The sequence below is a fragment of the Phycisphaeraceae bacterium genome (assembly GCA_019636795.1).
GTDB lineage: Bacteria > Planctomycetota > Phycisphaerae > Phycisphaerales > UBA1924 > JAHBWW01.
The window spans coordinates 173,015-230,685 of the sequence record JAHBWW010000004.1 but is presented as its reverse complement, the minus strand read 5'-3'; the positions used below and the strand labels follow the sequence as shown (position 1 = coordinate 230,685).

Sequence of the window (57,671 nt, the reverse complement as noted above, 5' to 3'; positions counted from 1 at the left end):
AAATCAACGCCCCAAATGTCACTGTGCGCGGCTTTACAATTCGCAACACCGGAATCGACCTCGACAACGAGAACGCCGCAATCCGCGTCCTCGCTTCGGACGTCACACTTCAAGACAATACCCTCGAAAATATCCTCTTTGGAATCGACCTTCGTCAGGCACCCGACGGACGCATTATTGGAAATCGTATCGGAGGTAAAATACTCGATATTGCTCGCCGCGGCGACGGCCTCCGACTGTGGCGCGCCGACCGAACCATCATCGAAAACAACATCATCCACGACGGACGCGACGCCATACTCTGGTATTCAAATGACGTCGTTGTTCGCAGCAACACCGGGTACGACTGCCGCTACGGCTTGCACCTCATGTTCAGCGACAACATCATCATCGAAGACAACGAGTTCACCCGAAACTCCGTAGGCATCTACCTGATGTACAGCACCGGAGTCAAACTCACCCGTAATCGCCTCATCAAAAACCGCGGCCCAAGCGGTTATGGCATCGGACTCAAGGAAACCGACCAGTTCTCCGTCCGCGACAACATCATCGTCGGCAACCGATCCGGCGTGTACATTGACGGCTCTCCATTCACAAGCACGCAGCCAGGCGAGTTCACTGGCAACACCATCGCCTACAACGACGTCGGCATCACATTCCTCCCCTCTGCACGAAACAACGAACTCGTCGACAACAACTTCATCGAAAACATCAATCAGATCGCCGTTGCCGGTCGCGGTTCGCTCGACGCCAATCAATTCTGGAGAGGCGAGCGAGGGAACTTCTGGAGCGACTACACCGGATACGACCAGAACAACGACGGCATCGGCGATTTCGTTCACGAGTCCTACACCCTCTTCGAAAACCTCATGGACAAACAACCCTCACTGCGCCTCTTCCTCTTCAGCCCCGCCCAACAGGCAATCGAATTCGTCGGACGCGCAATCCCCGCAGTTCGTCCAGAGCCAAAGTTCGTCGACGAAGTCCCGCTCATGCGCCCTGTTCCCGTCAGACCAAACCCCGCAATGAACGCCAACCCTGCACCCGCCTTGTTCGCAAGCGGAGCAGCACTCATTCTGCTCAGCACAACCATCATGTTGCTCGCTTTCCAGCGCACATCGCACGCACAAGCCCCTCCAGAGGCGGATGCATCGATCGGAGCCCTCGCATGATCAACTTCAATCACGTCACAAAACGCTTTGGCCGCGACACCGCTGTCAATGACGTCACGCTCACCATCGAACCCGGAGACAGCCTCGCCCTCTGGGGCTCCAACGGAGCAGGAAAAACTACGCTCATTCGCTGTGCCCTTGGCCTCCTTCGATTTCGTGGTTCCATATCCGTCGGAGCACACAATGTCCGCAAGCATGGCAAGGCCGCCAGGCTCCTCATCGGATATGTCCCACAGGAGCTCGGCTTCTACGACGACCTCGGTGTCGCCGACGCCATCTCCTTCTTCGCCAGACTCAAGGGACTACGCCGCGTCTCGCAAGCCGCCTCTCTCGCCAGCGTCGGACTCTCAGGTCACGGTTCAAAACGAATCCGTCATCTCTCCGGAGGCATGAAGCAGCGCCTCGCCCTCGCAATCGCGCTCCTCGGCGATCCGCCTGTACTCATCCTCGACGAAGTCACCGCAAGCCTCGACGCCGTCGGAAGAGAGGAATTCGTCACTCTACTCAAAAGCCTCACCGGCACCGGCCGCACCATGCTCTTCGCCTCACACCGCATCGACGAAGTCGCAACACTCGCCCATCGCGTTGCCACCCTCGAACGAGGCAAAGTCACGAAAGTCCTCGCATGCAGCGACTTTGTCTCTCAGATGAGGCACGGCGCGGTCCTGCATCTGCACGTCAAGCCGGCCGCACGCCAGCAGGCACTGCAATCGCTCTCAAACAGCGGATTTGCCCCGCAACTCAATGGCATCGGGCTGCTCGTTCCCGTCACACCCGAACAGAAAGCCGCCCCGTTCCGCGTCCTCGCCGAAGCACGCATCACCATTGACGACTTCGAACTCGTTTCCGTGGCCCACGCCGCCGCACACGCCAATCAACGCCAGGAGAAGCTCCCATGACAACTCTCTCCACTTCATTGCACGGGCACTCTCCTGCACACAAATCACCGCCATCCGCACTCCGCAACATCCTCACCGTTGCACACCGCGAACTGCGCGACGCAATCCGCAGCCGGTGGTTCCTCCTCTACTCCATCGCCTTCGTCATCCTCGGCCTGGCAGTCTCCTTCGTCTCGGCCGCAGGCACCGGAGGAATCGGCCTCTCCGGTTTCGGCCGCACCACCGCAGGACTCGTCAATCTCGTCCTCCTCGTAGTACCGCTCATGGCTCTCACCGCTGGTGCCGCTGCAATCGCCTCCGACCGGGAACGCGGAATGCTCGCCTATCTCCTCGCTCAGCCAATCTCACGCTCCGAAGTTCTTCTCGGAAAGTACCTCGGTCTCGGTGGGGCGCTTCTCGCGTCAATCGCCCTTGGACTGGGCACCTGCGCGATCATCCTCGCGTGGAAGGGCCTGCGCACTTCTCAAACAAGCATCCTCTGGCTCGCCGGACTCTCATTCCTTCTCGCGCTCGGCATGCTCAGTCTCGGATTTCTCATCTCCGTACTCGCCCGCCGTTCCTCCGTCGCAGTCGGAACCGCCATCTTCGTCTGGCTCACACTCGTCTTCGTCACCGACCTCGCGCTCATGGCCGGAGCAGTCGCCTTGCGACTCCGCATCGAGCAACTCTTTGCCCTTTCACTCGCAAACCCGCTTCAAGTCTTTAAGATGTGGTCTCTCCACGCCGTTGACGCCAGCATCGATGTCCTCGGACCGGCAGGCCTCTACGCAACCGAGGAATATGGCAGCCTCCTTCACGCCATCTTCGCAGGATGCCTCATCGTCTGGATCTTCATCCCATTGCTCCTCGCATCATTCCTGCTCTCTCGGAGGTCCCCACTATGAATACATACATTCGCATACGCACCATCACACTCATCGCCATCGCCGCAACCCTCGCCGCCTGCGGCCGCACATCCCTCCAAGGCCCCCCAGAACTCCGCCTCGGACGCAGCGAATGCGCCGAATGTGGCATGCTCGTCAGCGAAGATCGTTGTTCAAGCAGCCTCCTCGTCGAGTCTCGCGGCCTGCGCGAACACCTGCTCTACGATGACATCGGATGCATGCTTGATCACGAGCACAAGGGTCTCCCCGGCTTCAACATCATCGAGCGATACGTCCACGACCACAACACACGTCACTGGGTCCAGGCCGAAAACGCCTCCTTCCTCTTCACCGATCCTCAAACGCTCTACACCCCAATGGGCTCCGGCATCGTCGCCTACTCAACCAAATCAGACGCCATCGCCGCAGCCGAGACTCACGGCGGAATGGTTCTCGATCTCGCACAACTCGCTGATGCCCGAATCGCATGGAAGCAACGCCGCTACACCTCCCCGTAACCTTGCTGAACATCCAATGTTGGTGGGCAAGAATGCTCGGAGTTACCCAATGGTCTCGCAGTCAGTCGAATACGCTCTACGCGCCATGAGCCACCTCGCCTTGCTGGGCTCGATCGCAACCACCAGCCAGGTCATCGCCGACGCGACTCATGTACCCCGAGGCTACCTCTCAAAGATCATGCGAAACCTCGTCCGTGCAAATCTTGTTAAGTCATATCGCGGACGCAACGGCGGATTCGTCCTCGCTCGCAACCCGTCCACCATCTCCGTCCTCGACATCCTAAACGCCGTCGACCCGATCCGCCGCAACGACTCTCACCCGTCCGACAAACCACAGCACATCGCCAACACCCCACTCGATCAATGCCTCGACGACGCACTCACCTACATTCTCAATCACTTCGCCACCACATCACTCGAAAGCCTCCTCCGTGTGTCCGATCGCAATACGGCTCCAACTGACAATCCCGGATATCCGCCTACTCTTATCACATAATCAAGCCGCCAGCCTCAATCTCAACGCTACGGAACAACCTGACCATGCTCTCACAAACTGTCGAATACGCCCTCCGCGCAATGATCCACCTCGCCTCCCTCACCCCCGATTCATCAGTCAACAGCAAAGCCATCGCAGACCACACGCAAGTCCCCAAAGGCTACCTCTCCAAGATTCTCCGCGACCTTGTTGTCGCCGAACTCATCACCTCTCAACGCGGACCAAACGGAGGATTCACGCTCGCCCGCACCCCCGCGCAGATCTCGATGCTCGATGTCGTCAACGCTGTTGACCAGATCGACCGAATTACAAAATGCCCCCTCGGCAATCCCGAACATGTCAATCTCTGCCCGCTCCATCGACGCCTCGACGATGCCCTCGCGATGATCGAGCAAGAGTTATGCCGCACCTCGCTCGCTGAGATCCTTGCCACAAACACCAAAAACTCAACCTGCACATCGCTCATGAACCCACCCGTCAGCCGCAAAAAGTAATGCCCGCAGGCAAAAGTACGGCCCGTAGCCGCTCCCCATGACTCAAACTTGCCCTTCTCTGGTATCATGACACCCAAGTTATGAACCCGTCATCAGCGTCATCCTCAATCTAAAACGCAGGAGCCTCATCATGCCCGCACCAATCGTCCATTTCGAAATCGGCTGCAAAGACCTCTCCAAAACCAGCGACTTCTACTCCACACTCTTCGGCTGGAAGTACGAGTCCGGCATGCCCAGCATGTCCATGATCGGCAACCTCGGCCCATACGCCGAGAAAAAAACCGACGGCATCGGAGGCCACATCACCTCTCTCGGCCACCCGCCTCATCAATACGTCACCATCTACGCCCTCGTCGAAGATATCGAATCAACCCTCGCCAAAGCCGAAAAACTCGGCGGCAAAACCGTCATCCCCAAGCAGGAAGTCCCGGGCATGGGCTGGTTCGCATGGTTCAGCGACCCCGAAGGCAACATCATCGGCCTCTGGAAGTCAATGAACAAGGCCTGACTTCCCTCCCTCGCCATCTCCCGCTCGCACTGCACGCTCGCCCAGCCAGCGCACAATAATCACGCGCACAAAATCCCTCCCCCAAGGAGTCCTCACCGTGTTCATGCGCATGATCTACGACGACAAACTCGCCCAGGCCGCCTATCTCATCGGATGCCAGAAGACCGGCGAAGCAGTCATCATCGACCCGGAGCGTGATGTCGATCGCTACATCAACCTCGCAACCGCCAATGGCCTGCGCATCGTCGCCACCGCCGAAACCCACATCCACGCCGACTTCATCTCAGGATCACGCGAACTCGCCGAACAAATCGCCGCCAGGGTCTACGTCTCCGACGAAGGCGATGCCGACTGGAAGTACTCCTGGCTCGACAAAAGACAAAGCGGAGGCTCCTACCCACACACACTGCTCAAGAATGGCGACTCTTTCCACATCGGCAACATCGAACTCAAAGCCATCCACACCCCAGGACATACTCCCGAACACATCGTCTTCCTCATCACCGATCACGGCTCCGGCGCGACCGAACCCATCGCTCTCGTCACCGGCGACTTTCTCTTCGTCGGCGATCTCGGCCGCCCCGACCTCCTCGAAACCGCCGCAGGCCAACTCGGAAACATGGAACCTTCCGCACGCCGCCTCTACAAAACAATCCGCACCCTCGATTCCCTCCCCGACTTCGTTCAGGTCTGGCCCGCGCACGGCGCAGGCAGCGCCTGTGGCAAGGCGCTCGGAGCAATCCCCACCAGCACCATCGGCTACGAAAAACGCTTCAACCCCGCCATCAACGCCGCATCCACCGAACAGCACTTCGTCGACTTCATCCTCGCAGGCCAGCCCGAGCCACCCCTCTACTTCGCCAACATGAAACGCGACAACAAACTCGGCCCGCGCATCCTCGGCCAAGTCCCATCGCCCCCACACCTCCCCCTCGAAACCTTCCGCGCCCTCGATCCACGCGCCGTCGCCATCATCGACACCCGCCCATGGGACGACTTCCGCACCGGTCACATCCCCGGCTCACTCTCGTTTCCTCTCGTCAAATCCTTCAACACCGATGCCGGCTCAATGGTCCGCGATACCGAAGATATCTACCTCGTCGTCGCGCCCGAACGCCTCGACGAAGCCGTCCGCGATCTCATCCGCATCGGCCTCGACCGCATCAAAGGCTGGCTCCCGCCCCTCGAACTCGCAACCGCCCCCAACCTCGCTGCCATCAGCGAACTCTCCGTGGCAGATGCTCTCCCCCTCGTTCAACGCCGCGATGTCGGGCTCCTCGATGTCCGCCGCGCCACCGAGTTCTCCGAAGGCCACATCCCCGGTGCCACCAACCTCGCCCACACTCGCCTCGCCGCCCATCTCGACAAACTCCCTGCTGCTTCGCCCATCCTCATCAACTGCCGAAGCGGGTTCCGCTCCGCTCGCGCCGCCGCATTCCTCAAACGCCAAGGCCGCGAAGTCATCAACCTCCAAGGCGGCTTCCTCGCATGGCAAAAAGCCTCCGCGCCAATCGACCATTAACCCCCTAATTCCCAACCATGCTCTAGACGCCGGATCTTTGGGCGCACCCTAACCACCCAATCTCACCCAGCGCTCCCCCGCCCAAAGATCCGGGTCTCGTTCACACAGGTTGAGCCACCAACCACGATCCGTGATACACCTCCCCGTGCCACCGACCACGGCTCTGAGTGGTCGGTGTCCGATTGTCCTTGATCAACATCATCAACATCATCAGTATCATCAACATCAAATTTCCAACCATGCTCTAGACGCCGGATCTTTGGGCGCACCCTAACCACCCAAACTCTCCCAACGCTCCCCGCCCAAAGATCCGGGTCACGCTCACCATGTCCCCGATCGGAAAGCTCTGAGTGGTCGGTGTGACTTGCTGCCTAGCGACCCGGTTCACCGGATAAAGCCACCAGACGCCCGAGACAATCCATATTGTCTGGTCTCGGACTTCGGTGCCAAACATCTCCGGCAGGAGTGTGTCCCCCGTAACCGATGGTTCATGCCACCTGTACTACCACGCAACGGAGGTTTAATTCGATGCCTCGCAAGCAAAATAAAGTCACTTATCCTCCGGCGATTGAATCTCGTCGCCTTGGCACGCTCAAACTCGAATCTGATTTGCACCTCTACGAAGCGTCTGAGCGACTCACGATCCCAACTCGGCGGGTTCGCCTCTGTCCATTAGGGCTCCGACTGGTCATCTGGTTACCTGAAGTAAATGTCCTCGACATGACACACTTCGTAACAGCACTCGAGCGGCAGTTTGACCAATGGGTCAATGACCTTGATCGGATTCTCCACGAGGCCATACCGACCATCGAGTCAGCGGTCGCTCGCTTCTGGCAGATTCCTGACGAGCGTGCCCCGACCGCGCAGGAGCTGCTCGATAGTGGAGAGATCACGCATTTGAACCTGAGTATGGGAGAGGAATCGCATGAGATGCACATCCACGACGCAGGCGACCTGATCGGTAGCCATGATCTTATTCTGGTGCTCTCCGATGATTTCCATCCAGAGTCGGCTTACTTTGACGGTTGAAGAGCGAAGGGCCCCGGCTCTTGGGTAGGGCGGCACCAAAAACCCTCCCCGTGCCACCGACCGCTGCTTCGCGGTCGGTGTCCGATTGTCCCCTAACAACGTCATCAACATCAACAACATCAACTTCCCAACCATTCTCTAGACGCCGGATCTTTGGGCGCACCCCAACCACCCAATCTCACCGAGCGATCCCCCGCCCAAAGATCCGGGTCTCGTTCACACAGGTTGAGCCACCAACCACGATCCGTGATACACCTCCCCGTGCCACCGACCGCTGCTTCGCGGTCGGTGTGCCTTGCTCGCCTCTCCCCATGACCACAACCGTCACCGCTGTGCGCACACCCTGGCCCGCCTTCCGCACCTCCCACGCCCAACTCAATTATTTTTTTGGCCTCTTCACCCCAACCGACTTACCGCCCTCCGCCCCGCACTCACTGCCACTCATCGTGCGCACACACGCGTCCTCGCGCCCCTTGATGTCCCCTGCAACCCGTTTCGCACCGAACCCGACCCACCCCACTACAATCCCGTCCAACACAAAGCATTTACCCAACATAAAGGACAACCGATCAATGCGCGTTTTCACCTCATCCATCTGCACCGCCGCGCTGGCTTTCTCCTCTGCTCTCGCGTTCGCCGCCCAGCCCGACTCAGTCCCGCTCATCCCGCGCGAGATCCTCTTTGGCAACCCCGAACGCATCGGCGTCCAGATCAGCCCCGACGGCGAGCGCGTTTCATTCATCGCCCCCGTCAATGACGTCCTCAACGTCTGGGTCGCACCACTCGACGATCTCGACAGTGCCTTCCCAATCACCGGCGACGACGATCGCGGCATCCGGCAGTACTTCTGGATGCCCAATGGCACCCACATCGTCTATCTCCAGGATCGCGGAGGCGACGAAAACTGGCGCGCCTACTCAGTCAATCTCGAGTCCGGCGAAGAAGTCGATCTCACCCCCTTCGAAGGCACCCGCGCCACCATCGTCAATGTCAGCGAAGACTCTCCCGATGTTCTGGCCATCGGTCTCAACGACCGCGACCGCCGATACCACGACGTCTATCTCATCAACGCCGAATCCGGCGAACGCAAACTCCTCTTCGAGAATCCCCGCTTTGCAGGCGTCACCGTCGATGACTCCATGCGCGTCCGCATGGTCTCCGAGATGAACACCGACGGCTCCACCAGCTACCACCTCGTCCGCAACGACGAGATCCTCCCCTTCCAGACCATCCCCTACGAAGACGCGATGACCACCAATTTCGCCGGCCTCGACCGCAAGGGAGAAAATGTCTTTGCCGTCGATAGCCGAGGCCGCAATCTCTCGGCACTCACAGTGACCAATCTTGAAACCGGCGCTTCCAAGGTCATCTTCGAAGGCACCAAGTCCGATGTCGCCGGCGCGATGGTCAATCCCATCACCTCCGAAGTCGAAGCCGTCGCCACCAGCTACCTCCGCACCGAGTGGACCGTCCTCTCGCCCAAGGTCGCTAAGGACCTGGCTTACCTCCGCACCCTCGACGATGGCGAACTCAACGTCAGCAGCCGCAGCCTCGACGACTCGAAGTGGATCGTCTCCTTCCGCCGCGACAACGGCCCCACCGCCTTCTTCTTCTACGATCGCGCCGCCGGCAACGCCCGCAAACTTTTCACCAGCAGCAGCAAACTCGAAGGCCTCCCGCTCGCCACCATGCACCCGATTGAGGTTCCCTCGCGCGACGGCCTCACCCTCACCGGCTACCTCACCCTCCCCGTCTGGTCCGACACCGACGGCGACGCAACGCCCTCCGGGCCCTTGCCGATGGTCCTGCTCGTCCACGGCGGACCGTGGGCACGCGACTCGTGGGGTTTCAATCCATACCACCAGTGGCTCGCCAATCGCGGCTACGCCGTGCTGAGCGTCAACTTCCGCGGCTCAACCGGCCTCGGCAAAGCCTTCGTCAACGCCGGCGACGGCGAGTGGGCCGACTCGATGCACAACGACCTGCTCGACGCCGTCGACTGGGCCATCGCGCGCGGCGTGGCCGACAAGGACCGCGTCGCCATCATGGGCGGAAGTTATGGCGGATACGCCGCTCTGGCCGGCATGACCTTCACACCCGAAGTCTTCGCGGCCGGCATCTCGATCGTCGGCCCGTCAAACCTCATCACCCTTCTCGAATCCGTCCCGCCCTACTGGGCGCCGATGGTCGAGCTCTTCGCCAAGCGCGTCGCCGACAAGCGCACGCCCGAAGGCCGCCGCAAACTCCGCGACATGTCCCCGCTCACTCACGTCGATGAGATCGTCCGTCCGCTGCTGATCGGTCAGGGCGCCAACGACCCGCGCGTCAAGCAGGCCGAGAGCGATCAGATCGTCCACGCGATGCAGAAGAAGGGTCTGCCCGTCACCTATGTCCTCTTCCCCGACGAGGGCCACGGCTTTGCCAAGCCTGAGAACAACATCGCCTTCAACAGCGTCGTCGAAGCCTTCCTGGCTCGCCATATCGGCGGGCGCGTCGAGCCGATCAGCGACGAGATCGAATCGTCAAGCGCGATCATCATCAGTAAGGGAGAGCTCGATCTCCCGGCTGAGGAAGTCGGCTGGGGCGATGCGGCCGTCGGTGCTGCGCCTGCCTCTGCTCCGGCACAAGGCGCCGAGTTCGAGCGCATTGCGTTCGAGGATCTGGACCCGCAGTTGCAGGACTACGCGATGCAGATGCTCGATCAGGTTGACACGATTCCTGTCGAGATGCTCGCGATGGTTCTGCCCGACGCGATCCGTCAGGCCAAGGCCGCGCTCAATCAGGCTCCGCCCGCCGAGAAGCCGCTGCTGCAGTATCTGATCGGCGAACTTCAGGACCGCCTCGACGCGGTCAAGAAGTAACGCTATCGGCGACTCGGCGTGATTCCTCCGCCGAGGTGTGCTGTGCATGTTCGCAATGACCGGTGCCGCCCTCTGAGAGTTCAGGGGGCGGTTCTTTGCACCTGCTGCGCGATGTGCCTGATGCGGCCGAGCGTCACGATGCCGTCAGCGGCTGATGCTCCGCCGTGTCTTTGCGCCCTGGCGCACGATGCACCACGAGCCGACGACGCCCGACGCCGCGACGGCGGCGATGACCCAGAGCGGCGCTTCGCGCCAGAAGAGCAGCGCCGACGAACCCGCGATGGCCAGCCACATCGCACTCATCGCGATCGCCTTGGCACGCGGCGGCATGACGGCTCCGGGCACGAGGTACTTCGTGAAGGGGCTGAAGAAGCGGTTGTGGACCAATTTGTCGCTCAGCCACGGGCACGAGCGGGTGAAGCACCATGTCGCCATGATGAGAAAAATCGTTGTCGGCAAGCCCGGCAGCACGGCCCCTACGGCACCCAGCGCGACGCAGCACACGCCGACCCCGGCCAGCGACCAGCGGACGGCCCGCACGGGCATCGGCCGCACGGCTGGGGCCGAGTGAGAAGGGCTGATAATCGTTTGGCTGGTCGTGAGCATTCGCGAACATCCTTCGAACAAGCGAAAACTGGATCGTGCCTACCGCTGATCGTTGGCGGTCAAGTGTCGAAAGTCACGCGCTATTGAGATTGATTCTCAGGGCTGGCCTCTTCGTGCCTTCGCATTCGCCAAAAGAGGCGAAAACCGCGCCGACCCGAGGCCACGGCGGGCTCCGGCTGGCCTGATTCGAGTGGGCCCTGGTTTCATGTGGCCCGATGATGCCCGCAGAAGACGGTGTGGGCATGCCACCCGACGATCAAGCCCTGCGCCGCGCGGATACACGATCTTGACGAGACGAATTGTCGTGTCGGCGCGACGATACACGAGGTTGACGCGACGAATTGTCGTGTCAACGCGCCGATAAACGATGTTGACGCGCCGAATTGTCGTGTCAACGCGACGATACACGATGTTGACGCGCCGAATTGTCGTGTCAACGCGCCGAAACACGAGGTTGACGCGACGAATTGTCGTGTCAACGCGCCGAAACACGAGGTTGACGCGACGAATTGTCGTGTCAACGCGCCGAATTGTCGTGTCAACGCGCGTATCAGGAGCAATTCGGCGCGCTTTTTGGGGCAATCGGAGCGTCACACTCGCGTTTTCGAGGGTCAGAAGGCCGACGATTCCCCTATTGCTGGTGTTTCAGCACCCGCCAGCCGACCGACCCGGCCTGGTGCAGTGGCCATGGCTCTCCTTGGCCACGATCAGTGGCAAAGCCGGGGCAAGGACACCCGACATCGATCGGGCCCGGATCCCGCCGCGGCCGCAAGCGAAGTCCGTCATGGCCATGCAAAGCCATGGCCATGCCATCCAGCCTTCATGAGAAATCGTCCATGGCACCGGGCTTTTTGTCTCATGTAGTTCCTATCTCTGCATCATTCCTCATCGGGCCAAGTGATCGTGATGGGAAAAGTCAATTCCTCTCCAAACGCCTCATCAGTCTCCAGCACCCCCAGCGCATCATCGCTCGGACGCAGAACGACAATCGCGTCGGCGGGCGTGGTTTCGAGCCTGATCGCGTCGCCCTGTTCATGTGAGCCGGCCCTGGCTGGAGTCGTGAGATAAAACAGGTGCTTCTCAGCACCCTCGACGAGTAGAAGCACATCCATCGCCACGGCAACTGGCGGCGCATCCACGCTTACGCTGACATAGATCGATGGGCTGAACTCGTCGATTTGCGGGACGATGCGGCTGATCCGCAGGTTCTTCGTGAAATGCAGCGACAAGTCCGGATCAGAGGACCAGGTCACCAGCGGCTCCGGCTCCGCCACGACCTCAACTTGAAAGGTCTTCTCGACCATCCAACGGCTCAAGTAGGTCTCGGAAATCGATGGGTCCGTGCCCGGCTCGCCGACGGTGCAAGACCAGGTGATCGTGACCGTGTTGTTTCCAATGTTCAGCGGGAGGTTTCTCCGCGTGCTCGATGAACCGCCGGTGCTCATGCCCTGCGAGGTGCCATAGCCGGCGCTCACGCCCGGCGATCGCGTGAAAGTGCGGCCGCCCTCAATCGAGATTTGCTCGATCGCTTGAGAGTAGGAGATTGGGGTACCGGTTCCGCTGCGGTCCGCTCTGACCGAGCACATGATGGCTACCGGCTTGCCGGGGCGAACTTTCTGTTGCATGCGCGGAGTAACCGTAAAGGCCTGACGCCAATAGACGGCAAGTTGTTCCTCCTCCAGATGCCCGTCCGCACCCATCGCTTCGATCAGATTGCCCCACAGCGGCTCCCATGTCGTCCGCGCTCGATCTGCTTGAAACGCGAGTCCGGTGTCGATGATCCGGTCGATCGCTGAATCGCCGAGTTGGTCAGCCGCGTACCGGATCGACAGCTCTTCGACCGCAGAATGGACACTGGCCGGGGTTCCGCTTCGTGCCTGCCGAATCAGCCAGCCCGTCGGCTTATAGGTGTTCCAGTTCACCCCGCTCGCCGCCCAGAGCCCGATCAAAGCGAACAGCATCGCTGCCGTCAAGAACGCCCCGCCGAAGAACACCGCCCGCCGTCGCTCCCGCCGCTTGATACGCACCGCGCCCTCATCGAGCGCCTTTCCGCACTCCGGGCAGCGCTCCCCACCCGGATACAACCCCGCCAAGTCAAACCCGCACCCGCGGCACACGGGGTGGTCATCCACCCGCCGCCCGCGCAGGCCGACGACCACCAATCCGATTCCGACCAGCAGCAACAGCCCCACCAGCCCGATCACCATTCCCATCGCCATCACCTCCAGGCTGCCTGCGGACCTTCCCCCATTCTATCCGATCCCTCAGCCTATCAGGAGATCTTCATGCCGGGTGCAGTGGCCATGGCTCTCCTTGGCCACGATCAGGGGCAAATCCAGGGCAAAGACGCCCGGTCTTGATTGACCCGGATTCCGACACGCCCTTTGCGGATGTTCTTTATGGCTTAGCAAAGCCACGACCATGGCTGTAGCGTCTGAAGCGCACGGCACCCATCGACTTGCCCGCCCCGTTGATCACAGCCTGCGCGTCGAAGTCATCGATCGCGCCGTCGCCATTGATATCGCCGCCCCAGCGGTGCTCGGCCCGGCCGTATGGCGAGTACGCCACGCGTTCGTGCAACACCCCGGCATCGTCAAGCACAGCAACCACGCTGAACTGTACGTCGGTCGCCATGAAAAAGATCCCGTCGCCGCTGTCGGCAAAGTCGCCGTCGGCGTTGCGGTCCAGGCGGCGCAGAGACAATCATGCCCGTTGTGCGGGACCGGCACCGAAGTCGAAGAGCCGACTTCGGTGGGACGCCGAGCATGATTGATCGCGGAACATCGGTGCCACCACCTCTGCAATAACTCCGGCATACGCGTTGCTCTACCACTTGCGATGCCGACACAAATCGCGAAGCCAAGATATGAGGGGAAGTGGGAACACATAAAAGGAAAGCCATGTGGACGATTCAGGAATATCTCTCAAGCTCTCTCGCAGCTCGATTGGGGCAGAGTCACAAAAGCGACGCCACTCGCGGCGAAGCTGCTCCCCAACTCCCGTTCCAGCTGAAAAAAAGGCGCACACATATGACTTTGTTCCGTCAGTCGCGAGCAGGTAAACGCCAGTTGAAGAACCAGAAAAGCCAAATATTTCGTTGCGAGATCCCGGTGAAGTTATGAGAGCTACATCGCGCTCTTTGGCGCGTCGAAGCGGGAGCTTCTTCTCAAGGGAAGTCCGAACTCCATGTAAGCCATCTCCTTTCCGAAAGACTACGCGCTGGCGGCACATAATACTATGAAATGAAAGCAGTGTAATAATAGCACTTAGTGCGATAACCGGCTCTTCGATTCCGACCTGTCGCGATGAAGCATAACCGGGATTATAAAATAAAACAAGCACGTACACAAGGCCTAGCATGGCAACCACAATGATAAACGTCACAGCAATCGCTCCGCGCTGACGAACCCTGAGTGTCCATTCAAATGAACTGCCCGGGCGATCCTCGAGAACAACCCCGTTGATCTCCGTGAAATGTACGATACGAAGCGGGGCCGCTGCTTCCCTTATTGTGGGACCTTGCGCCTCAAAGAGCCGTTCTACGACATTGCACTCATTGATCATGGAATAGCCTCTAGTTATCGTTGTGCTCACAGCATGAAGTCATTTTCGTGCAGGTCTTCTGCCATCTTTGAAGATTCGCCCGCAGATGACCAGCCCAAGAGTCGCACAGGCCGTTACGGCTTGGGTCCAAACTCATCTGAAACTGAATCTCCGCCGCACTCACCCACACGGCGGCTGCTACATCGCCGCCCAGCAAGATCCACCCAGCCACTGGGATCGGCTTCAAGCATGGTTCGACGACGTCTATGGCTGCGAGGCCTGCGCTTGTAGCGGCTTCCATGTATTGACCTTCGCTCAATGCTGATTCTACGTCGCTGAGGTTCATGCATGCTCCGACACCAGAAACGCTTCGTCTAGCGACTTCCCCTGTTGTTTTCTTAAGGAACTGACGTGTATAATTGTGATTCGCCATAGTTTGGCATCGCATCATCTCGATGCGCTTTGGCTTACGATTGCGCATAGATTCAAGCTTCTTTTTCAGCTCGGCATCAAAGGAATCAAGTTTGAGCCTAGCAGGATCAATAAGGTAAACCTCAGCCACCTCCGAAAGCAACTCCTCCGTCGCAGTGAGCAACACATCTTGCCACAAAGCTGGCACAGTCGCAAGGAGTGAGCTCCAGGTCGAGGGGCACTGAGATATCAGAGCAGAATTCAAATTTCTGATTCTGCGCGCGAGTTCCGAACACTCTCGAGCCAACATGATGGCAGAAGTCACACCGCTGAACAAGCCGAGGGGATCGGTGAGGCCTACTGAGTTCGACATTGCATACTCATACAACCCCATCCCATCGACATACCCAATTGGATCTCTCTCGATCCACCGCCCTAGCCGCGGGCTGTAGTGCCTGAAGCGCACGCAGTAGATCTGCTCCTCGCAGTTGAACCGATACCCCGCGTAGCCGACTTCGTTGTCCGGCCCGTCTTCGTCGCGAGGTCCGCTGATCCAGCCCGTCGGCAGGGCCGCACGCGTGCCGAACGCCTGCAGGCGCGTGATGTCCTCCGACACGCCGTACGGCAGGATCGACCCGTCGCGATCAAGATCCAGGTCCGGGTGATAGCCCGTGTTGCCGATCGACTTGCCCGCCCCGTTGATCACAGCCTGCGCGTCGTAGTAATCGACCGCGCCGTCGCCATTGACATCGCCGCCCCAGCGGTGCTCGGCCCGGCCGTATGGCGAGTACGCCACGCGTTCATAGAGCACCCCGGCATCGTCGAGCACAGCAACCACGCTGAACTGTACGTCGGTCGCCATGAAAAAGATCCCGTCGCCGCCATCGGCAAAGTCGCCGTCGGCGTTGCGGTCCAGGCGGCGCAGAGACAATCATGCCCGTTGTGCGAGACCGGCACGGAAGTCGCAGAGCCGACTTCGGTGGCACGGGGGAAGGCAGACTTTGGTGCCGCCTCGCCTCGCGCCGAAGCGGCGTGGCATGCGACCCATCGTTCGGCGATCCTGTTCGCTGGCGATTGCTGCCCCTCGGACCGCCACCCGGAGGTGTGCCCCTGCGGTGCAAACCTCCGGCGTGCTCCTGTGCGTCAGAGTTCTTCGCGTTTGATCTGGTCGTGCTCGCGGCTTCGCAGGACATTGGCCCAGACTTCGGGATTGAAGAGCATCAGGGCGATTCCCAGTGCGGCGGCGGCGGCTCCTGCGAACCAGTTCCAGACCAGCCCGATGACGATCCCGACGACGATCATCGAGCCGAAGACGAGGATGAACATGAGGCCCAGGCTTGAGCCGTGAATCATGGCGCCGCCGGGTCGACCCTCGGGGGATTCGTGGGCCATGTGCTCGGCGATTTCGGCTTCGATTTCGGCTTCGGCGTGAAGATCTTGGCTCTTTTCGCTCTGGGCCGAGAGATCCGCGATGCGTGAACTGAATCAACTGCTCAGCGACAAGCCTGTCGCCCTGCTGACGAGCCTGAATCGTGGCGTGCTGGATGTCTATCAGGTCCGCATCGCCCCCGATTCGCCCGCAGCTGGACGCATGCTGCGCGACCGCGTCACGCCCGAGGGCTTCATCATCGCGTCCATCAGCAGTGCGGGTGATGCGTACGTCCCCGACGGCGACTCAACCATCCGCGCTGGAGATACCCTGCTGGTCGTCGGCCCGCACAAGCGTGCTGCCGATCTGGCCAGGCTTGCGGGAAGTGCGTAGTCCGCCATGAACCACCGCTTCGTCATCAGGCAGATCGGTGTGCTCCTGCTTGCACTCTCGTGCGTGCTGGGAGCGCTCGGGGCGTATGCCTTCGTGCTTGGTCTCACGGACGATCTTGAATCGCGCACGCCTGCCGCTTTTGCCGTTGCTGGAGCGTGCGGGCTGCTCGCGGGCTTGCTTGCGTTCGTGCCGTTCAGGCGTGCCACGCCCCAGATCGAGCGTCGCGAGGCCATGCTGCTGGTTGCACTGACGTGGATCGTCGGTGCGGCGCTGGCGAGCCTGCCGTACTACTTCTGGGCGCTGTGGTGTCCTTCGGAGATTCCCGCGCGGGCGCTGCTCCGGTGGCGGTGAACTGCTACTTCGAGGCTGTCAGCGGGCTGACCACGGTGGGCGCGACGATCATCAGCGGGCTTGACGAGATGCCTCGGAGCATCCTGCTGTGGCGTGCGTTGACACAGTGGATCGGTGGGCTGGGCATCATCGTGCTCTTCGTCGCCATTTTGCCCAGCCTCGGCGCGGCCACCAAGCGCCTGTTCGTCGCCGAGACCGGCACAACACGTTCGGGCGTGCGCCCCGAAGTGCGCCAGACTGCGCGTCTGCTCTGGATCATCTACTCGTGCCTGACGCTTGCTCAGCTCATCGCTCTGCGTCTGGCCGGCATGACCTGGTTCGACGCGACCTGCCACGCCTTTTCGACGCTGGCGACCGGCGGATTCAGCACGCGCGATGCCTCGGCCGCTGCTTTCAGCTCGCCGGGCATCGAATGGATCATCATTCTCTTCATGATCCTCGGTGGGGCGAACTTCGGGCTGTATTGCCAGTTGGTGCGCAGGCGCTTTCGCGCGGTCCTGGCCGATACCGAACTGCGGTTGTATCTTGGGTCGATCGCCGTCGTCACCGCGATCATCGCTGCTGTCATCGTGCATACATCCATCACCTCGACCGCGGGCCAGGCTGCCAGCGCGACGACCGTCGAAGCCGTCCGCGCTGCTGCCTTCCAGACCGCGACCATTCAGACCACCACCGGCTTTGCCACCAGCGACTTCAATCAGTGGCCTCTGATTGCCAAGTCGCTTCTTGTCCTGCTCATGTTCATCGGCGGTTGCTCGGGCTCGACCTCCGGCGGCATCAAGGTCATTCGCGTCTGGATCGTCGTGCGCGCTCTTGCCGGTGAAATCGAACGCTCCTTCCGCCCCAACGTCGTGCGCCCCGTGCGCGTCGGAGGCAGCATCATCGACGACACCGCCATGCGCGCGGCCATGAGTTACTTCATCGCCGTGATCCTGCTCTGGGTCGTCGGAACGGGCGTGCTGCTGCTCCTCGAGCCCGCAATCGACTTCACCACGGCCGGCACCGCTGTGGTGGCCTGCTTCAGCACGGTCGGTCCGGGCCTCGGGCGTGTCGGTGCCACCGAGACCTACGCGTGGCTCGGCGAGCCTTCAAAACTCATGCTGTGCGGCGTCATGCTCCTGGGCCGACTCGAAATCTTTGCCCTCCTCGTCCTCTTTTCGATCAGATTCTGGCGTGATTGAAGCGGGCCTTGCACACTCTGGAATCCCTCAAATTATGGAACCATCAGCTGCACACGCATGCTGAGATTGGGCTTGGAACCCTTGTCCGGCCGATCCACAGAGCGATGAACTGCGTAAGGGCAATAGGGGCCTGTCAAACTGGAGGGAGTTTGACAGCGCCTGAATCCCCCCATACGTTCCCTCTCACCATCCGAGGCTTCTCTTCGACATGAATCACTCGTCGCAAGAACAAGATCCGAACAAGACCGCGCCGCTGGCAGGGAGCGACGACACGACGCCCATCGCAAACAACAGCGACGAGCTGTCGGTCGAGGAAGTCGAAGAAGCCATTCAGCGCGCTGCGAAGGGCAACACCAACATCGACACGCTGGTCGGTCGACTCGTGGTTGAGCAGGGGCTGGCCACCACCGACGAAGTGCAAGCCTGCCTGACCGCCGCCAAGCACACGACCGAAGGCGAAGACCGACGCGATCAATCGCTGGCACAGATTCTCCTGGACAAGGAGTTCATCACCAAGCGTCAGCTCGCACGCCTCAAGGAGCGCATCGAGGCCGAACGTTCCGGCCAGCAGATCCCGGGATTCAAGATCGAGGTCAAACTCGGCTCGGGCGCGATGGCCACGGTCTATCGAGCACGCCAACTGAGTCTCAATCGCTCAGTCGCCATCAAGGTCCTGCCGAAGCAGCACAGCCAGAACCCGCAGTTCATCGAGCGTTTCTTTGCCGAAGGGCGAGCCGCGGCTCAACTCAATCACCCCAACATCGTGCAGGCCTTCGATGTCGGTCGCGCCGGCGACGTGTATTACTTCGTCATGGAGTACGTCGAAGGACGCACTGTCCACGACGACATCGTCAAGCACAAGCGCTACGCCGAATCTGAAGCTCTCGATATCGTCATTCAGGTCGCTGAAGCCCTCGAACACGCGCACTCGAAGGGTCTCATCCACCGCGATATCAAGCCGAAGAACCTGATGATCTCGAAGGAAGGCGTGGTCAAGGTCGCCGACATGGGTCTGGCACGCGCCATCTCCGACAAGGATGCTGCGGAAGCGGAAAAAGGCAAGGCCTTCGGCACGCCCTACTACATCAGCCCCGAGCAGATCCGCGGCGAAGTCGATATCGCTCCGCCCGCCGACATCTACTCGCTTGGCGCCACCCTCTACCACATGGTCACCGGGTCCGTCCCCTTTGAGGGCAAGAACCCGACGTCGGTCATGCACAAGCATCTCAAGGCCGACCTGGTCCCGCCCGATCACGTCAACCCGAAACTCTCGGCAGGCATCAGCGAAGTCATCGAAATGATGATGGCCAAGAAACCCGGTGCCCGCTACCGCAACTGCACCGACCTGCTCGTCGATCTTCGGGCGCTGCGCCGGAATGAAACTCCTCCACTGGCTCATCGTGAAATCAACGCTGTCGACGAACTGGCCCAGCTCGCCGCTGCCGAGGCGTCCGCACCCGCCGAACTCCCGATCGATTCCTCATCGCCCTCAGCCAAGCCGCCGATCTCAGACCTCCTTGTCGAACCGCTCTTCCTGGTTCTGGTCGGCATGTTTCTCATCAGTCTGGCTTTGAATCTCTGGCAGTTCCTTGCCAGTTCCTGATTCACGCCCCCATTTTCTTCGGCTTCACCTGCTATCCGTCCGATGCTCCAGTCATGTGTGGCATCGTCGGCGCGGCTTGTGCGCTCCCCTATCGACTCTCTGTTTCGCCCGCGCGGCTCGCGCACATGCGCGATCTTCTCACACACCGAGGCCCCGACGACGCCGGCATCTGGTCGACCCCCAACGTCGCCCTGGCCCATCGGCGTCTGAGCATTCTCGACCCCACACCCGCCGGCCACCAGCCCATGCTCACGCCTGATGCCCGGCACGCACTTGTCTACAACGGTGAACTCTACAACGACACCGAGCTGCGCCATCGCCTCGCCCGTCAGGGCGTGACATTCGCCTCGAACTGCGACACAGAGACTTTGCTTGCCGTCCTCGCCCGCTTCGGCTCCGACGCTGCCGAGCACCTGCGAGGCATGTACGCCTTCGCATATCTCGATCTCGCTGCACATCGCCTTATTCTGGCACGCGACCCGCTGGGCATCAAACCTCTCTATTACTGGATTGGCCCTGCGGGCGACCACCTCGAGCTTGTCTTTGCGTCAGAACCTCGCGCGATTCTCGCTCACCCGCACGTCCCTGCACGCCCCGATCTCCACGCCATCAACCACTATCTGACCACGATCCGCACAACACTAACCGATCACACACTCTTTGAAGGCGTCCGCACCGTCCGCCCCGGACAGTGGCTCACCTTTGACCTGCGCGACCCGACGCTCGAACCTGACATCTGCGACAACAGCCTCATCACTCGCGCCCCAGACGCCACAACGCGCGAGATCGTTGAACGCTCAATCGTCGCGCACCTGCGCACCGATGTCCCGCTGTGCAGTCTGCTCAGTGGCGGGCTCGACAGCACCATCATCGCCGCTGTCTCGGCACAACACCACTCTGGCCTCCACACCTACTGCGCCGGCAGCCCCGAACCCGCCAGCGATACTGACGATCTCGCCTGCGCACGCCGCGCCGCACAATCGCTCGGATTGGCGCACACACAAACCATCATCGATCATCACGCCTTTTCCGAACTCTGGCCATCGCTCATCACACGCCTGGGTGTTCCGCTCAGCACTCCCAACGAAGTCGCCATCAACGCCGTCGCACGCGATCTCAAATCCGCCAGCCACACCGTCGCGCTCTCGGGCGAAGGCGCCGACGAACTCTTCGGGGGCTACGACCACTCGCTCGCTCTGGCGCGCGACTTTCACGCCCGCAATCCCCACGCTTCGCTGAGCGACATGGCCCGTTTCGAGATCGAATCCAACGCCTGGATTCCAACCTCGCTCAAACCCGCAGCCCTTACCGATCGCTTCACGCTCGACACCGACCGTGACGAACTGCTCGCCTGCGAGCTCGAGCGCGAGTTCCGCTGGTGCGAGCGCGCCGCCGCAGCCGCCGCATCGGGCACGTCTCTGGATCGCCGCCTGCATCATCACCTGCTCTTTCAGCAGCGCGTCAATCTGGCCGGCCTTCTCCAGCGTCTCGATACCTCGACCATGCTTGAAAGCGTTGAGGGCCGCACGCCATTGGCCGATGCCGTCGTTGCCGCCCACGCCCGCAGCCTTTCGATGGATGCGCTCATCAACTGGCGTACTGATCGTGTGGAGACTCATGTCGAAACCAAAATCCCGCTCCGCCGCGCTTTTGCTGACATGATTCCGGCAGAGCCTCTCGCACGCCCCAAAGCCAGTTTCCCTCTCCCGTTTCAGGAGTGGATGCACACGCTCGCGCCGCGCGTGCGCAGCAGCACGCTTGTGCGAGACATCTTCAGCACCGCCGCCATCGAGATCGTCGCACAGAACCCGGGCTCGGCCTGGCGCATCGCCTGGCCGATGATCAATCTCGCGCTCTGGGATGCCGCGATTTTCGGCTCGCGTGGCGGCATCGATACAAACAACAACGCCCGAGCCGAAGCCCGGGCGTTGTAAAGGAATCAATCAAGTCTCAGGTCGATCGTTCAGCGACGACGACGCAGAGCTGCCAGCGTGCCAAGGCCGAGCAGCGCCAACCCGCTCGGGCTGGGGATGATCGCGAGGCCGACAGTGCGGTTGGAAACCAGATCGCCTAGCCCGTTCTGAAGCACGACGTGCATCGTGAAGAGACCCGAACCCGTGTCCACCGTGCCAAGCACGAGACGGTCATTGGTCAGATCCTCGAACGCAGCCCAATACTGCCCGCGCCACCACTCGCCACCCTGGTTACGCACGTCGATGCCGAGCGAACCGATCGCGTTGAGGCTGCCGTTGCCGAGGTCGAGGGTGAAGAAACGGTCAGTGGTCTGGCTCGTCACATAGAAGGTGTCCGAGATCGGGTCATAGCCCGAGCCACCGATCGCTTCGCCCGGCTGAATGTTCGTGACAAACGTCTGATTGAAGTTGTTGTCGAGCGTGACGATGTTGCCCTCGCCAAGTCCGTAGATCGTGTTGCCAACCTGCGTCAACGACGGGAAGCGTTGATCGGTCGAGGTGCCGATGCGCGTCAGACTTGGAACCGTGTTGATGTTGTCAACGCGCCAGATTTCGAAGTCCGGCGGCGGGTTGCCGACGTTCTCCTGAAGGTTGCTCACGCCGATGACACCCAGCTTCGTGTTGGACAGCGAGTGGAATGTGTCGGTCATTGTGAACTGGTCAATTGTGTTCGTGTTTGAGTTGTAGCGGAACATCTGGTCGCCACGAGTCACGAGGAACGTATCCGCGCTGGCAAAGCTCCCCGCAGCGAGAACCAATGCCGCACCAATCATCGATCGCTTCATATTCATCTCCTCTTGCACACTGTGGTCCCGATCGGGACTCTTGAATCCGCCACTGGAAATTTGAGGCCTCAACGCCGAGCCCTCCCCTCCCAAGCAGCGACAAACCCACCTTCTCTATTCTATCACAACTTTCCGTTTTAGCGACACTTGGGTTCCATATTTACGGTATTTTCACCCCAAGCCTAAATATTTTTCACTTCTCTGCCCACCCTTCGGACTACCACTTCAAAAAGATGCATGATTCCGCCTGACCGCCCTATACTTTGCTCCGCTTCGTTTATGAAGCCGCCTCAGCACCAAACAGAATCCAAGGAGATCCCCGTGCGTCGCGCGAAACTCAGCATCATCGGAGCCGGAAACGTCGGAGCCACCTGTGCCCATTGGGCCGCTGCGAAGGAACTGGGCGACATCGTTGTCCTCGACATCCCCGAAAAAGGTGATTTCGCCAAGGGCAAAATGATCGACTTGGCCTGCTGCGGCCCGATCGAGCGCTTCGATTCGGCCATCGTCGGTACGTCCGACTACAAGGACATTGCAGGCTCGGACGTTGTGATCATTACTGCCGGCATCCCCCGCAAACCGGGGATGAGTCGCGACGACCTCATCGAAACCAATGTCAAGATCGTCCGCGCTGTGAGCGAGAAGGTCGCGGAGTTCGCTCCTGAGTCTTGCGTGATCGTCGTCTCGAATCCGCTCGATGCGATGGTGTACACCGCGTGGAAGTCGTCGGGATTCCCCACTCACCGCATCATGGGCCAGGCCGGTGCGCTCGATGTCGCGCGTTTCCGCACGTTCATCGCCTGGGAGGTCGGCTGCTCGATCGAGGATGTGCAGGCGCTGCTGCTCGGCGGCCACGGCGACGACATGGTGCCCCTGCCACGCCTCACCAGCGTCCACGGCATCCCGGTCTCCGATCTGCTCCCGGCCGACAAGATTGCGGCCTGTGTGGAGCGCGCCAAGGTCGGCGGCGGCGAGATTGTCAAACTCATGGGCACCAGCGCCTACTACGCCCCGGCATCGGGGAGCGTGCAGATGGCGGAGGCGATCATCAAGGACAAGAAGCGCATCATCCCTTCGGCGGCGTACTGCAACGGGCAGTTCGGCGCCAAGGGCCTCTTCGTCGGCGTGCCGGCTCTGCTCGGCGCAGGCGGGGTCGAGAAAATCGTCGAGTTTAAACTGCTGCCCGAGGAACAGAAACTCTTTGACGAATCGTCCAGCCACGTCCGCGACCTGGTCGACACGGTCAAGAAACTCTTCCCTGATCTGGCGTGAGAACTGCGTGCAGGCGGCATGCCCATGCTGGTCTGAGCATGGGCATGAGAGCGGAGTTGCCATCGCCTGGGGTGCCCTGGTGCGGTGGAGTGAGGAGAAAAAAGAAGCCCAGGGATTGGGATCCCTGGGCTTTGGAGTTTTGTGGGGTTGTGGAGGAAGCGGGGTTGTAGAGGGAGGGGTAATAGAGGCAGGGTTGTAGAGGGAGGGTTGGTTACTTGGCGAAGTGGGCGAAGGCTTTGTTTGCTTCGGCCATTCGGTGGGTTTGTTCGCGGGTGGCCATGGCTTTGCCTTCGCCGCGTGCTGCGGCCCAGAGTTCGTCGGCCATGCGAGCCGCCATGGGGCGTCCCTTGTCGCTGCGGGCGGCTTCGATCAGCCAGCGGAACGCGAGCGACTGCTGCCGCTTGCGGTTGACCTGGATCGGCACCTGGTAGTTGGCGCCGCCGATGCGCTTGGAGCGGACTTCGACGTAGGGTTTTGCGTTTTCGACGGCTTTGTGAAAGACTGCCAGGCCGTGCGGTGGCTTGCCTTCTTCTTCGTTCTTGGCGAGTTTTTCGTCGAGCAGATCGATTGCGCCGTATACGACGCGCTCGGCGCGGGTCTTCTTGCCCTCGCGCATGATGCAGTTGATGAACTTGGCCACGACCATGTCGTTGTACCGCGGGTCTGGGCGAAGTTGGGACTCTGACGCTGTGATGCGACCGGACATTTTGAACTCCTTGGCTCATCTGCGGGAACTAGCCCGCTTTGTGTTCACCGGCGTGCCCCGGTCGGGGGGTTTACCGATTACTTGCCGTGGGTGAGAAAAGCCCGGACACGCGTTCGGGCCTGTGGTTGAACTGGATTACTTTTTCTTGGCGCCGTACTTGGAGCGTCCCTGCTTGCGGCCATCGACACCGAGGGAGTCGAGTGCTCCGCGGACGACGTGGTAGCGGACGCCGGGGAGGTCGCGGACGCGGCCGCCACGGACGAGGACGATGGAGTGTTCCTGGAGGTTGTGACCTTCGCCACCGATGTATGCGGTGACTTCCTTGCCGTTGGAGAGGCGAACGCGGGCGATCTTGCGGAGCGCGGAGTTCGGCTTCTTTGGCGTGGTGGTCTTGACGGTGAGACAGACGCCGCGGCGCTGTGGGCACGAGTCGAGGTCGCGTGACTTTGACTTCTCGATCGGGGTGCGGCGTGGCTTGCGAATCAACTGGTTGATCGTGGGCATGAAGAAAACATCCTCCAAAACGGGCCCTAATGGTAGCCCTCAGTTCGGCCCGGGCAAGGGGCCGAGCGTGACTCTAGCACGACTCATGCGGTTTGAGGAGAGATTGGAGGTGCACGCGGGCTGAGCGGACGGCGGATGGGGCTCGCGGGGCGGTCTGGGGCGGGGGGAAGGCATACGCTTGGCTTGAAGAGGCGGTCGCGACATCGAGGCTGCCGACCTGCGGAGAGTCCCTATGCCTAGAAAAACCGTCTATACCGCTGCCATCGACAACCTCCAGATCCTCGACGAGGAGGGGAATTTTGACGAATCGCTGGGGATGGAGGATGGCGAGCCGATCCTGAGCGACGAGCAGGTCATGTATCTGTACGAGCAGATGTGGATCGGGCGGCATCTGGACGAGATTGCGTTCAAGTTGCAGCGTTCGGGACGGATGGGGACGTATCCGCAGAACAAGGGGCAGGAGGCCAATGCGGCGGGGTCGGGGCTGGCGATGGTCAAGGGGAAGGACTGGATTGTGCCGTGCTACCGCGAGAATATCGCGATGTTCATGCACGGCCTGCCGTATCACTATGTGCTGCTGCACTGGATGGGCGATGAGCGCGGGAACCAGATTCCGGAGGGGGTGCTGGTGACGCCGATCAGTGTGCCGATCGGGACGCACATGCTGCACGCGACGGGGATTGCGTGGTCGTTCAAGTTGCGCGGTGAGAAAGACCGCTGCGCGATCACGTACTTTGGCGATGGCGCGACGAGCGAGGGCGATTTTCATGGGGCGATGAACTTCGCCTCGACGCTGGGTGTGCCGGTGATTTTCTTCTGCCAGAACAATCAGTGGGCGATCAGCGTGCCGCGCGAGCAGCAGATGAACTCGCCGACGGTGGTGCAGAAGGCGATTGCGTACGAGATGCCGGCGCTGCAGGTTGATGGGAATGATATTTTCGCTGTGTACAAGGCTGTACGCGATGCGCGGCGGTACTGCACGGAGAACAGCGCGCCGTTTTTCATCGAAGGCGTGACGTATCGGCTTGGCGACCACACGACGGCGGATGATGCGCGGCGGTATCGGTCGGAGGATGAGGTGCGGCAGTGGCTGGCGAAGGATCCGTTGATTCGGACGCGGAAGTATCTGGAGATGCGCGGGGTGTGGACGGATGAGCGGCAGTTGGAGTTGCAGACGCGGGCGGAGAAGATTGTGGGCGAGATCGTGGCTGCGGCCCAGGGGATCGAAGCACCGGAGAGAGCGGAGTTCTTTGACCATATGTTCGCGGCGCTCGATGATGATTTGCGTACGCAGCGCGACACGATGCGGACGAGCAGTCTCGGGCAGAACCCGGATCAGATCGGACTGAAGGCGGAAACGCAGAACGCATAATGATGCGTGTCGGGCGTCGGCCCGGCCGCTCGGAGTCATGTGATGGCCAATCTCACACTAGTTCAGGCAATCAATCAGGCGCTTGCGCAGGAGATGGAGCGCGACAATCGCGTGGTGATTCTTGGCGAAGACGTCGGGGTCAATGGCGGGGTTTTTCGGGTGACGGAGGGGTTGGCGGAGCGGTTCGGCGAGCATCGCGTGCAGAACACGCCGCTGGATGAATCGGGGATTCTGGGTGCGGCGGTCGGGCTTGCGATTGCGGGGATGAGGCCGGTGCCGGAGATTCAGTTCGAGGGTTTCCTGGGCCCGGCGTATGACCAGATTGTGAATCATGCGGCGAGATTCCGCAACCGCACGCGTGGTGCGATCACGATTCCGATGACGATTCGGGTGCCGGTTGGTGGCGGGATCCATGCGCCGGAACTGCACTCGGACTCGCCGGAGGCGATCTACACGCATTCGCCGGGGTTGAAGGTGGTGATGCCTTGCACACCGTATGACGCCAAGGGGCTGCTGATCAGTGCGATTCGGGATCCGGATCCGGTGATTTTCTTTGAGCCCAAGCGGGTGTATCGGGCGTATCGCGAGGAGGTGCCGGAGGAGGAATACACGATTCCGATCGGGCAGGCGAAGATTGTGAGCGAGGGCGAGGACCTGACGATTGTGACGTGGGGCGCGAGTGTGTTTCAATGCCTCGAAGCGCTCGACGATCTTCCCGAAGACGTGAGCGTGGAGTTGATTGACCTGCGGACGATTGACCCGATCGACACGGACACGATCGCGGCGAGTGTGGAGAAGACGGGGCGGTGTGTGGTGGTGCATGAGGCGCCGCTGACGTGCGGGCTGGGGGCGGAGATCTCGTCGCGGATTCAGGAGCGATGCTTCCTGCATCTTGAAGCGCCCGTGCAGCGAGTCGCGGGGTTCGATACGATCATGCCGTATTACAAGTTGGAGCTTGACTATCTGCCGGATGCCAACCGCATCGGAAAGGGGATTCGTGAATGCCTGGCGTATTGATGATTGCAGCAGCAGAGATTGCTCGACCTGAAGGCGATGTGACGAAAATCATCATGACGGTGATGATTGCCATGGGTTTGCTGATGGGGCTCGTGCTGACCACGAAGATTGCAAAGGAATGGTCGCGAGGGTAAAGCATGCTCACCGCTGGGGAGGCGCTGCACGACCATTCTTTAATGAGGTTGCGTGGGTGGCCCAGATCACGCGTGCTTGAAGGTTATGAGGAACCGCTTGAAATCGTGACGCTCGTTCTCGTCGGCGGTATCGTTCTTTTCATTCTCTTCCTGAAGATGACACAGAATAAGCGTAACAGGGGTTGAGTACATCATGGCAGGCAAGACTTCGACAGATCCCAACGTGTTCATTCTTCCGGACCTCGGTGAGGGCGTGCATGAGGCCGAACTCATTGCGTGGAAGGTCAAGGTGGGCGACAGTGTCGAGGAGCATGACATTCTTGCCGAGATGGAGACGGACAAGGCTCTTGTGGAAGTGCCCAGCCCGCGCAAGGGCGTGATCAAGACGCTGCACGGCGAGGCGGGCGAGATTCTGCATGTCGGAAATCCGCTCGTGACGTATGAAGGCGGATCGAATGCCAGCGAAAGCCCGGCAGCATCGCATGTCGAAGACAAGCCGGCCAAGGCACAGGGCACCAAGGCGGGCATGAACAACAACGGCGCGGCCGATGAGGACGCGGGCACGGTGGTCGGGGCGATGAGCGCCGAGACGCCGGGCATGTCGGCCCGCGAAGGCAAGGCGCTTGCGACGCCGGCTGTACGCAGGCTTGCCCGTGATCTTGGTGTGGAGATTGATCTTGTGCCGGGCTCGGGCATTGGCGGGCGTGTGACGGCCAAGGACATTGAGTCATTTGCAGCCGGTGGCGGCTCGCCGCGCCAGGCTGCCTCGCGTGCACCTGCGGCCCCGCGTACTACGCCGAGTGTGACATCGAGTGCTCATGTCGCTGCGGCGACGGCGGCACCTGCACCGGCGGTGCAGCGTGTTGCGTTCGAGCCGGGAGCAGAGGCGACGCGGGTGCCGTTCCGCGGTGTGCGGCGCAAGATTGCCGAGCGTCTGCGGGCCAGTGTTGACACTGCGGTGCACTTTACCGTGATGGACGAGGCGGATGTTTCGGAGTTGGATCTGCTTCGCAAGCAGCTTGCCGCTGCGTCGGGTGAGAAGGTGAGTTTCCTGCCGTTCGTGTGTTCGGCGGTGGCGCGTGCGTTGACTAGCCAGTTTGGCGCGCTGAATGCCACTGTGGATGACGAGGCGAGCGAGATTGTGCAGCATCGCAGCGTGCACCTGGGCATTGCGACCGACACCGAGAGCGGGCTGATGGTGCCGGTGATGCGGGATGCGGATCGGCTGGGGGTGCTGGAGATTTCGCGTCAGATTGCGAGCATTGCGGCGTCGGCGCGCGACCGTTCGATCGGGCGCGAGTCGCTGTCGGGCTCGACGTTCACGATCAGCAACGTCGGGAGTCATGCAGGGCGGTTTGCGACGCCCGTAATCAATGCTCCGGAGGTCGGGATTCTTGCGGTGGGCCGCACGCGCGAGGGGATGGTCGTGAAGAACGGCTGGTTCCGCGTCGGCAAGTTGATGCCGCTGAGTCTGGCGTGCGACCATCGTGTGGTGGACGGCGCGACGGCTGCGTTGTGTCTGGCCGAGATCGTGCGATTGATTGAGGCTCCGAACCAGTTGCTGACTCCGGCGCGCGGGTAGGTTCCTGTTGAGGACAGGGTGCCTCCTCAAGGCGTACCGCGCTGGCGGTGTTGGGCTGAGCGGCTCGATGAACGACCCATGTACAAGGCTTTGCCTGCCAATTTGATCGCGTTGATGGCCAATCGCACCGGTCGGCGCAATGTCGGGGTGCTGGTGCGTTTTCTGCTGGCGCTTGCGGCGCTTGTGGTGATCTATGCGGCGCTGTTCCAGGTTTTCATGCGTCACGAAGGGCAGGAACACTCATTTTTCGATGGGATCTACTGGACGCTGGTGACGATGTCGACGCTCGGTTTTGGCGACATTACGTTCCGTGAGACACCGGGCCGCATGTTTTCGATCGTTGTCATCATCTCGGGCACGCTGTTCATGTTGACGCTGCTGCCGTTCGCGTTCATCCAGTTTTTCTACAGCCCGTGGATGGAAGCTCGCAAGGCTGCCATCGCGCCTCGCTCGCTGCCGGCAGGCACGGAGGGGCACATCATCATGACGCGGTTCGGCCCGCTCACGACGTCGCTGGTGACGCGTCTTGTCCGTCGGGGCCGCCCGCATGTCGTGATCGTCAGTGATGTGGAGGAAGCGATCAGACTGCACGATCAGGGCATCAGCGTGATGGTCGGCGAGGTGGATGATCCTCAGACCTACATCGCTGCGCGCATTGAGAAGGCGGCGCTGGTGGTGACGACGCTCGACGACCCGGACAATGCCGCGGTTACGATCGCGGTGCGTGCGGTCAGCGAGTCTGTGCGGGTGATTGCGGTGGCCAGTCGGGCGCACGCCGACAAGGTGTATAGCGCTGCTGGCGTTTCGCAGGTGCTTTCGCTGGGGCATGTCACGGGTACGTCGCTGGCACACCGCATCGTGGGCGGCGACGCGATGACGCATGTGATTGGTTCGCTCGACGAGCTTCGCATCGCCGAGGCCAACGCATTGCGGACGCCGCTCGTGGGCAAGACTCTGCGAGAAAACCGGCTCAATGAACTGGGCGTGACGGTCGTGGGTGTGTGGGATCGCGGGCAATTTCAACCCGCCGGCCCCGAGACGGTCATTACGTCGAGCACGATTCTTGTCCTTGCGGGCACGGCCGCCCAGCTCGAGCGTTATGACGAGGAGTTCTCGATCTACAACGTCTCAGACGGGCATGTGCTGATCATCGGCGCGGGGCGGGTCGGCACGGCGACGGCGCGGGCGCTCGAACGTCGGGGCGTGGAGCATCGCCTCATCGAGCGATCGAGTCGCGCCAGCGCCAAGGCCTCGCTCGTGACAGGCGACGCCTCGGATCCCGATGTCCTGCGCTCGGCCGGGCTGGACGCGGCGCACGCGGTGGTCATCACGACGCACGACGACGCGACGAATGTGTATCTCACGATTCTGATTCGCCACCTGCGGCCGGACATTCAGATCATCAGTCGTTCGTCACTTGAGCGCAGCGTCGAGACGCTGCACCGCGCGGGGGCGGATTTCGTGATTTCGACTGCGTCGATCTTCTCAAGTTATGTGCTCAACCTGCTCGACCGCTCGAGCATGCTGATGCTGGCCGAGGGGCTGACGGTCTTTCGCTTCAGGGTGGACGCCGACATGGCCGGGCGGTCGCTTGCGGATCTGGCGCTGCGGCGTCGTGCCGGGTGCAGTGTTGTCGCGGTGTATGTGGATGGCGTGATGCGTGCCAATCCGTCGCCCACCGAGCCGCTGATCGAAGGCAGCGAGCTGCTGATGATCGGCGGAAGCGGAGCCGAGGAGCGTCTGGAGTCGCTGGCGCGCGATGAGGAGTGATGCAAGCAGGCCGCGCTTGGGGTATCCTGTGACATGATGCCCCATTCGCTTCCTGGCGCTGCTCTTGACATTCTCCGCCGCGTGTGGGGGTTCACCGAGCCGCGACCGGTGCAGGCGGCGGCGATCCGGGCGGCCCTGGCGGGGCAGGATTGTCTGGCCGTGCTGCCGACGGGTGGGGGCAAGAGCCTGTGCTACCAGTTGCCGCCGCTGGTGAACGGCGACACGACGATCGTGGTCAGCCCGCTGATCTCGCTGATGAAGGATCAGGTCGATGCGCTGCGGGTGCTCAACGTCGCGGCGGCGTGTCTGAACTCGTCGATGGATGCCGGCACGCAGCAGGAGGTGCTCGACCAGCTTGCGGCGGGGCGATTGCGGCTGCTGTATGTCGCGCCCGAGCGGTTGCTCAGCGGCGGCCTGCTGGGTGTGCTAGCTGACTATCCGTTTGTGACGCGCGTGGCGATCGACGAGGCGCACTGCGTGAGCAGCTGGGGGCACGACTTTCGCCCGGAGTATCGCACGCTGGGGGTGTTGCGTGATTCCCTGCCGCGCGTGGCGCTGAGCGCTTTCACGGCCACCGCGACGCAGCGTGTGCGCAAGGACATCATCAGGCAACTGCGGCTGCGCGAGCCGGAAGTAATCGTCGGTGATGTCGATCGGCCCAACCTGACGTACCGGATTGTGCCGCGCACGCGGGCGGATGAGCAGATCGCGGGCGTGCTGGGCCGCCACAGAGATGAGGCGTCGATTGTGTATTGCATCACCCGCAAGGAGACCGAGCGTGTGGCCGAGATGCTTTCGTCGCGCGGCATCGAAGCGCGGGCGTATCACGCCGGGCTGAGTGCGCGCGACCGCACGAGGGTGCAGGAGCGGTTCGCGTGCGAGAGGCTCAATGTGGTGGTGGCGACGGTGGCGTTCGGGATGGGGATTGATCGCTCCAACGTGCGGTGCGTGCTCCATGCAGCCCTGCCCAAGAGTATCGAGGCGTATCAGCAGGAGACCGGGCGGGCCGGGCGCGACGGGCTCGAGGCCGAGTGCGTGCTGCTCTACAGCGGGGGCGACGTCGAGAAGTGGTCGCGGCTGATCGAGAAGAGCAATGCCGAGGCGGGGGTCGATCGGGCCATCACCGCCAGATCGATCGAGCAGGTCGCGATGATGGGGCGCTTCGCGGCCGGCAGGACTTGCCGCCACGCGGCGCTGAGCGCGCACTTCGGGCAGACGTATGCGTTTGCCAACTGCAACGCGTGCGATGTCTGCCTTGATGAGATGGTCGTCAATGAGACGCCGATGGTCACGGCGCAGAAGATTCTGTCGTGTGTCGCGCGGTGTGAGCGGGCTTCGGGTGTGTCGTTCGGCACCGCGCACATCGTGGACGTGCTGCGCGGCTCGCGGGCGGCGAGAGTGCTCGATCGGGGCCACGACAGGCTGAGCACGCACGGCCTGCTCAAGGATGTGCCCAAGGCCGAACTGGCCGGGTACGTGCATCAACTGGTCGATCAGGGGGCGCTGGCGCGCGGGAGCGGCGATTATCCGACGGTGACGCTGTGCGCGGGCTCGTGGGAAGTGCTGAGCGGGAAGAAGCCGGTGACGCTGGTCAGCGCGGCCCGCCCCGCCGAAACCAGCTCGAACACTCCAGGCGGTCCGGAGGCCGAACTCTTCGAGCGGCTGCGCGCGATGCGCATGGCGCTGGCGACCGAGCGTGGGCTGCCGCCGTTCATGATCTTTCATGACAGCGTCCTGCATGAGATTGCGCGGCGCCGGCCGACGAACATCAGTGATCTGGCGGTGATTTCGGGCATCGGCGCGAGCAAGCGCGAGCAGTTCGGGGAGGCGGTGGTCGATGTGGTGCGTCAGTGGTGCCAGAGCAATCCCGATGCTGCCGCCCGGACAGGACCGGTGGACATCACGTCGCCGCGCGTGTCAACCCTGTCTGTCGATCGCGTGCGTGCTCATCCATCAGCCGCGTACTTCGAGCGCGGACAGTCGATCGAGGAGGTCGCGCTCGCGCTGGGCTTGAAACAAAGAACGATTGCTGAGAAGCTCGGGGCGTGGATCGAAGCCACGGCCCCCGCTGACATCAGCGCCTGGATCGACCCGGCCACGTATGCGACGGTCGAGCAGGCCGCACGCAGCACCGGGCTCGAACGGCTGAAGCCCATTTTTGAAGCGCTCGGCGAACAGGTTGACTACAGCACGATTCGCATTGTCGTCGCTCACCTTCGCGTGCTTCAGCGCGGCTGAGACGCGGCATCGGCGCCCGCCTCGATCCGCCGGATCTCGATCGAGCGGAACGCAACGGGGTCATGGTGGCCCGCGAAGCCGAAGTGGCCGCTCGTGCGCGTGCGTCCGGCGTAGTGGGCCGCCTCGCCCATGAAATCGGTGACTGCTGCCAGGTCGGCATCGAGGATCTGCGTGCCGTTGAGTTCGACCGTGATCCGGCTGCCAACGACGCGCACCCACTGGACGTTCCATTGCCCGACCGGACGCAGGTACCCGCGATGGGCGGCGACCATGCCGTAGGCCGAGCCGTGATACTGCCGCGGGTCGAGTCGTGCGTACTTCGGGTGCGTGTCGTCGAGAACCTGGAGTTCGCACATGCCGACGTAGGCGGTGTCGCCCGCTCCGGGATAGCGGATCGCCAGGCCGTTGTTGCCGCCGGGCGGGAGGAGAAACTCGAACTTGGCCTCAAAATCGTCCCACTCTTTTTCGGTGTAGATCGTGCCGCCCTTGCCGGGAAGGCAGCGGATCGTGCGATCGACGACTTCATAACTGTCGGTGTCGCCCGCCCAGCCCGCGAGGGTCAGGCCATTGAAAACCTGTTCGAAGCGCGGGCCGTCGAAACCGGCGTGCCGCATCGGTCCGCCGCGCAGCAGGGCCATGTTGGTTTCGTGCGGGCTGATCTCGCGCACCGCGATGTTGCGAAAGCGGATCTCTCCGCCGTGGGTCTGCAACTGAATCGGCCCGCGCGCGATCAGCGGCTTGCTGCGGTCGAAGTAGTTTTCGAGCCGGGCGTGATCGACGACGACGTGGCCGTTGAGCATGACCGTCACGCGCTCGCCGATCATGATGACTTCGAGCGCGTTCCAATGCCCGAACGGCGCATCGGCCAGGCGGAGCGGATCCTTGCCGGGCGCATCGGGCGAGTTGTTCCACAAACCGCCCGAACCCTTGTCCGCGCCCAGATTCCACTTGCCCCCGGCCTCGGTCGTGTCCCAGATCTGCACCTGCGGGTAGCCGCGGAGATAGATCCCGCTGTCGGCGCCGGCGACGGTGCGGTATTCGAGCATGAGGTGGAAGTCGCCGAAGAAGCGATCGGTGGTGAGATAGAGCCCGTGGCCGTCGTTGATGAGCTCTCCATCCTCGACGCGCCAGTGTTTGTGGATGTTGTCGAGGCTTTGCGCTTTCTTGCGTGTCAGTTCATCGGGCGTCAGGGCGAGATAGTCTGCGGGGTTTTCCGTCTCGGCCCCCCACCATCCGCTCAGGTCGCGGCCATTGAAGATGGGCTCGGGGCGGGCGATGGTGTGCGCGGGCTGGGGCGCGATGTTTTCGGGCTGGGCGAGCACCGTCGCGGGCGAGGCGAGCAGTGCGGCAGCCAGTGCGGCCAGTGCGGGCAGCGCGGGCAGCGGGACGCGAAATGACAACGGCTTGCGCGATGGGAGGAGCGTGGTGTGCATAAGAAGGATCGTCGCGTGTTGCGGCGTCGTGTCAAGGCGGGGGCGCGAGGCGAGGGATATGCCCACCTAGGCCTGCCCGGCGCGCTGCACTCACTGGCACTGGCTCGAATAGGCGTTGAGGAACGTCTGCACGTCGAAGAAATCGAGCACGCGATCGGTGTTGGTGTCGGCCAGGCAGAAATGCTTGAACGTCACGACCGCGTCGCCGCCGCTGGTCCCGTCGTTGTTGCCGTCGAGCGGCTCGCCGGTCGCGACCGAGAGCACGGCATCGCTGATCGTGACCGTGTATGTGTCGGCCTTGAGCGGCTGGGCGAAGGAGAGGAGCATGAACTGGCTGCCCGAGCCGGAGGCGGCGAAGCCAACGTTCTGGTTGGCACTGTTGACAATCGAGATGTGCGCCTGCGTGAACGACACGGCTTCATTGAAGATGATGCGGGCGCTCGAAACCGGGCCGCCGGTCAGGTGCGACGAAGCCGGGATCGACGGATCGGTTGCAAGAATGACCGGCCCGGGCTGCGTGCCGGTCGCGCGGATGAGCCAGATGCCGCTGGCGTCGGCCGCGTACATGCTCATGCCGTCGTGGCTGATCGCCAGCGCGTCAAGACCGGTGAAACCGCTGGCCCACATCGTGTGAGTGCCGTCGGTTGCGACCTGCTGGATCTGGTTGCTCAGCGTGTCGGTGATGTAGATGACGCCGCCGAAGTCGCCGCCGGCCACGATCGCCAGGTCGCCGTAACGCAGCGTGTTCCAGTGGACATTGCTGATCTGGCGATAGGTGCCCCCGGTCATGACGTTGCGCATTTCGTAGATCGCGCTGCGCTGATCGTTGTCGTCAGAGTCGGCAATCAGGACTCCGCCGCCGTACAGCCCCGTCACATCGCGCTGCATGCCCCAGACATCGGTGTCCACGCGGCCTGAGGGCACCGAGTTCTGCGCGACAACGGTCACCTGGTAGTCGGTGTCCATCCGCGCCAGCACGGTGCCGTTGCTTGCGTTGCGATCGAGCAGCACCGCCCCGACCGGGTTGCCCGCCGAGCCGTCGGTCAGGGCGAAGTTATACATGAGTTGGTTGTTCGACGCGCCGAGAATCCAGCGCTGCGTGACCTGCCCGCCCGGCGCGATCGTCAGGTACAGGGTATCCCTCCCTGGAGAGAAGCGATAGAGCGTCGCGTGGATGAGCGGCGCGATGATGTTGTCATGATCGAAGTGGATGCTCAGCGCATTGAACAGGTTGCTGGTCGTAAAGGTGCCCAGGTTGGAAATCACGCCCGAGGGGCTGATGAGCCGGAAGGTTGCGATGTTGTTTGCGACTGTCGCGGAGACAACTCCGCTGCCGAAAGACGGATGATCGATCGCCGAGAGTTCGGGCATCACTCCATCGAGCACGGGCGCGATGAGCCGGGCCGAGAAACCATTGGGGACAGTCGGCTGCGCCGCGGCCGAGCCGCACGCCAGCGCCAGCGCGGCGCACGCCAGGGCCGCGCCGGACACAGACGCCGCAGCGCGCGTGGAACACTTCACGGGATTGATCGGCATGGTCGTTCTCCAGGGTTTGCGCAACCACAACCCGAGGAGACATTCCCCACGGCCGCCGCTGCTCGCGTCCGGCCAGCATACCCCCGGCGCGGCGGCGATGCAAGACAAATCGGCCATTTCGATGCCCGGTAGCGCGACACGGGTGCCAGAGCGCGCAGAACTCTTCTTTGTCCTCTTTTCTCCTTCTCTTGGCCGCGCGGTGAGGCACGATTGACTGGAGGTTTGCGTCATCGCCCCGATCGTGCCTTCGGACAGGGCGGCCTTGTGCGACCACGAGTCGAAACAAAGACCGACCGGCGCCGCGCGGGGGTATGATGGCCCGCACGCGAAGTGTGAAGATTTCTTTGCAATCGAAGCCGGGCCGGCGGCGTTGAGCCTCGGGCTGACCGGGGCAGCGTGTTGGTTCGAGTGTTGTCGAGTTTTGCGAGGGAGAAGCATCATGTCATTGAGGTTTGCTGCCGCCAGCGCGGTCGTTGCGGTCACTTTGTCGTCGTCGGTGGCTGCTGCACAGGATCTGTACGACACCGCGACCCTGCGGTCGTTCAACCTGAGCTTCCATGATGCGAACTGGCTGACGCTGCTGCGCAACAACTACATCTCGGAGACGCTGATCCTGGCCGATCTGGAAGTCGACGGCACCGTGTATCCCGATGTGGGCGTGCGGATCCGCGGCAACACGTCGTATACGGGGCTTCCTGCGGGCAGTGAGAAGTTCAGCCTCAAAATCAAGATGGATCATGTGCACTCGGATCAGGACCTGCTCGGGTATGACACGATCAACCTGAACAATGGTTTCCGCGACCCGACCTTCTGCCGCGAAGTGGTCTACAACAACTTCGTCGCTCAGTACATTCCCAATCCCCGGGCCAATCATGCGCTCGTCACGCTCAACGGGGCGAACTGGGGGGTGTATGTCAACGTGCAGCAGCCGGACAAAACGATGCTCCGCGACTTTTTTACCAACGCCGACGGGCTGCGGATCCGCTGCGCGAACAACCCGAACGGCCCCGGGCTGCGCTATAACGGCACCAACCCGGCGAATTACGCGGGGTATGAGATCCAGAACGACGGCGGGCTGGCCGATCCGCTCGGTTCGCTCATCGCGGTCTGCAACGCCCTGACCAATGAGCCGCTCGCGACCTGGCCAAACATCGACCAGGTGTTTGCGATCGATCCTTCGATCTGGTCGGTCGTGCTCGAGAACCTGCTGACCGACGACGACTCGTACGTGAACAAGGGTTGCGACTTCATGACCTACACCGACCCGCTCGATGGTCGCATGCATCTGCTCCAGCGCGACGCCAACGAGACGTTTACGCAGACTTCGTGGTCGGTGACGCGGAATTTCACGAACACCAGCCGCCCCGTGCTCAGCCGGGTGCTGGCCGTGTCCCAGTTGCGTCAGCGCTACATGGCCCATTACCGCACCGCGGCCGCGCAGCTCAACTGGTCGCACTTCGGAGCCGAGTTCACGACCCTGCGCACGCTCATCGATGCGCACGTGCAGGCCGACCCGAAGAAGTTGTACTCCTACACGCTGTTCCAGAACAACTTCACGTCCACGGTCACGATGCCCTACGCCGGGCTTGCGGGCGGCTCGATCGTCGGGCTTGAGCAGTTCGTGAATCAGAGGGCCGCTTTTCTGGCCACGAGCAGCGAGTTGATGGCCTCGGGTCCGATTGTGTCGGACGTGGCGGCCTCCGATGACGCCCCGCTTCCCGGCGATGTCGTGACGATCAGCGCCCAGGCGCTCTCGGCGGGCAGTCCGGTCACGCAGGTCGAACTGTTCTGGCGCGTGGGCCAGAGCGGGGTCTTTGCGCGCACCATGATGGCCGACGACGGGCTCTCCGGCGACGGAGCGGCGGGCGACGGGGTGTACGGAGCGGTGCTCCCGGTGCCGGCAAACGGCGGCGAACGGGTCGAGTATTACGTCGCGGCGACTGCGGGCAACGCGTTTTCGTCCCTGACCTTCGCTCCGGCGCTGGCTGAGCGCGGTCCGGCGGTGCTGCAGTTCGGTGTGCCCGCTGCGCCGGGCATGCGCATCACCGAGTTCATGTACTCGGGCACGTCGGGCGAGTTTGTCGAGCTGACCAATCGCTCCGCGCTGCCGATCGATCTCTCCGGCTGGAGCATGGATGACGATCATGCCGTCGCGGGCGCGTTCGATCTGTCCCCGCTGGGCATCGTGCAGCCCGGCGCGTCGGTCATCATCACCGAATCCGACGCCGTGTCTTTCAGGTCCGCATGGAACATCGACCCGCAGGTCGCCATCCTGGGCCAACTGGGCGCTGTCAGCGGCAACAACCTCGGTCGCAACGACCAGATTCATCTCTATGACAGCGCAGGCGCGCTCATCGACAGGCTGGACTACGGCGACCAGACTTTTGCAGGCACCATCCGCACCCAGAACATCAGCGGGCAGGTCTGCCGCGAGTCGCTGGGCGCCAATGCGATCGATGCGTGGGTGCTGTCGGCCGCCGGAGACGTGTTCGGCTCGTACGCGTCGGCAACAGGCGAGATCGGTTCGCCGGGTTTGTACATCGCGGTGTCGTGCCTGCCATGCCCGGCGGACATGACGGGGGATGGCACGCTGGATTTCTTCGATGTGCAGGCCTTCCTGGCGGCCTATGCCGCGCAGAATCCCGCCGCCGACTTCAATGGTGACGGACTGTTCGACTTCTTCGATGTCTCGGCCTACCTGGCGGCCTTCAGCGCGGGCTGCCCGTAAACGCGCCTGGCCGCGATCGACGCCGCTGCGGTCCTGCGCCCGATGACCGCAGCGCCGGGTTCAATCGCAAGGCGAACGATGCGCCCTGAGCCGCCGGGTGCTGTGGTGAGGGTGATCGGGAGGCGCGTCAACTTTATCGGGACGCGCGGAACTGCCTTCGAGACGCGCACCACCTTTATCGGAACGCGCTTTGCGGCCATCGGGGAGCGCGTCAACTTCATCTTGACGCGTGTCAACTTCATCGGGGAGCGCGTCAACCTCATGTTGACGCGCGGAATTATGACCGCGGAGCGAGGAATTATGAACTCGGCGAGAGGAATTATGACCGCGGCGAGCGCCTATTCGGACGCGGCGAGGCGCACGATCGGCGCACCGCACGGTCCGCTCGGCGTTCTTCGCGCCCGGACGCGGTTTTTCTCGGCCTATGCCAGTTTGTGCGCCTCCATTGTGCCGCCAGCGTTCTGTTCGTGGTGCCCGGCTCGCACTCCGCATCGCTGAGCGGGAAGAAGGGGAAGAAAGAGGAGATGAACAAGGGCCGAGAGCGCCCGCCCCCGCGCGTGGTTGGACCATGTTCAAAACCGGTTGCACCGAGTTCAAAGACGAATGCACTGTGTCCAAAGACGAATGCACCGGATGCTGCGACGCGCAGCCGACGAGGCCGCCCCGTCGCAGCGGCCTGCGGCACCGACGCAGCGCAAAGCAGCCAAAGCACGCGGCCCCGCAGCCCGCCAGCGCGGCGCGAGCGGTCAGGGTTGCTCCGGGTCCGACGCGCCAGGCGATGCGGCCTGCTCGGCCCGCAATTCTTCAAGTTTGGTCCGGTGCCTGATCGTTTGCTCATCATCCGGCCCGAGCCAGTCCTCAGCCCGCGCCAGCAGTTCGGCCATTGCCTCGATCGCCCGCTCCGGTTGTCCGTTCTGAGAGAGCCAATACACCATGATCTCTCGGCCCCGCAACGAGAAGCCTCGCGTGTGCTCGAAGGCATCGACGATCACCATCGCCCGCTGCATCGCCTCGACCGCCTCGTCCATCCTTTTCGAGGTATGGAGTATGAATGCGCGGTTCGAGTGCATCGTCGCGAGGCTCGGGTGATCGGGCGGGAAGTGCTGGAGTTGTAATTCGATGGCGCGGTCGATGGCCGTGAGGGCCTCGTCATGGCGACCGAGGTCGCCGAGGATGTTTGCACGGTTCGAGTGCATCGTCGCGAGGCTCGGATGATCGGGCGGGAAGTGCGTCAGGAAGATCTCGATGGCCCTGTCGACGGCTTCGAGGGCCTCGGCGTAGCGGCCGAGGACCTTGAGGATATTCGCGCGGTTCGAGTGCATCGTCGCGAGGGTCGGGTGGTCGGGCGGGAAGTGCAAGAGGTCGATCTCGATGGCGCGGTCGATGGCTTCGAGAGCCTCGGCGTGACGGCCGAGGTCACCCAGGATGTTCGCCCGGTTCGAGTGGCGGGTCGCAAGCGTCGGGTGGTCGGGCGGGAAGTGCGTCAGGAAGATCTCGATGGCGCGGTCGATGGCTTCGAGAGCCTCGGCGTGACGGCCGAGGTCACCCAGGATGTTCGAGCGGTTCGAGTGGCTCGTCGCGAGCGTCGGGTGATCGGGCGGAAAGTGCAAGAGGTCGATCTCGATGGCGCGGTCGATGGCTTCGAGAGCCTCGGCAAGGCGGCCGAGGTTGCGGAGGATGAGTGAGCGGTTCGAGTGGCGGGTCGCGATGTCCGGGTGATCGGACGGGAAGTGCTGGCGGTTGATCTCGATGGCGTAGTCGATGGCTTCGAGGGCCTCGGCGTGGCGACCGAGGTTGCCGAGGATGTTCGCGCGGTTCGAGTGGCTCGTCGCGAGCGTCGGGTGATCGGGCGCGAAGTGCATGAGGCTGATCGCGATGGCGCGGTCGATGGCTTCGAGGGCCTCGGCGTGGCGACCGAGGTCGCTGAGGATGTTCGCGCGGTTCGAGTGCATCGTCGCGAGGCTCGGATGATCGGGCGCGAAGTGCATGAGGCTGATCGCGATGGCGCGGTCGATGGCTTCGAGGGCCTCGACGTGGCGACCGAGGTTGCCGAGAATGCCCGAGCGGTTGTTGCACACGACCGCGAGCGTGGATTCGTCCAGCTCATCGGGCCGTTCGAGCAGTCCGTCGAGCAGCGCGAGCGCCTGACGCAGGCGATCGCCATGATCCACCGCCCGGCTGTCCTTGAGCACCAGCGCGAGGCGGATCGTCGCCATCGGATCGCCCGGTCGCAACACCAGCGCGGCCTTATAAAAAGGCGCGGCCCCGTCCGGGTCGTCGTCGAAGCGACGCCGTTCGCCCTGCACGATCTGATACCGGTATGCACTGTCGTCTGTCCAGTCCACACCGCTGGCCCGCCACAGGTTTGCCTGGGCCAGAAACGCATCGGCCTCTGTCCATGTCGCATCGGTGTACGGCCGCTTGACAGAAGCGATCAAGGCCAGCGCCTTGTCGATCGGATCGCCGAAGGCGAGCAAGCGCCGGATCGGCTCGGCCATGTCCGGCGTGATCTGCGGCGTGGGCGCGCCCTCGCCGCTGCTGACCGCGCTCAGAGCGCTGGCCACGCGGGCGAAATCTTCGCGCAGCAGCGCAACCTCGGCCCGCGTTGCCGCGGCCTCGTGGCGAGCCGCCGCCGCTTCCTGCCGGGTTTCTCCCGCGATCTGTTCGATCCGGTCCAGCGTGCGCGCCATCGCGTCGATCTTTTCTTCCAGTCGCATCAGGCGGTCGATGACCTGACGGTGGTTGTCGCGCTGCTGCTCCGACAGAGTGGCCAGTTCGCGCTTCAGACCCGCCATCGAGCCGTGCAGGGCGGCGAACTCTGTGCGCCATTCGACGCTCTGCTCGTCAATCGCGCTGCGAATGCGCTCCAGAGCCAGCGTCTGCATGTCGATGACCAGCGCGGGCCAGGCCTTGTCGCCGGTTTTCCAGGCGTGCTTGAGTGCTTCGCGCAGGCTGAGGCCGAAGGTGTCGGTCAGGCGCTGCGCCGCGCGCTCGCGGACCGCGCCCGAGAGCGGCTCGACGCCGCGCGCGGCGCACAATCGGTCGAGCACCGCGCCCCAGCGGGCCGGATCCATCGCGGGCTGCCCGCGATCGAACAGAAACACCGACAGCAGCGGCTCATCGACGCTGTTCTCGCCGCCGATGAGCGACGACGATGCGTTCGCATCCGCGCCCGCGGTGTCGCCGCGTGCCGTCGTCGCGCTCTCGCTTGAGTCCGCCGCGCCGGCAGCGGCCGCCTGCGCGTCGACGAGCTGGACCCACGCTTCGGGCATGATCTTCGCCATGGCCGCCAGCGCCGCCCGGTCTGCTTCGCCGCGGCTCGCTTCGCGCTCGCGCAGCAGCACCATGCGCACGGTGCGGCCCGCGAGCGCGGCTCCGTCGTGATTGCGGTAAAACTCGCGCACCGTCGGCTGGGCGCCCGAGAGATAGTCGTGCACGCGGTTGTCCACCACGCCGAGGGTGACGTTGCCGAGCATCCAGATCGCGCCCACCGCGCCGTGGGCCGCCAGCGAGCGCGGCCCGAGTGGTCGCACGCCCGCGTTGCCGCTGCGCCGCGACAGCATAAACGCCGCCGCGATCGCCTGCAGCGCGATCACCGCCAGCGGCACGCCGATCAGGCACAGCGTGCGATGCTCCTGCCACAGGTTTGCCAGATCCCACGCCAGCCCGCGCATCATCAGCAGCAGCGGCAGGCCGGGAAACAGCAGCAGAATCGGCAACGCAACCAGCACAGCGGCCAGTTTCGGCATCGGATGGCTCTGCATGAGCCAGCCCCCCCGCTTGCTCCACAATCTGAGCGGCCGCCGGACTACGGCGGGGACCTGCTGCCTCTCGGCAGACGTTGCGCCGGTCTCGGGGGCTTGCATCGGGTTGGGGTCGTGCTCGGTCATCACGTTCCAGTCTATTCGATCAAGCGAGATTTCCTGTTGCTGTACGCAGCAGACGCACATATTTTTGCGCCCGCCCGCCGCTGCAACCGGGGGGAAGGCCGCTCAGGCCGCGCCGGAGAGTACCAATTGCACGCTGTGCACGCTCAAGTCGGGCCGGAAAGCCGACGACATCACTGCGGACGACAACCTTTTTTCCGTAAGGAGCCAACGCCGTGTATCACGTCGTGGCCATCCGCTCGGGCGGAGCCAGCAGCCCGAGCGACCCCACCGTCGTTTACTTCGGCACCGGCGCCAGCACATTCACCAGCAGCGCCAGCAGCACGACGCCCAACCTGCCCGGGCTGACCTACGCGGCCTGACATCGCCGCAACCAACCTGAGTCGTGTTAGCGCGGGCCGGACTCGATCCGGCCCGCGTTGCGCGCGGGGTTCGCCGGACGCGGCGCGATCAGTTGCTGGCCCTAGCGGCTGGCCGTTGCCGCGTGCTGGCGCGCGAACTCTTTCATGAACTCGACCAGCGCGACCGCGCCTTCTTTCGGGAAGGCGTTGTACATGCTCGCGCGCATGCCGCCGATGAAGCGATGCCCGGAAAGACTGTCAAGCCCGCGGGCCTCGGCCTGCCTGGTGAACAATGCGTCAAGCTCCGGGGTCGGGCACTTGAATGTAAAATTCATCATGCTGCGCGAATCCTTGCGGGCGTGCGGGATATAAAAGTCCTGGCTGTCGAGGAAGTCGTAGAGAACCGCCGCCTTCTCGCGGTTGATCTCCTCCATCGCCTTCAGACCGCCCTCGGCCAGGATCCACTTGAAGACCTGACCCATGAGATACACCGCAAAGGTCGGGGGCGTGTTGTAGCGGCCTTCCTTTTCGGCATGCAGGCGATATTGCATCATCTTCGGCAGCTCGCGGGGGGGGCTGGCGATCAGATCCTTGCGGGCAATGACCAGCGTGATGCCCGCCGGGCCCAGGTTCTTCTGCGCTCCGGCGTAGATCAGGCCGTACTTCGTGACATCGATCGGCCTGCTGAAGATATTGCTCGACGCATCGCACACCAGGAACGAACCCGCGGGCACCGCAGGCTCGGACCGGAACTCCGTGCCCATGATCGTGTTGTTGGCGGTGAAATGAACATACGCAGGGTTCGACGAATACTTCGTCTCGGCGGTGCCCGGGATGTGGTCGTACTTGCTCGCCTTGCTCGAAGCGCAGATGTGGCAGGTGCCATAGAGCGGCGCCTCGGCGATCGAGTCTTCCGCCCACTTGCCGGTCTCGAAATAGTCGGCCGTGCGATCGGCCGGGAGCAGATTGGCGGGCACAAAGTAGCACTGGCTCGTCGCGCCGCCCTGCATCCAGAACACCGCGTAGGAGTCGGGGATATTGGCGATCTGGCGGCAGGCGGCCTCGGTCTCGTGCGTGATGCGATCGAAGACCTTGCCGCGATGGCTGTGCTCGAGAATGCCGATGCCCGAGCCGAAGATATCGACAATGTCGGCCTGGGCCTGCTTGATGACGCTGGGCGGCAGACACGCGGGGCCGGCCGAGAAGTTGAACACACGCTTGCTCATGAAATCACTCCCTGAATGCTGACGCCGCGCCGCGGCCTGCGTCGTTGTTGTCGCTCGAATCCGCCCCACTCACCGACGAGCCGTGCTCGCCGCGTTGACCTGATGCAGCCACTCGCCGCCTGACATGTGCTCGCTGACAATGCGCACGACTTCCTCAGCCACGGCGAACTGCGCCTGATCGGTGGACGCACCGCAGTGATGCGAACCGTACACGCCACTGGTCTGAGCGACCTTCGAGGTCCACGGTGCGGCCGGTTCCTTGGGCTGATTGTGATAGACATCGAGCGCGGCGCGGATGCCTTTGGTCTTGACCGCCTCGATGAGCGCCTCTTCGACCACTACTTCGCCGCGGCTGGTGTTGATGAAGTACGCGCCTGGTTTCATGGCGGCAAAGAATCGCTCATCGCACAGCCCGCGCGTGTCATCGGTCGCGGCCAGGTGAATCGTCACCGCGTCCATGCGCGGCAGGGCTTCGTAGAGGGCGTCGCGCGTGTACGGAAGCGGACGGATGCCCAGCGCGCGGGCAGTGTCGTCGCCGAGGCTGCGCGACTGCGCCCAGATCTCGATGCCGAAAGCCTGGGCCCGCTTGATCACTTCCGTGCCGATCGCGCCGGTGCCGATCACGAGCATGGTCATGCCCTTGAGGCCGCGCGACTTGGCGTACTCCTTCTTGTTCCAGTGCCCGGCCTTGATTTCCGCGTCCTGCTCGGGCAAGCGCCGATCGAGATTGATCAGGTGCCCCATCGTCAGTTCGGCCACCGCCACTGCGTTCATGCCCGGCGTGTTGCAGACGGCGATGCCCCGCTCGGCCGCGTGGTCGCAGTCGATGTTGTCGTAGCCGGCCCCCGCGCGGATCACGGCCTCGAGGGTCGGAGCCGCATCGAGCACCGCCGCCGGAACCTTGGTCGATCGCACGACCAGGACCTTCGCCCCCGTGCGGTTGAGCGCCGCGGGCAGGGTGTCGGGCTGAAGATCGGGCTCGACGGTGACCGTGGCCCCCAGCCGTTCGAGACCCGCAATACCAGCTGCTTCGAACTTATCCGCGATCAGAATGTGCATCGTCGCCTCCGGCGGGCCAGCGAGCGCCCGCAGAGATTCTAGAGCGTCGGGAGCCAGACGTCTTTGCTCATTGAGCGACCGTTCGCAGGATTCAGTGGTTTCGGTCCCGGTTGGTGTCAGAGGCACAAGTCAGGGCTGCGTGCCCTGTCCGGTGTCGATCTCCTGCCCCCCGATATCGAGCCCGCGCAGGCCCCCTCGCGTCCAGCGGTAGTGCCCGATGAACTCCTGGGTCCCGACGCCGGGAGTGATCTCGCGCATGATCGTCGGCCCGGGGGAAGCGGGGGTTCGAGGCTGGAACCCGGGATTGGTCTCGGATGTTGCCACGGTACGAACCGAGCCATCGACGAAAAGAATCGGCTGAGACGCGCGAGCATCGGCGTAGAACATGATCTTGCTCGAAGAGTGTCGATCGTATGAATCGAACATGTGAGCCTTCTGGCTGGCAAAGACCACGTCGCTCAAGCGGCGCGTTGTCAGGTATCGAGGCTCGCGCTGGAATGTCCACGGATTATCCATGTGCTGATGAATGGGATCGAGGGCGCCCCCGCTTTGATCGACAGAGAACGTCACGGAGGCTGTTTCGTAGGTACTCTCGAAGCGACGAAAGCGGGTTGTCAATCCCATCGACTCCCACGGCGTGTCGAGTCGCTCCCACTGGTCCCGGTCGTCGGGGCAGATTGCCACCAGAGCCTCTCCCCGCTCTGCTCCGATCTCATCGAGCATCGTCAGATGAGTGAACCAGAGGTGCGGATACCAGTTGGTCCCGCCACTTGACGGTGATATGAGCACGCCGGGCACCTGCTGTCGCATGATGTGCACGGCTTCGAAGCGCACTGCATCACGATCACTGCCCGCAAAGCGCAGATCGGCGTCGGGCGTAGGCTGGGGGCTGGAACTACCTCTCCAGGAAAGCGCCGGGAACCTGTCGCTACGCGACGCCGCGAATGAAGCCGTCCCCACTCCGAGCTGACGCAGGTTGCTCGTGCAGACACTCGTGCGGGCGGCACGCCTGGCTTTGGACAGCGCGGGGAGCAGGATGCCGATCAGGAGCGCGATGATGGCGATCACCACCAGCAATTCAACCAGCGTGAACCCGACTCGTGTTCCTCGATCGGCGGTACGCATAGATCACCCCTCCCTATGGCATGCCTCCCAGACGCAGTTGTTCAAGACGTGCGACATAAGCGTTGAGCAACGCGTGACCCTGATCCGGAAGTCCGCGTGCCGCTTCGTACTGTCGGAGCATTTCGATCGCTCGTGAAACTGAAGCCATAGCGGATTCGTCGGTGGTCGCGAGCAGATGGGCATGGGCGTCGGACCACTCGAGAAGCGTGATGTCAAAGTCGCGCTCCAGAACTGGTGCTGCGGTTTCTTCGGGTGCAGGCAGGTCACCCTCGTCGTCCCACAGATCCGGTTCATCATCGATCATTGGTTCTTCAACCGGCACGTCGATCGGATCGCCGGGCTCGCCGAGTGCGGGGCCGACGACCCCGGGAGTGCGAAGCGAATTTGGGACTGGCGTGCTCTCGGGGACCGTATTCGGACTTCCCCACTTGCCCAGGACAATCACCCCCACGAGCAGCGCGCACAGAAGGATCACATTGCCGCACATCGATGCCACAAGACGAGAGCGCGCTGCTACGACTCTTTTTTCCAGCGCGCGCACACGCGACGGATCAACTCCCGTAGGCACTGGCGCTTCGGTCGGTCTCCGAACTTCAGCCGCTGGTCGTTTGGAGGGTTCCGACGGTGAGAAGTTCGACAATTTCGCAGCAACCAGCTCGGCAGGCTCCTGCCCCGGGAGGGGGCGGACCGGGCCAAGCCCGAGATGTTGTCGATCGCGGTCGGCGTCGAGTACGGCTCCGCACGATCGGCAGGCGTACTCATCGCGTTTGACTGAACCCTGGCATCCCGGGCACAAACCAAAGATATGCGCGACCCCCGGTGCTCGCTTGGCAAGTACCCAGAATTGGGCAGTGCTTGGGCCTCGAATCACCGAATCCGGACCGATCTTTCCGGATTGGGCCAGTTTCTGAATCGTCTCAAGAGAACACCCCGGGCGGAACGGACGCCCGACTTCGCGGATGTACCAAGGCCCCATTCCATTCTGAGTCGCCTGGCGACTCAGGGCGTCGAGATGGCCCCCGCAGGTTTCGCAACGCTGTGTGTTGCTGCTGATGGACCCGCAATATGGGCAGAGCACTCCCCGTGGCTGGGGAGTAGGCATGGGGTGCCGAATTGCGGATGTCTCGTCCATTGATGAGAGGTTAGTCACAGTATTGCCTTACGCCCGGCGAGGGGTTTCGGTTGACCTTGGGGCTTGCTCGGGCTTTGCTCGCACATGAATATCGACCGCAAGCATGGTGTGACTGCCAGTTTGGGAGTGCTGATTCTGGTCCTTGGGGGGTGTTCGCAGACGACCACATCGCGAGGCCGTGCGACTGCTGATGGTTCCGAGGGACTGCCCGCACGGGTCATCGCGACAGTGGGCCATGAAGCAGTCCTGGCTGAAGATCTGGCGCCATCTCTCTACGAGATCGCGGGCCGCGAAGCGCTGCGCGAGTGGGTGCTTGACCGGGCGCTCCAGCGGGAGATCGAGGCTCGGGGTTTGGCCATCACGCCGGACATGCTGCGTGCTGAGCGCGCGCTTCTGGTAGAACGAACCGCAAGCGGGGAAAGACTCCAAAGCGGGGCGGGGTTGACGGAACAGGTGCTCAGAGAGCGCAACCTCGGTCCCGTTCGGCGGGAGGCGATGATCCGGCGCAATGCGGGGCTTCGGCTTCTGACGCGAGATGAAGTAAGGGTTGAACCTGAGGAAGTGAGTCTGGCGGCGGAAATCGCATACGGGCCGAAGTATCGGGCGCGAGTGATTCTGGCCGGGACCGAGCGTGAAGCCGGAGAGGCGCTGAACCAACTGGGCACAAGGCCGACGCCTGCGGATGTGGCGAGGTTGGCAGAACGGTATTCGATTGATCCATCGGCGCGGACGGGGGGCGTGCTGCCTCTGATCAGCCCGGTGGATCCGGCGTACCCGGTTGTGGTGCGTTCGGCGTTGGGAGAACTGTCTCCGGGGCAGGTGAGTCCGATTCTTCCGTTGCCGGCGGGTGCGGCGGTTTTGTACCTTGAAGCGGTGGAGCCGCGATCGATCGTGCCTGAGGATGCGAGCAAGCGTCTGGAGGCTGAGCTGCGGGTGCAGCGTGAGCGGGTGGCGATGGAACGGCTGGCGCGGCATTTGGTGGAAACGACGCGGGTGGATGTGCTGGATCGGTCATTGGGGTGGGCGTGGGACGGTCGGTGAGTGCGGAGCGTGATCGCCATGCGATTGGTTGCGGACTACGCTTGACCCATGCTGCAACCCGCACCGACGACGAAGATTGACCCGGAACTGGCTCGAGGAACTCTGCTTGCGATTCACCCCGCGATGGGCGATGAGCCGGCGATGGTGGAGATCGGTTTTGCCAACACCAGTTACCGCGTGCGGCTGGCCCTGATCGGTGAAATCAAGGCGAAAGTTGGCAAGAAAGTGATCGGCAGCATCCGTGCCGATGCGCGGCGGGTCGATGTGGTGGATTCGGGCGGGCGATATGTTGAACCTGTGCTTGGTCGGCCTCGGCGCGTGCAGGGGCGGATCATCGCAGCGAATAACACGAGCAACACGATCACGGTTCATGCCGGGTTTCCGATCGTGTGCAGGCTGTCTGATGCACGGCAGCGTGCGGTCGGATTCGAGCCGGGCCAACTGGTGAGTTTTGATGTCAAGGCTGGCGCGACATTCACAGAAAAACCGGCCTGAGTGCCCGCATCGAACCTGATTAACCGACACCTGCTTCGACTTCCGCTCCGGGCGCATGCTCTGCGATGACATTGGGCGGCGGGAGACGCAGGAAGCGTGCAAGAGCGCGCGACCCGATGTAGAAGGGAATGGTATCGAAGAGCGCAGCTGCGAACTTGAAGGCGTAGCCGGTAACGATGAAGAGAAAGAGTTGAGGCCAGAGGGCCTGAGCATCGTTGATGGGGAGAGCATGCGCGTAGAAGTGTGTGATAAGGATGACGGCGAAGGTATCGACGAGTTGACTCACGAGCGTTGAGCCATTGTTGCGCAACCAGAGATGCCTGCCTTTGGTGACACGCTTCCAGAAGTGGAAGACGTGAACATCGACGAGTTGGGCGATGAGGTAGGCGATCATGGATGCGGCGACAGCGCCGAAGGCGAGATTGCGGACCTGGAAGAACGTCCAGCCGGTTTCGATGTAGGCGGACTTGACCGGATCCCATTGCGGGAGAGGCGGCATGTTGGTCACCGGATCGAGCTCGCCGAAGCCGGGCAGGGAGCCCCCGATCCAGAGGATGGCGACGACCCAGAGATTCAGGAGAAACCCAACCCAGACGACGAGACTCGCGCGACGCCTTCCAAAGAGCTCGCTGATGAAGTCGGTGCAGAGGAAAGTCAGCGGATACGGAAGGACACCCACAGCGACGGCGAAAACGATCGCTGGAGTGGATGGGTCGCCATCATGATTGATTTCGAAGAGTTTGATAAAGCGTGTGATGCCGAGGATGTTGAGCATCGTGAGGGTGCCCAGGAAGAACCCGGCGCAAATGAGAAACACGCCTTCTCGCCGGCGGTGAAGGGTTGGTTCATCGAGCCGCGAGAGCCCTTCATACTTGTATTGCTGGCTGGGGAGTGGGCTGAGCATGGTGAAAAGGATACCAGACCGGGCGCGGGCGGTCAGGGAAGGCCCGCGCTAGGATCGTGGCATGAGTGCTGCGTCAACAGAGAACCCGGTCGTTTCGTCGATTGATGGGCAGCGTTTTCTCGCATCAGTGGAAGCGATCGTGCTGAGTCTGGATCGCCCGGTGCCTTCTGTGCGGATCGCGGAAGGGCTCGCGGCGGCGGGCATCGGGGAAGCGAGCGAAGAGTCGGTTGAACGCGCGATCGCCGAACTCAACGAGCAATACGCGCAGAGCGGAAGGTCGTTCCGCATTGAGCATGTTGCGGGAGGCCATCGGTTGATGACGCTGCCTGAGCATGCGAGCGTGATCGCGGCGTTTCGACAAGCGCGCGCGTCGGGGCGGCTGAGCCGGGCGGCGCTCGAGACCCTGTCGATCATTGCCTATGAGCAACCGATGACTCGTGCGCGGCTCGAGGCGATTCGAGGCGTCGCGTGCGGAGAGATTCTGCGGTCACTGATCGAACGAAAGTTCATCACGATCAAGGGTCGAGCCGAGGAATTGGGTCGGCCGATGTTGTATGGAACGACCAAGCAGTTTCTCGATGCGTTCGGGCTGGCGTCGACGAAGGATCTGCCGAGCATGGATGAACTGCGGCAAGGCGAATGGCACGGAGAAAGCGCATGATGAAGGCACGACAAATCGTTGGAAGCGTGGCGGCAGGCTTGCTGCTGGCGGGCGCAGGCGGATGCTCGACAATGAAAGTCACGGGGCGTGTTATCCCGGGGACGATCAGCTATGTCGGCGTTGTGTCAGATACGGACGAGCGGCTCTCGAACGCGGGAATCGGACCGGCGAAAATCATGATCGAACATTCGGAGGCGAGCGGGCAGAGCCGCGCGATAGCGACTGGAACGAGCGGTCCTGACGGGCAGTTCTCGATCAAGATGTCAAAGGACGTCTGGCCGACGGATCGTGTGGTGGTGCGATCGATCTCCGAGCAGTACAGAACTGCCCGTGGGGTCGTGTATCTTCCTCGCGACGGGCAGAAGTTGCTGATCCTGATGGAAAGAACCGCGAGCGACTAAGAGGCGTACTGCCTTTCGTGTGCAAGCGAACGGATCGTGCATGATTGCCCGAGGACCAACGGAATCCGGGAGTAGTCTGCTGGCAAAGCCGGTGCGCCGGCGGTATGACCTGCATCCGCCGGGTTTGATGTTTGTGTTTACGGCTGTGTTCCTTGCGATCGGAGCGTTCAACAGTCAGAACAACCTGTTGTTCTGGGCGTTCGGGCTCGCCGTGGGCGCCGTTGTGATCTCGGGAGTGGTCAGCGGCATGCCCTTGATGTCGGTGCGTCTGGCGCGTGAACCAATCGGGCGCGGGCAGGGCGGACACGCGACGACACTTGCGTATCGGGTCGAAAATGGAAGCCGATCGTGGCCGGTGTTTGCACTGACAATCGAGGAAAAGTTCGAGACCGGAGCCAATGGGCGCAAGTCTGTTCGCGCGCGGACGGGCATCGCGCACGCAGGACCCGGCGAGGTGCTGGTTGCAAGCGCAACAGTGCATGGGCTCAATCGCGGGCGTTATGCGCTTTCGACCGTGGTGGTTTCGACGACGTTTCCTTTTGGGTTGATTCGCAAGTCGTTGGTGTTTGAGCTGCCCGGGGTGCTGTTGGTGCGGCCTGCGGTTGCGGGACTGCGTCGCGAGGTCTCACAGGTGTTGATGAGCCCTGGGCTGCAAAGCCTGCGCAGCCGAAATGTCGCGGGTTCGGGCGATGAGTTCTTCGGATTGCGCGAGTATGCCCCCGGAGATCCGATACGCACGATTGCGTGGAAGGCATCGGCCCGGACAGAAACGCTTGTGGTGCGGCAGACGATGACGCCCGCGCCGCCTCGAATATGGATTGGACTGGACAAGCCGAATGAAAGTGTGAGTGCTTTCTCGATGGAAAGTGCGATTTCGCTTGTGGCGAGTCTGGCAATGCACGCCGATCGAATCGGGCTCAGCCCGGGGGTTGTGATCGGGTGGGCCGGTTTCGAGTCGGAACCTGCGGAGGCTTCGGGCGCGATTGGGAGACTGCTCGACGCGCTGGCGCAACTTGATCCTGATACCGATGCGAATGAACCAACGAAGCACGGCTTGGCAGATGTCACGGTTGGCTTCGGCTCGGGAGGCAGTGAACAGCGCATTGATGGGTCGGATCCAAGTGACTGGGCGGCAGATGAGATCACGGTGTTTGTGCCTGAGGTGACAAAGCGCACTGGATGGCGCCGATTGATGCGCAGGGCAGGGGCCAAAGCATGAATGCCATTCGCGCCCAGCGCTGGGTCGGGTTGCTGCTTGCGATGGCTGCGATCACGTCGTACTGCCTTGCGGACGGGAATCTGGTGCTGTTTCTGCTTGCGGTTCCTGGGGCTGTGGTGGGATGGGTGTTTACGATGGCGCCGCGCGGCCGGCCTTTGCCTCGCATCATCATCAATCTGATTCTGCTGGTGATTCTGGGGTACACGCTGGTGTCGATGACGGCTCGAGGTTTCTCGGTGTCCACCGTGTGCGAAGTCATCACGTTCATCTTGATGGCAAAGATTCTGGATCGACGTTCGCAGCGGGACTTTGGGCAAGTGGTTTCGATCTCTGCATTTTTGCTGGTCGGAACGATCTTGACAAGCAACGGGCTTGGAGTTGGCGTGCTGCTGGTGATGAGCCTGCTGCTGCTTGCTGGTGCGACGATTTTGCATCAGATAGCGAGGCATGTGGAGATTTCGGCCGGCGTAATGCCTGCTCGGGTGCCGATGGGACGCCACTTCCGACGGGATGTGCGTCGATTGGTTTTCTGCTCCACGGTCGTCGGGCTGCTGATCAGCATTGGTGTGTTTCTGGTGGTGCCTAGACGGCTTGGCGCGGGGCTGTTCGGAGAATGGGGAAATGCAGCGGTCGGGCAGGTGACGGGATTTGCGGACGAGGTTGAGCTGGGGACGCCGGGGTTGATCTCGCAATCGGCAGTTCCAGTGCTCGATTTGCAGGTGTTCAACGATCGCGGGGTTTCACTGGGTGGTACTGGCGTGGTGCATTATCTGCGCGGCGCGGTGCTGGACAGCTATGAGAATGGGCGATGGCTGCGTTCTCGTGAGAGCGGAGACCGGGGATTTCGGCAGCGGACGGATCATCTGCTTTCGCCGATGTTGCTTGCCGACGAGCCACGGCGTTGGAATATCGAGCAGCGTGTGACCGTGCGCAATGCCGGGGCTTCGAGATCGCACTTGTTTGCGTCCTGGAGACCTGTGCGATTGACGGCGCATCAGCCGACATTCATTCACACAGCACCTGACGGTACAATTTTGCGTGAGAGCGAAAGCGGAAAGTTCGAGTACACGGTGTACTCGATCGATCGAGAATCGCCGACGCGATATGTGGGTCGGCAGACTTGGGGAGAAATCACTCCGCTCGATTCGCCTTCGCTGGATATGTCGCGATTTGCTGAACTGGCGTCGGAAATACTCGGCCGCGCTGATGTTCCGGTGGATCCGGGATTGCGTGAGATCGGTGACTTTGAGCGCGGCGCGGTGGCGATGGAGCAGTACTTTCTTGATGGCTTTGTGTACACGCTCGAAGCAGAGGTGGTGCCGCGCAGGCAAGATCCGACGGAGTGGTTCCTGTTCACCCATCGTGCGGGGCATTGCGAGTACTTTGCGTCGGCCATGGCGGTGTTGTGCCGGAGCGTGGGGATTAATGCGCGCGTGATCACCGGGTTTGTGGCTACGGAGTACAACGAAGCGACGGGGCACTACCTCGTGCGGCAATCGAATGCCCACGCGTGGGTTGAGGTGGAGATCGGCCCGGGGGTCTGGAGGACATTTGATCCGACTCCGCCTTCCGATTTTCAGAGAGTGCATGAAGTTTCGCAGTCATGGCTAGCACGTGCGCAGCGGATGTTTGACGCTGTGGAGTTTGCGTGGATTCGCGCGGTGGTCAGTTTTGATGCGGAAAAACAGACGTCGTTTGTGCGATCGGCATTCGGGTTTGAGTGGAGCCCGGACAGACAGTTTGACCAGTTCGCTGAACGGCTGAGAAGGAAAGACCCGCGTGAGATCGCTGGGCTTGTGATTGTGTTCATGATGATGGTGGCCGGAGCCACGCTGCTGCTGGTCATGCTGGTGCGGTCGAGGCATGCGCTCGCGCGGCTCGTACGCGATTTGTGGTTGTCGCTCTCGTGGTCTTCGGTGGATGCGACTGCCGGTTTGAATGCCAGGTTTCTGCGAGAGCTGCGTCGGCGAGGTGCGGCCAAGCCGGCTCATGTGCCCTTGCTCACACACGTGATCGAGAAGCGTGAAGTGTGGAGCCTCGAAGGGGGCCGTGAGGCTGAGGCCATTGCGGTCCTTTTGTATAGCCTCAAATTCCGTGAGTCGCAAAGCTCGGTCATTCGCGAGGTCTCTGTGAGACTGAAGCGACTGCGGAAGATGTGATCGCAATGGTGACAGGTTCCGATAAATGGTGGCAGATATGAATGGAGCGTGCAAAGTGCCCGCAGAACTGTACTTCGCAGCCGTCTGTTTCAAGTGAGGGATTGGGCTGGTCGAATCAGACTTCGACTCGGTTCACCTTTTGACCGGAGACCGGCTGTGGGAGCAAATCGTTCGCGAACAGCACGTTGGCGCGAGTGCCTCGAGCAAATTCTTGACCGTGGCGGCGGAATCGAGATCGCGGTGCGTGGCGGTGGCACAGAAAACAACCAGGGCGCAGAGTCTTCGGATCTGCTCTGGCGCGTTCGACTGTTTGCCATAGAAGCCGAGAGCATGACCGTCGAGATGCCGGGCGCTATGGGGCAGAGTTACAGCATCGACATCGGAACATCGCTGATCGGTGTCATGGCTATTGGGCAGAATCGGTGGCGCTTCGAGAGCAAGGTCGTGGGCATCGCTGCCACTCATGCGGGGCGACGCGAGTTTCCGGCACTCATGATCGGACTGCCTGAGAATGTGCAGCGGTGCCGCAGGCGTGTGATGGAGCGTTTGTCGACATCGGAGGTGTTGCTGCCTGAGGTCAGGTGCTGGACTCTGCTTGATCCAGAGAGCGCGATACCGGCTGAGGTTGCGAATCAGGCACGCATGCACGAGTTGCACAAGACCAAGTGTTCACAACCGGCCTCGGTGCAGTTGGAAGCCGTGTTGCTGCCTGCGGTCGGGCCGGAATCCAAGTGCCTGCTTGCGAACATCGGGGGCGGCGGCGTCGGGTTGCAGTTCGAGAAGGGGCAGTGCCCGGATCTAGATTCTCGAAGCGTGTACTGGCTGAGGCTCGATCTTCGGCCATGGCTTCCATCGCCTCTGAGCGTGACGGCGAGGCTGGCACATTCGTACTGCGACGCGATGGGGACGGTCCACGCTGGTTTTGCATTCGATTTCTCGCACAATCCGAGCCATCGGGCGTTTGTGCTCGAACAGATCGGCGTGTGCATGAAGGCGATGCAGCAGCGCGTGGCAGCCTGAGCGAGCCGTCGGCGGCTAGCAGCAATCCATAGGTCCGGGTGTACTCGCTACACTTTGGCCCCATGGCAAATGCATCTGAACTCAAGAAAACTGGCAGTCACAAGCGTTCGATTCTGGCGCACGCGGCTTCGGCTCAGGAATCGGGCCTGGCCATCGTGATCGTCCTGATGATGATCGCGCTGACTGTCTTTGGCGGGTCCAAGTCAGTGACGAAGCGGTTTGAGATCGGGTCGGGCAGTGTGGTGGTAGTCATTGACAGCGAAGGAAACGAGTCAAGGCCCGGAACTGTGCCACAGCGACTGGTTTCACACACGATCGTGCGGGATGCGGATGGTGGGGAACGTGAGTTTGACGCGACGTGGTCGTATGTCGAAGCCTCTGGATCGCGTGCCTTACTGACGACGAAAAAGGCCAACAAGTTCTTCGAGAAAACAAATCTGACACTGGTGGCCAAGGACGCGAGTTTTATCGCGGTGATGGCTGTGGGCATGACTGCGGTGATCATTCTCGCGGGCATTGATCTCTCGGTGGGGTCGATCTATGCACTGGCAGGAATTCTTGGCGCTCTTGCGCTCAACAAGCTTGGCGTTGGCGCGAGCGGGCTGACAGCGATCGGAGTGGGTCTGCTGGTCTGTGTGGGTGTGGGCGCAGTGTGCGGGCTTGCCAATGGCGTGATGATCGTGGGGTTGCGTGTTCATCCCTTTGTCATCACATTGGGGATGATGGCTGCACTGCGCGGCATCACGATCATCATTCCGCAGCGTGTGCTTGGAGAGCAGTCTGTCGCAGGATTCTCGGAGGCATTTACACGCGGATTCTTCAAGAAAGAGTTCTTCGGGGTGTATCCGGTGCCTGTGATGTTCATGATCGCGGTGGCGCTGGCAGGTTGGTTCATGCTCACGCGGACCGTGCTTGGACGGCGTGTGTTTGCCGTCGGAGGGAATGAAACCGCTGCTCGATATGCGGGAATTCCGGTCGGGCGTGTCAAGATCTGGGTGTATCTGCTGATGGGAATGCTGGCGGGGTTGAGCGCGTGCATGGCGCTGGGGTACTACGGCTCGGCCGAGACTGGTTCAGGCTCGGCGTACGAACTTCAGGTGATCGCAGCGGCGGTAATTGGTGGCGCGTCGCTGATGGGTGGGCGCGGGTCGGCGCTTGGGGCTGTGCTTGGTGCGATCATTATCCAGTTAATCGATAACGCCATGATCATCTTCAACATCGATCAGAGCTGGAACCGCGTGGTGATGGGCGGGGCCATCATCGTGGCGGTGGTGATCGATCAAGCCAAGCGGAAATTTTCGGCGGCCCGAGGATAGATAGAATGAAGTTCTCGCCTACGTTCGTGCTCGGCGATGTCGGAAGTCTTCACAGCGATCGAATCACAAGTCTGCGCTGCACCCGGCAGCGCAAATGGAGAATGCAATGAACATGCAGCGAATGTTTCGAGGTGTAACGGTTGCGTTGGCAGCAGCAACACTGACGCTCGCGGGATGCTCGGAGAAGAAGTCACCGACGCCGAATCAGAGCGGGCAATCCGGTTCACCGAGCCCAGAGCGTTATGTGATCGGCGTGGTCGCCAAGAGCCAGAACAACCCGGTGTTCAAGGCTGCACGTGTCGGGGCCGAGGACGCTGCGCGGGATCTGAGCGAGAAGTACGGCATCGATGTGCAGATCCGCTGGCAGACGCCGGACACCGAAAATGCGCAGCAGCAGGCACAGTACATCGAGCAACTTGTGGCGGCTGGCGTCAATGGAATCGCCGTGTCGTGCATTGATGCGAATCTGCTGACATCCGTGCTGCGCGATGCCGTGTCGAAGGGCATCACGGTGATGACGTTTGACTCTGATGCACCGAACTCGGGGCGCATGGCGTACTACGGCGTGGATGACAGGGCTGCGGGCGCGGCGGTGATGAAGTCGCTTGCGCAGGAAATGGGAGAGAACGGGGTCGTCGCCGTGCTGGCAGGAAATCAGGCCGCGACCAACCTCCAATCGCGAGTCGCAGGAGTCCGCGAGGAAGCAGCAAAATATTCGGGAATTCGAATCATCGATGTGTACTACCACGTTGAGACAGCCAACGACGCGGCTGCGCGAATGCAGTCGGTGCAGAACGCGAACCCGGAGATTTCCGG

The 57,671-nt window shown here is 62.1% G+C and carries 51 protein-coding genes (2 of these 51 running past the window's edge); 34 read left to right on the top strand and 17 right to left on the bottom strand.

The window, feature by feature from the left end:
* The 10 genes from KF757_10050 to KF757_10005 all read left to right on the top strand — a co-directional run.
* A protein-coding gene (locus KF757_10050; GenBank protein ID MBX3323320.1) for a nitrous oxide reductase family maturation protein NosD crosses the window boundary here: on the top strand, window positions 1-1,172 show its 3' portion. It extends 298 nt beyond the left edge of the window; the window shows 1,172 of its 1,470 coding nt (coding positions 299-1,470); its start codon lies beyond the left edge, outside the window; the stop codon is at window positions 1,170-1,172.
* The gene (locus KF757_10045) at window positions 1,169-2,071 is read left to right on the top strand and encodes an ABC transporter ATP-binding protein (protein ID MBX3323319.1); all 903 of its coding nucleotides are present in this window, start codon (window positions 1,169-1,171) and stop codon (window positions 2,069-2,071) included. Before KF757_10050 ends, KF757_10045 begins: the two co-directional genes overlap by 4 nt.
* Window positions 2,068-2,955: an ABC transporter permease gene (locus KF757_10040; GenBank protein ID MBX3323318.1), complete on the top strand. Its 888-nt coding sequence runs from the start codon at window positions 2,068-2,070 to the stop codon at window positions 2,953-2,955. Before KF757_10045 ends, KF757_10040 begins: the two co-directional genes overlap by 4 nt.
* Window positions 2,952-3,452 (top strand): nitrous oxide reductase accessory protein NosL, encoded by a 501-nt coding sequence (locus KF757_10035; GenBank protein ID MBX3323317.1) that lies wholly within the window; start codon window positions 2,952-2,954, stop codon window positions 3,450-3,452. Before KF757_10040 ends, KF757_10035 begins: the two co-directional genes overlap by 4 nt.
* A gap of 49 nt (window positions 3,453-3,501) precedes the next feature.
* Window positions 3,502-3,948 (top strand): Rrf2 family transcriptional regulator, encoded by a 447-nt coding sequence (locus KF757_10030; GenBank protein ID MBX3323316.1) that lies wholly within the window; start codon window positions 3,502-3,504, stop codon window positions 3,946-3,948.
* Window positions 3,949-3,992: 44 nt separating this feature from the next.
* Window positions 3,993-4,442, top strand: a complete 450-nt coding sequence (locus tag KF757_10025) for an Rrf2 family transcriptional regulator (GenBank protein ID MBX3323315.1) — start codon at window positions 3,993-3,995, stop codon at window positions 4,440-4,442.
* A gap of 130 nt (window positions 4,443-4,572) precedes the next feature.
* Entirely contained in the window at window positions 4,573-4,950 is a 378-nt protein-coding gene (locus KF757_10020) for a VOC family protein (protein ID MBX3323314.1), read from the top strand.
* 97 nt (window positions 4,951-5,047) lie between these two features.
* Window positions 5,048-6,472, top strand: a complete 1,425-nt coding sequence (locus KF757_10015) for an MBL fold metallo-hydrolase (GenBank protein MBX3323313.1) — start codon at window positions 5,048-5,050, stop codon at window positions 6,470-6,472.
* A 528-nt stretch (window positions 6,473-7,000) separates the two neighbouring features.
* The gene (locus tag KF757_10010; protein ID MBX3323312.1) at window positions 7,001-7,501 is read left to right on the top strand and encodes a hypothetical protein; all 501 of its coding nucleotides are present in this window, start codon (window positions 7,001-7,003) and stop codon (window positions 7,499-7,501) included.
* Between the two features lie 572 nt (window positions 7,502-8,073).
* A complete protein-coding gene (locus tag KF757_10005) occupies window positions 8,074-10,362 on the top strand; it encodes a S9 family peptidase (protein ID MBX3323311.1) in 2,289 nt (762 codons plus the stop codon).
* Between the two features lie 144 nt (window positions 10,363-10,506).
* Here the strand turns inward: KF757_10005 and KF757_10000 are convergent, their stop codons facing one another.
* From KF757_10000 to KF757_09975, 6 genes are all read right to left on the bottom strand, one after another.
* On the bottom strand, window positions 10,507-10,968 hold the full coding sequence (locus KF757_10000) for a YbaN family protein (protein ID MBX3323310.1): 462 nt from the start codon (window positions 10,966-10,968) through the stop codon (window positions 10,507-10,509).
* 96 nt (window positions 10,969-11,064) lie between these two features.
* Window positions 11,065-11,550: a hypothetical protein gene (locus KF757_09995; GenBank protein MBX3323309.1), complete on the bottom strand. Its 486-nt coding sequence runs from the start codon at window positions 11,548-11,550 to the stop codon at window positions 11,065-11,067.
* A 296-nt stretch (window positions 11,551-11,846) separates the two neighbouring features.
* Window positions 11,847-13,181: a hypothetical protein gene (locus KF757_09990; GenBank protein MBX3323308.1), complete on the bottom strand. Its 1,335-nt coding sequence runs from the start codon at window positions 13,179-13,181 to the stop codon at window positions 11,847-11,849.
* A gap of 184 nt (window positions 13,182-13,365) precedes the next feature.
* The gene (locus KF757_09985; protein ID MBX3323307.1) at window positions 13,366-13,671 is read right to left on the bottom strand and encodes a hypothetical protein; all 306 of its coding nucleotides are present in this window, start codon (window positions 13,669-13,671) and stop codon (window positions 13,366-13,368) included.
* A gap of 871 nt (window positions 13,672-14,542) precedes the next feature.
* Entirely contained in the window at window positions 14,543-15,853 is a 1,311-nt protein-coding gene (locus tag KF757_09980) for a hypothetical protein (protein MBX3323306.1), read from the bottom strand.
* 212 nt (window positions 15,854-16,065) lie between these two features.
* Window positions 16,066-16,275, bottom strand: coding sequence for a hypothetical protein (locus tag KF757_09975; protein MBX3323305.1), 210 nt, complete (start codon window positions 16,273-16,275; stop codon window positions 16,066-16,068).
* 118 nt (window positions 16,276-16,393) lie between these two features.
* On the opposite strand from KF757_09975, the gene KF757_09970 reads away from it, so the two are divergent.
* The 5 genes from KF757_09970 to asnB all read left to right on the top strand — a co-directional run bounded on the left by KF757_09970 (window position 16,394) and on the right by asnB (window position 21,753).
* Window positions 16,394-16,684 carry a TrkA C-terminal domain-containing protein gene (locus tag KF757_09970; GenBank protein ID MBX3323304.1) on the top strand — a complete coding sequence of 97 codons (291 nt, stop codon included), beginning with the start codon at window positions 16,394-16,396 and terminating at the stop codon, window positions 16,682-16,684.
* Window positions 16,685-16,690: 6 nt separating this feature from the next.
* Window positions 16,691-17,035, top strand: a complete 345-nt coding sequence (locus tag KF757_09965; GenBank protein ID MBX3323303.1) for a hypothetical protein — start codon at window positions 16,691-16,693, stop codon at window positions 17,033-17,035.
* A complete protein-coding gene (locus KF757_09960) occupies window positions 17,026-18,216 on the top strand; it encodes a TrkH family potassium uptake protein (GenBank protein ID MBX3323302.1) in 1,191 nt (396 codons plus the stop codon). Before KF757_09965 ends, KF757_09960 begins: the two co-directional genes overlap by 10 nt.
* A 208-nt stretch (window positions 18,217-18,424) precedes the next feature.
* On the top strand, window positions 18,425-19,819 hold the full coding sequence (locus tag KF757_09955) for a serine/threonine protein kinase (protein ID MBX3323301.1): 1,395 nt from the start codon (window positions 18,425-18,427) through the stop codon (window positions 19,817-19,819).
* 53 nt (window positions 19,820-19,872) lie between these two features.
* Window positions 19,873-21,753 (top strand): asparagine synthase (glutamine-hydrolyzing), encoded by a 1,881-nt coding sequence (asnB, locus tag KF757_09950; GenBank protein ID MBX3323300.1) that lies wholly within the window; start codon window positions 19,873-19,875, stop codon window positions 21,751-21,753.
* Window positions 21,754-21,782: 29 nt separating this feature from the next.
* On the opposite strand, the gene KF757_09945 is transcribed toward asnB, so the two are convergent.
* Entirely contained in the window at window positions 21,783-22,577 is a 795-nt protein-coding gene (locus KF757_09945; GenBank protein MBX3323299.1) for a hypothetical protein, read from the bottom strand.
* A 321-nt stretch (window positions 22,578-22,898) separates the two neighbouring features.
* On the opposite strand from KF757_09945, the gene mdh reads away from it, so the two are divergent.
* Entirely contained in the window at window positions 22,899-23,849 is a 951-nt protein-coding gene (mdh, locus tag KF757_09940) for a malate dehydrogenase (GenBank protein ID MBX3323298.1), read from the top strand.
* Window positions 23,850-24,060: 211 nt separating this feature from the next.
* On the opposite strand, the gene rpsG is transcribed toward mdh, so the two are convergent.
* Window positions 24,061-24,555: a 30S ribosomal protein S7 gene (rpsG, locus tag KF757_09935; protein MBX3323297.1), complete on the bottom strand. Its 495-nt coding sequence runs from the start codon at window positions 24,553-24,555 to the stop codon at window positions 24,061-24,063.
* Window positions 24,556-24,690: 135 nt separating this feature from the next.
* Complete coding sequence (rpsL, locus tag KF757_09930; protein MBX3323296.1) at window positions 24,691-25,059, bottom strand: 30S ribosomal protein S12; 369 nt, start codon at window positions 25,057-25,059, stop codon at window positions 24,691-24,693.
* A gap of 232 nt (window positions 25,060-25,291) precedes the next feature.
* Between rpsL and pdhA the strand changes: the two genes are divergently transcribed.
* The 6 genes from pdhA to KF757_09900 all read left to right on the top strand — a co-directional run bounded on the left by pdhA (window position 25,292) and on the right by KF757_09900 (window position 33,172).
* The gene (pdhA, locus tag KF757_09925) at window positions 25,292-26,431 is read left to right on the top strand and encodes a pyruvate dehydrogenase (acetyl-transferring) E1 component subunit alpha (protein ID MBX3323295.1); all 1,140 of its coding nucleotides are present in this window, start codon (window positions 25,292-25,294) and stop codon (window positions 26,429-26,431) included.
* A 42-nt stretch (window positions 26,432-26,473) separates the two neighbouring features.
* Window positions 26,474-27,448 carry an alpha-ketoacid dehydrogenase subunit beta gene (locus KF757_09920; GenBank protein MBX3323294.1) on the top strand — a complete coding sequence of 325 codons (975 nt, stop codon included), beginning with the start codon at window positions 26,474-26,476 and terminating at the stop codon, window positions 27,446-27,448.
* A complete protein-coding gene (locus tag KF757_09915; GenBank protein MBX3323293.1) occupies window positions 27,433-27,582 on the top strand; it encodes a hypothetical protein in 150 nt (49 codons plus the stop codon). The genes KF757_09920 and KF757_09915 overlap by 16 nt, the downstream gene beginning before the upstream one ends.
* A gap of 193 nt (window positions 27,583-27,775) precedes the next feature.
* A complete protein-coding gene (locus tag KF757_09910) occupies window positions 27,776-29,164 on the top strand; it encodes a 2-oxo acid dehydrogenase subunit E2 (protein ID MBX3323292.1) in 1,389 nt (462 codons plus the stop codon).
* A gap of 114 nt (window positions 29,165-29,278) precedes the next feature.
* Window positions 29,279-30,934: a potassium channel protein gene (locus tag KF757_09905; GenBank protein MBX3323291.1), complete on the top strand. Its 1,656-nt coding sequence runs from the start codon at window positions 29,279-29,281 to the stop codon at window positions 30,932-30,934.
* A gap of 33 nt (window positions 30,935-30,967) precedes the next feature.
* A complete protein-coding gene (locus KF757_09900; protein ID MBX3323290.1) occupies window positions 30,968-33,172 on the top strand; it encodes a RecQ family ATP-dependent DNA helicase in 2,205 nt (734 codons plus the stop codon).
* On the opposite strand, the gene KF757_09895 is transcribed toward KF757_09900, so the two are convergent.
* Together KF757_09895 and KF757_09890 are read right to left on the bottom strand one after the other, a co-directional pair.
* The gene (locus KF757_09895) at window positions 33,160-34,605 is read right to left on the bottom strand and encodes a DUF1080 domain-containing protein (GenBank protein ID MBX3323289.1); all 1,446 of its coding nucleotides are present in this window, start codon (window positions 34,603-34,605) and stop codon (window positions 33,160-33,162) included. The two genes, KF757_09900 and KF757_09895, sit on opposite strands and share 13 nt — an antisense overlap.
* Window positions 34,606-34,695: 90 nt before the next feature.
* The gene (locus tag KF757_09890) at window positions 34,696-36,141 is read right to left on the bottom strand and encodes a hypothetical protein (GenBank protein ID MBX3323288.1); all 1,446 of its coding nucleotides are present in this window, start codon (window positions 36,139-36,141) and stop codon (window positions 34,696-34,698) included.
* 439 nt (window positions 36,142-36,580) lie between these two features.
* Between KF757_09890 and KF757_09885 the strand changes: the two genes are divergently transcribed.
* Complete coding sequence (locus KF757_09885) at window positions 36,581-38,869, top strand: CotH kinase family protein (GenBank protein ID MBX3323287.1); 2,289 nt, start codon at window positions 36,581-36,583, stop codon at window positions 38,867-38,869.
* Window positions 38,870-38,947: 78 nt separating this feature from the next.
* Window positions 38,948-39,367 (top strand): hypothetical protein, encoded by a 420-nt coding sequence (locus KF757_09880; GenBank protein MBX3323286.1) that lies wholly within the window; start codon window positions 38,948-38,950, stop codon window positions 39,365-39,367.
* 248 nt (window positions 39,368-39,615) lie between these two features.
* Here KF757_09880 and KF757_09875 read toward each other — a convergent pair whose 3' ends face one another.
* Window positions 39,616-42,759 (bottom strand): tetratricopeptide repeat protein, encoded by a 3,144-nt coding sequence (locus KF757_09875; GenBank protein MBX3323285.1) that lies wholly within the window; start codon window positions 42,757-42,759, stop codon window positions 39,616-39,618.
* A gap of 212 nt (window positions 42,760-42,971) precedes the next feature.
* Here KF757_09875 and KF757_09870 point away from each other — a divergent pair, with 212 nt between their 5' ends.
* Window positions 42,972-43,118, top strand: coding sequence for a hypothetical protein (locus KF757_09870; GenBank protein ID MBX3323284.1), 147 nt, complete (start codon window positions 42,972-42,974; stop codon window positions 43,116-43,118).
* A 101-nt stretch (window positions 43,119-43,219) separates the two neighbouring features.
* On the opposite strand, the gene serC is transcribed toward KF757_09870, so the two are convergent.
* The 4 genes from serC to KF757_09850 all read right to left on the bottom strand — a co-directional run bounded on the left by serC (window position 43,220) and on the right by KF757_09850 (window position 46,982).
* Window positions 43,220-44,323, bottom strand: coding sequence for a 3-phosphoserine/phosphohydroxythreonine transaminase (serC, locus tag KF757_09865; protein ID MBX3323283.1), 1,104 nt, complete (start codon window positions 44,321-44,323; stop codon window positions 43,220-43,222).
* Window positions 44,324-44,392: 69 nt separating this feature from the next.
* A complete protein-coding gene (locus tag KF757_09860) occupies window positions 44,393-45,382 on the bottom strand; it encodes a hypothetical protein (GenBank protein MBX3323282.1) in 990 nt (329 codons plus the stop codon).
* Between the two features lie 129 nt (window positions 45,383-45,511).
* Window positions 45,512-46,507 (bottom strand): DUF1559 domain-containing protein, encoded by a 996-nt coding sequence (locus KF757_09855; protein MBX3323281.1) that lies wholly within the window; start codon window positions 46,505-46,507, stop codon window positions 45,512-45,514.
* A gap of 13 nt (window positions 46,508-46,520) precedes the next feature.
* Window positions 46,521-46,982 carry a hypothetical protein gene (locus tag KF757_09850; GenBank protein ID MBX3323280.1) on the bottom strand — a complete coding sequence of 154 codons (462 nt, stop codon included), beginning with the start codon at window positions 46,980-46,982 and terminating at the stop codon, window positions 46,521-46,523.
* A gap of 741 nt (window positions 46,983-47,723) precedes the next feature.
* On the opposite strand from KF757_09850, the gene KF757_09845 reads away from it, so the two are divergent.
* On the top strand, window positions 47,724-48,680 hold the full coding sequence (locus KF757_09845; GenBank protein MBX3323279.1) for a hypothetical protein: 957 nt from the start codon (window positions 47,724-47,726) through the stop codon (window positions 48,678-48,680).
* 48 nt (window positions 48,681-48,728) lie between these two features.
* Complete coding sequence (locus tag KF757_09840; protein MBX3323278.1) at window positions 48,729-49,175, top strand: hypothetical protein; 447 nt, start codon at window positions 48,729-48,731, stop codon at window positions 49,173-49,175.
* A gap of 19 nt (window positions 49,176-49,194) precedes the next feature.
* Here the strand turns inward: KF757_09840 and KF757_09835 are convergent, their stop codons facing one another.
* Window positions 49,195-50,079 (bottom strand): queuosine precursor transporter, encoded by an 885-nt coding sequence (locus tag KF757_09835; protein ID MBX3323277.1) that lies wholly within the window; start codon window positions 50,077-50,079, stop codon window positions 49,195-49,197.
* A gap of 61 nt (window positions 50,080-50,140) precedes the next feature.
* Between KF757_09835 and scpB the strand changes: the two genes are divergently transcribed.
* The 7 genes from scpB to KF757_09800 all read left to right on the top strand — a co-directional run.
* A complete protein-coding gene (gene scpB, locus KF757_09830) occupies window positions 50,141-50,740 on the top strand; it encodes an SMC-Scp complex subunit ScpB (protein ID MBX3323276.1) in 600 nt (199 codons plus the stop codon).
* Window positions 50,737-51,141, top strand: a complete 405-nt coding sequence (locus tag KF757_09825; protein ID MBX3323275.1) for a hypothetical protein — start codon at window positions 50,737-50,739, stop codon at window positions 51,139-51,141. Before scpB ends, KF757_09825 begins: the two co-directional genes overlap by 4 nt.
* Window positions 51,142-51,181: 40 nt before the next feature.
* Window positions 51,182-52,360: a DUF58 domain-containing protein gene (locus KF757_09820; GenBank protein ID MBX3323274.1), complete on the top strand. Its 1,179-nt coding sequence runs from the start codon at window positions 51,182-51,184 to the stop codon at window positions 52,358-52,360.
* A complete protein-coding gene (locus KF757_09815) occupies window positions 52,357-54,519 on the top strand; it encodes a transglutaminase domain-containing protein (GenBank protein ID MBX3323273.1) in 2,163 nt (720 codons plus the stop codon). The genes KF757_09820 and KF757_09815 overlap by 4 nt, the downstream gene beginning before the upstream one ends.
* Window positions 54,520-54,675: 156 nt before the next feature.
* Window positions 54,676-55,539, top strand: a complete 864-nt coding sequence (locus KF757_09810; protein MBX3323272.1) for a hypothetical protein — start codon at window positions 54,676-54,678, stop codon at window positions 55,537-55,539.
* A 62-nt stretch (window positions 55,540-55,601) separates the two neighbouring features.
* Window positions 55,602-56,855 carry an ABC transporter permease gene (locus tag KF757_09805; GenBank protein MBX3323271.1) on the top strand — a complete coding sequence of 418 codons (1,254 nt, stop codon included), beginning with the start codon at window positions 55,602-55,604 and terminating at the stop codon, window positions 56,853-56,855.
* A gap of 106 nt (window positions 56,856-56,961) precedes the next feature.
* On the top strand, window positions 56,962-57,671 hold the 5' portion of the coding sequence (locus KF757_09800) for a substrate-binding domain-containing protein (protein ID MBX3323270.1). Its footprint extends 307 nt past the window's final position; 710 of the gene's 1,017 nt are visible here — the first part of the coding sequence; its start codon is at window positions 56,962-56,964; its stop codon lies beyond the right edge, outside the window.

Coding starts and splice junctions, on each gene's coding strand:
- KF757_09815 (MBX3323273.1), top strand. CDS start 52,357: ATGAATGCCATTCGCGCCCAGCGCTGGGTCGGGTTGCTGCTTGCGATG.
- KF757_10010 (MBX3323312.1), top strand. CDS start 7,001: ATGCCTCGCAAGCAAAATAAAGTCACTTATCCTCCGGCGATTGAATCT.
- rpsG (MBX3323297.1), bottom strand. CDS start 24,555: ATGTCCGGTCGCATCACAGCGTCAGAGTCCCAACTTCGCCCAGACCCG.
- KF757_10045 (MBX3323319.1), top strand. CDS start 1,169: ATGATCAACTTCAATCACGTCACAAAACGCTTTGGCCGCGACACCGCT.
- pdhA (MBX3323295.1), top strand. CDS start 25,292: ATGCCTAGAAAAACCGTCTATACCGCTGCCATCGACAACCTCCAGATC.
- rpsL (MBX3323296.1), bottom strand. CDS start 25,059: ATGCCCACGATCAACCAGTTGATTCGCAAGCCACGCCGCACCCCGATC.
- scpB (MBX3323276.1), top strand. CDS start 50,141: ATGAGTGCTGCGTCAACAGAGAACCCGGTCGTTTCGTCGATTGATGGG.
- KF757_09915 (MBX3323293.1), top strand. CDS start 27,433: ATGCCTGGCGTATTGATGATTGCAGCAGCAGAGATTGCTCGACCTGAA.
- KF757_09875 (MBX3323285.1), bottom strand. CDS start 42,759: ATGACCGAGCACGACCCCAACCCGATGCAAGCCCCCGAGACCGGCGCA.
- KF757_09845 (MBX3323279.1), top strand. CDS start 47,724: ATGAATATCGACCGCAAGCATGGTGTGACTGCCAGTTTGGGAGTGCTG.
- KF757_09905 (MBX3323291.1), top strand. CDS start 29,279: ATGGCCAATCGCACCGGTCGGCGCAATGTCGGGGTGCTGGTGCGTTTT.
- KF757_09910 (MBX3323292.1), top strand. CDS start 27,776: ATGGCAGGCAAGACTTCGACAGATCCCAACGTGTTCATTCTTCCGGAC.
- KF757_09890 (MBX3323288.1), bottom strand. CDS start 36,141: ATGCCGATCAATCCCGTGAAGTGTTCCACGCGCGCTGCGGCGTCTGTG.
- KF757_10030 (MBX3323316.1), top strand. CDS start 3,502: ATGGTCTCGCAGTCAGTCGAATACGCTCTACGCGCCATGAGCCACCTC.
- asnB (MBX3323300.1), top strand. CDS start 19,873: ATGTGTGGCATCGTCGGCGCGGCTTGTGCGCTCCCCTATCGACTCTCT.
- KF757_09880 (MBX3323286.1), top strand. CDS start 38,948: ATGCGCCCTGAGCCGCCGGGTGCTGTGGTGAGGGTGATCGGGAGGCGC.
- KF757_10005 (MBX3323311.1), top strand. CDS start 8,074: ATGCGCGTTTTCACCTCATCCATCTGCACCGCCGCGCTGGCTTTCTCC.
- KF757_09895 (MBX3323289.1), bottom strand. CDS start 34,605: ATGCACACCACGCTCCTCCCATCGCGCAAGCCGTTGTCATTTCGCGTC.
- KF757_10040 (MBX3323318.1), top strand. CDS start 2,068: ATGACAACTCTCTCCACTTCATTGCACGGGCACTCTCCTGCACACAAA.
- KF757_09955 (MBX3323301.1), top strand. CDS start 18,425: ATGAATCACTCGTCGCAAGAACAAGATCCGAACAAGACCGCGCCGCTG.
- KF757_10020 (MBX3323314.1), top strand. CDS start 4,573: ATGCCCGCACCAATCGTCCATTTCGAAATCGGCTGCAAAGACCTCTCC.
- KF757_09965 (MBX3323303.1), top strand. CDS start 16,691: ATGAACCACCGCTTCGTCATCAGGCAGATCGGTGTGCTCCTGCTTGCA.
- KF757_10000 (MBX3323310.1), bottom strand. CDS start 10,968: ATGCTCACGACCAGCCAAACGATTATCAGCCCTTCTCACTCGGCCCCA.
- KF757_09820 (MBX3323274.1), top strand. CDS start 51,182: ATGATTGCCCGAGGACCAACGGAATCCGGGAGTAGTCTGCTGGCAAAG.
- KF757_09900 (MBX3323290.1), top strand. CDS start 30,968: ATGATGCCCCATTCGCTTCCTGGCGCTGCTCTTGACATTCTCCGCCGC.
- KF757_09975 (MBX3323305.1), bottom strand. CDS start 16,275: ATGATTCACGGCTCAAGCCTGGGCCTCATGTTCATCCTCGTCTTCGGC.
- KF757_09885 (MBX3323287.1), top strand. CDS start 36,581: ATGTCATTGAGGTTTGCTGCCGCCAGCGCGGTCGTTGCGGTCACTTTG.
- KF757_09945 (MBX3323299.1), bottom strand. CDS start 22,577: ATGAAGCGATCGATGATTGGTGCGGCATTGGTTCTCGCTGCGGGGAGC.
- KF757_09855 (MBX3323281.1), bottom strand. CDS start 46,507: ATGCGTACCGCCGATCGAGGAACACGAGTCGGGTTCACGCTGGTTGAA.
- KF757_09920 (MBX3323294.1), top strand. CDS start 26,474: ATGGCCAATCTCACACTAGTTCAGGCAATCAATCAGGCGCTTGCGCAG.
- KF757_09860 (MBX3323282.1), bottom strand. CDS start 45,382: ATGCACATTCTGATCGCGGATAAGTTCGAAGCAGCTGGTATTGCGGGT.
- KF757_09970 (MBX3323304.1), top strand. CDS start 16,394: ATGCGTGAACTGAATCAACTGCTCAGCGACAAGCCTGTCGCCCTGCTG.
- KF757_09835 (MBX3323277.1), bottom strand. CDS start 50,079: ATGCTCAGCCCACTCCCCAGCCAGCAATACAAGTATGAAGGGCTCTCG.
- serC (MBX3323283.1), bottom strand. CDS start 44,323: ATGAGCAAGCGTGTGTTCAACTTCTCGGCCGGCCCCGCGTGTCTGCCG.
- KF757_10035 (MBX3323317.1), top strand. CDS start 2,952: ATGAATACATACATTCGCATACGCACCATCACACTCATCGCCATCGCC.
- KF757_09825 (MBX3323275.1), top strand. CDS start 50,737: ATGATGAAGGCACGACAAATCGTTGGAAGCGTGGCGGCAGGCTTGCTG.
- KF757_09805 (MBX3323271.1), top strand. CDS start 55,602: ATGGCAAATGCATCTGAACTCAAGAAAACTGGCAGTCACAAGCGTTCG.
- KF757_10025 (MBX3323315.1), top strand. CDS start 3,993: ATGCTCTCACAAACTGTCGAATACGCCCTCCGCGCAATGATCCACCTC.
- KF757_09840 (MBX3323278.1), top strand. CDS start 48,729: ATGCTGCAACCCGCACCGACGACGAAGATTGACCCGGAACTGGCTCGA.
- KF757_09990 (MBX3323308.1), bottom strand. CDS start 13,181: ATGGGAATGGTGATCGGGCTGGTGGGGCTGTTGCTGCTGGTCGGAATC.